Genomic DNA, 47,015 nt, shown 5'->3' with positions numbered 1-47,015 from the left:
ACGGCCCTGTTCACCGGCGCGGGCGGCCTCGATGGCGGCGTTGAGGGCCAGCAGGTTGGTCTGCTCCGAGATGCTGCGGATGGTGTCGAGTATGCTGCCGATGGAGTCGGTCTGGCTCGCCAGGGATTCGATGACCCCGGCCACCTGCTCTATCTCCCCCGAGAGGCCGACGATGCCGTGGCGGGCCTGAGCCACCACGACCGCACCCGCATCGGCCTGATCGTTGGCCTGCCTGGCCACGTCGGCGGCGAGAGACGCATTGCCGGCGATCTCGCTGACGGTGGCGCCCATCTCGTGGATGGCGGTGGCGACCTGGACGGTGCGATCCCGCTGTGCGGTACAGTTGTGCTGGGTCAGCTGGGCCTTGGCGGCCACCTCGTTGGCGGTGGCGGCGAGCTGGCGGGAGTTGCTCGCCACCTGCTCGATGGAGCCGTGGATCTTGGCGACGAAGTTGTTGAAGCCGGTGGCGACCTGGCTCAGTTCGTCCCGTCCTTCCACCTTGAGGCGCTGGGTCAGATCCCCGTCACCACTGCCCAGTTCCCGGAACAGGCGGGCCAGTTCGTTGAGGGGGCGACTGACGGAGCCCGCCAGCAGGACGCCGAGCAGCCCCATGCCGACGGCGATGAGCAGGCTCACCAGCACTATGTGCAGTCGCGCCTTGTCCAGCTCGGCATAGATCTCGGCTTCCGGCACCTGGGCCACCAGATACCAGTCGAGCAGGGGGATATAGCTGGTGGCGAGCACCACTGGCTGGCCATCTATTTCGGCGTGGGTGACGGCGAACGGTTGCTTGGTCATCAGCGCGCCGGCGCCCGGGCCAGCCAGCTGACTCAGGCTGTCTCTGTCGATACGGGCGGCATCCGGGTGCAGCTTCACCTTGCCGCTGCCATCCGTCATGAAGACGAAGCCGCTGTCGCCGATGCGGAAGTTGGCGAGCATGCTAACCATGCTGTCGAGGGACTTGGCGAGCCCGGCCAGGCCGCGCCCGTCGAGCTGCTGGAAGTTGACGAACAGCTTCACCTCGCCATTGCTCTCGCGAAAGATGCTGAGCATCAGGTCCTGGCCGCTCTTGGTGTAGTCGTAGAACCAGTTGTCCTGCTCGTGGTTCAGGATGCGCAGGAAGCCGTCCTGGTTGTAATAGGCGGCGCTCTGGCGATCGGCGAAGGAGGCGGTGACCAGGCCATACTGGCTCGTCATGTCCTTGAGCTGGTCGATGAGGATGGACTCCTGCTCCTTGGGCATGCCGCGGGCCACCCAGTCCAGCACGAAACGGTCATTGGCCAGCTGCCTGGCGGCGCTCGCGACCGAGGTGAGATCCTTCTCGATCTCCTTGCCGATGCGCTGGGTCAGGTTGGGCAGCTCCTGCTCGAACATGCGGGTCTCGATCAACTGCTGGGCTGAGCGCTGGCTGAAGTAGCCCACCAGCAGGCAGGAGAGAGCCACGGCGAGGATGACGGTGGCCAGAATTTTCTGTTTGAGTGTCAGGCTTGCGAACATAAGGGTGACTCGGGAGTGTGGGCCTAAGGTTGAGTACATATTAACGGCTGAGCTGGCGTGCTCTTGAGGTGGCGGCGGCGATTATTGCCGATTAACGTTTGCGCTCACATCAGGCCGGGACTGGATTGGCGCCGGTTATCCCTGGCTCTGGGGCCTCGGGGGTGATGACATCTCGCCAGCGGGGGCGCTTGCAGTTAAAGTTCTGGAACTTATAGTTGGCAGCACTCATGTCGGCGGGCTGCTCGCTCGACTCGCACGGATCAATGGACACTCATATGCGCATCTTTCATCGGGGATGGACCCATCTGCTTATGCTTCTGCTGGCGACCCTACCATTGGCGGGGATGGCCCTGGCCAGTGACACCGGGCCCAAGGCTCGGGTGCACGGCGGCGAAGGCAAGGCGGAGCGACCCAGGATAGCCCTGGTGCTGAGCGGCGGCGGCGCCAAGGGCGCGGCCCATATCGGGGTGCTCAAGGTGCTGGAAGAGAAGCGCATCCCGGTCGACATCGTCGTCGGCACCAGCATGGGATCCTATGTGGCGGGCATGTACGCCATGGGGCTCAGTGCCGAGGAGGTGGAGCGGATGACCCTGGCCATCGACTGGAACAAGGGGTATCAGGACAAGGTCGGTCGTGACGAGCTCTCCCTGCGCAAGAAGCAACAGAGCGAGAAGTACCAGCTGCGCACCGACATCGGGGTCAACGGTGACCAGACTCAGCTGCCGGACGGCTTCTTCCAGGGGCAATCCATGGCCAGCCTGCTGCGCCATGCCACCTCCAACCTGCCGGCCCAGAAGAGCTTCGACGATCTGCCCATTCCCTACCGCGCCGTGGCCACCGACATGGAGACGGTGACCCCCTTCGTGCTGGACAGTGGCAGCCTGGCCAAGGCGATGCAGGCCTCCATGTCCATTCCCGGCGCCCTCAAGCCCGTGGAGTGGGAGGGACACATCCTGGCCGACGGCGGTACCGTCAACAACATGCCGGTGGACGTGGCCAAGGCCATGGGGGCCGACGTGGTGATCGCGGTGGACATAGGCGCCAAGCTGCGCACCCGGGAGTCGCTCAAATCCGGGCTGGCCATGATAGACCAGCTCACCACCTACATGACCCAGGTCGGCACCGAGAAGCAGAAGGCGCTGCTGGGGCCGAAGGACGTGCTGCTCAGCCCCGAGTTCGGTGACATGGGGATCGCCGACTTTGCCCGCATGCCGGAGGGGATCAAGCAGGGGGAGGCGGTGGCCGACCGCGCCGCTGCCCAGCTCGATGCCCTGTCGCTCTCCCCCGACGCCTATGCGGATTACCGCAACAAGAAGCTGAGCCGCCGCGCCGAGCGCAGCGGGCAGCCGGCCTACTACATCGACAAGGTGGAGATCCTCAACAAGTCGCGCCTCTCCGACGAGACGGTGCGGGCCATGCTCAAGGTGCGCCCGGACAAGGTGCAGACCTATGAGAGCCTGGAGGCCGGGATCCGCCGCCTCTACGCCCTGGAGTCGTTCGACCGCATCACCTACGAGGTGGAGGAGCGGGACGGCGAGAACGTGCTGGTGGTGGATGCCAGCGAGAAGAACTGGGGCCCGGGCTATCTCAACTTCCAGCTCGGCTTCTCCGATGACTTCGAGAGCAGCTCCAACTACAACGTCGGCATGTCCTATACCCTGACCAACGTCAACGACTGGGGCGCCGAGTGGCTGACCGAGGCGTCGCTCGGCACCGCCAAGCACCTCAAGACCGACTTCTACACGCCGCTCGAGCCCTCCCAGACCTTCTATGGCGAGGCGAGCCTGGCCTATGACAAGACCCAGCGCCGGGTCTTCTTCCCGGAGGAGGATGTGAAATCGTCCGGGGTCCGTTATCTGGACTCCGAGTACAGCTTCACCAGCATGGATCTCGCCGTCGGCTGGAACCGCCAGCCCTGGAGCAGGTTGTCCCTGGGGCTGGAAGGCCAGGTGGGCAGCGTCGATGTCCAGAACCTGTCCGACGCGAGTGCGGATGCCACCGCCTGGGGCCCCTACATTCGCTTCGAGCACGACACCCTCGACAGTCGCTACTTCCCCTATCAGGGTATCTACTGGGACATCAAGGGGGGCTACTCCCACATCAAGATAGAGCCGACCGGCGAGCCGACGGAGAACACCGAGGGGCTCAACTACCACCTGGCGATGATCAAGCCCTGGTCATGGGGACGACACAGCATCAACCTGATGCTGGAAGGGGGCGGTTCCTCCTCTGAGGAAGAGGTGCCGCTGTTCGTGCAGGATCTCGGCGGCCTGTTCCGGCTCTCCGGCTTCCAGCACTACCAGCTGAGCGGCCGCTACAGCCTGTTCAGCGGTCTGCGCTACATCTACCGGGTGGCGGACAACGACTTCGGGGCCATCAAGGCACCCCTGTTCCTCGGGGGCTCCCTCGAGCAGGGTGGGGTCTGGGACAAGGGGGATGACATCAGCCTGGAATCCTCCTATACCGCCGGCTCCGTCTATGTGGGGGTGGAGAGCTTCCTCGGCCCCATCTTCCTCGGCTATGGCATGGCGGAGGGGGGACACGACATGTTCTATCTGCAATTGGGCACTACGTTCCAATAAGGGTGAAATGCTGACTTTTTGTTAACTTGTCTGTGCTGTGTCCCTTGCCAGTTTAAAAAAACCTAACTGGCTTATATGGTTATGCTGGTTTGGTGAATAACTGCACAGGGTTTGGATTTTAATTACTCGTTAAAACTTATATAGTGGGGGGCACCCTACGGGTGTCCCGCAAGGACGATCGCCGCGAGCTTGGGCGAACCCCAAAAAAAAGACCAAAGAGGAATTAGTCGTGCTTGAAACATACCGTAAACACGTCGCAGAACGTGCCGCCGAGGGCGTGGTTGCCAAACCTCTGGACGCAGAGCAGGTCGCCGCCCTGGTTGAACTGCTCAAGAACCCGCCCGCCGGTGAACATGATTTTCTGAAAGAACTGTTGTCCTCCCGCGTTCCCCCGGGTGTCGATGAAGCGGCCTATGTCAAAGCCGGCTTCCTCACCGCCGTCGCCAAGGGCGAGGCCCATTCCCCCATACTGACTGCCGCCGAAGCGGTCGAGCTGCTCGGCACCATGCAGGGTGGCTACAACATCCAGCCGCTGATCGATCTGCTGGACGACGCCTCCCTGGCGCCACTTGCCGCCAAGGGCCTGTCCCACACCCTGCTGATGTTCGACTCCTTCCACGACGTGGAAGAGAAGGCGAAGGCGGGCAATGCCCACGCCCAGCAGGTGCTGCAATCCTGGGCCGATGCCGAGTGGTTCCTGAACCGCCCCGCCCTGGCCGAGAAGATCACCGTCACCGTGTTCAAGGTGACCGGCGAAACCAACACCGACGATCTGTCCCCGGCGCCGGATGCCTGGTCCCGTCCCGACATCCCGCTGCACGCCCTGGCCATGCTGAAGAACGCCCGTCCCGGCATCACCCCGGACAAGGACGGCGTCATCGGCCCCATCAAGACCATCGACGCCCTGAAAGAGCAAGGCTTCCCGCTGGCTTATGTGGGTGACGTGGTCGGTACCGGTTCCTCCCGCAAATCCGCCACCAACTCGGTGCTCTGGTTCATGGGCGACGACATTCCCTTCGTGCCGAACAAGCGCGCCGGTGGCGTCTGCCTGGGCGGCAAGATTGCCCCCATCTTCTTCAACACCATGGAAGATGCCGGCGCCCTGCCCATCGAAGTGGATGTCTCCAAACTGGAGATGGGCGACGTGATCGACATCTTCCCCTATGAGGGCAAGATCACCCGTCACGGTACCGACGAGGTGCTGGCCCGCTTTGAACTGAAGACCGAGGTGCTGATCGACGAAGTGCGCGCCGGTGGCCGCATCCCGCTGATCATCGGCCGCGGCCTGACCGACAAGGCCCGCGAGGCGCTGGGTCTGCCGTTCTCCACCGTGTTCCGTCGCCCGCAGCCGGTGGCCGACACCGGCAAGGGTTACACCCTGGCCCAGAAGATGGTGGGCAAGGCGTGCGGCGTGCAGGGCATTCGCCCGGGCACCTACTGCGAGCCGCGCATGACCACGGTCGGCTCCCAGGACACCACGGGCCCCATGACCCGCGACGAGCTGAAAGACCTGGCCTGCCTCGGCTTCTCCGCCGATCTGACCATGCAGTCCTTCTGCCACACCGCGGCCTATCCCAAGCCCATCGACGTGCAGACCCACCACACCCTGCCGGACTTCATCATGAACCGCGGCGGTGTCTCCCTGCGTCCGGGCGATGGCGTCATCCACTCCTGGCTGAACCGCATGCTGCTGCCGGATACCGTGGGTACAGGCGGTGACTCCCACACCCGTTTCCCCATCGGGATCTCCTTCCCGGCGGGCTCTGGCCTGGTGGCCTTCGCTGCCGCCACCGGCGTGATGCCGCTGGACATGCCGGAATCCGTGCTGGTGCGCTTCAAGGGCGAGCTGCAACCGGGCATCACCCTGCGTGATCTGGTCCATGCCATCCCCTACGCCGCCATCCAGAAGGGGCTGCTGACCGTCGAGAAAGCGGGCAAGAAGAACATCTTCTCCGGCCGCATCCTCGAGATCGAAGGTCTGCCGACCCTGAAGGTGGAGCAGGCGTTCGAGCTGGCGGACGCCAGCGCCGAGCGCTCCGCCGCCGGTTGCACCATCAAGCTGGATCAGGCCCCGATCATCGAGTACCTGAAGTCCAACATCGTCATGCTGAAATGGATGCTCTCCGAAGGCTACGGCGACGTGCGCACCATCACCCGCCGTATCAAGGGGATGGAAGAGTGGCTGGCCAATCCGGTGCTGATGGAAGCGGACAAGGATGCCGAGTACGCCGAAATCATCGAGATCGATCTGGCCACCATCAAGGAGCCGATCCTGTGTGCGCCGAACGATCCTGACGACGCCCGCCTGCTGAGCGAGGTGGCTGGCAGCCAGATCGACGAGGTGTTCATCGGTTCCTGCATGACCAACATCGGCCACTTCCGTGCCGCCGGCAAACTGCTCGAGAAGTACCAGGGCGAGCTGCCGACCCGCATGTGGATCGCCCCGCCCACCAAGATGGACAAGGATCAGCTGACCGAAGAGGGCTACTACGGCATCTTTGGTCGCGTCGGTGCCCGCATCGAGATCCCGGGCTGTTCCCTCTGCATGGGCAACCAGGCGCGCGTGGCGGAAGGGGCCTCCGTGGTTTCCACCTCCACCCGCAACTTCCCGAACCGTCTGGGCAAGGGGGCCAACGTCTACCTGGCCTCTGCCGAGCTGGCTGCGGTTGCCGCCATCATCGGCAAGATCCCGACAGTGGCGGAGTACCTGCAGTACGCCAAGACCCTGGATGCCACTGCGGCCGACACCTATCGCTACCTCAACTTCAACGAGATCGCCTCCTACACCAGGAAGGCCGATGCGGTGATTTTGCAGCAGGCGGTCTAAGCCTGGTCGGTCTGACCACTGGAAATAACAATGCCGCGTCTCGACGCGGCATTTTCCATTGATGGGGGTTGCGCGATAATGGGCCGCCAATCTCCCGCCACTGCGTCGTCGATTCCTTTTACCAGCGCGCTGCGTTAGGTTGTCTGGCCTGAATGGTCCCATTGTCTTCTGTGTGAAATGGGCGTTATTTCACTGCGGCGCTTGCCAGGGCAAGCCTGCGAATTGCGGCGTGGTTTCTATGTTCCTGTTCCGGATTGATCTTGCCCGTACGAGATGGCGCCTCGGCTGTGCCTTGCTGGTCTTGACCCTGCCACTGCTGGCGGGAGGCTGGATGGTGCACAGCAGCTATGAGCAGGAGTTGAAGAGCGACGCCAGCGCCTCCGCCTACAAGGCGAGAACCTTGCTCGAGCGCATGCTGGATCAGGCCGAGCAGGCCAACCTGGAGGCATTGCCCCTGGTGAACCGGCCCTGTGCCGGCAACCTGCTGCAACTGCGCAAGAGAGTGGCCCTCGAGCCTTTCCTGCGCTCGGTCAATCTGGTGCGCGACGGGGTGATCAACTGCACCTCGCTGTTCGGGCCTGTCCATGAGGTGGATGACAGGTCGGTCTACACCCAGAACAAGTTGCTGCTGATGCGCGGCAACAAGGTGAGTCAGGATCATCCGCTGCTGGTGGTGCGCCATGATCGCGGGCGCGATGCGGTGCTGAGCGCCATCGACAGCACCCAGCTCAGCTTCATGCTCGCCATGAGCAGCGACACCAGCGAGCTCTATCTGCAGGTCGGGTCGGCCTGGATCGATGAGTCCGGCCATCATCAGAACCAGCCCCCCAGGCTGCACAGCAAGACCCGCCTTGCCCTCGCCTCCCACCGCTACCCCTTCGCCATCCAGGCGGGCTATGCCATGCCGCTCTACTGGCACTCCCTGTGGGAGGCTCGCCATCTTGCCCTGCTGTGGCTGGCCGGCACCTCTGTGCTGCTCGCGCTGCTGGTGTGGTGGGTGCTCGGTCGCCCGGGCTCCCCGACGGATGAGCTGAGGCGCGGACTGCTGGCAGGGGAGTTCGTTCCCTACCTGCAACCCCTGATGGCCAGCAAGGACGGCCGCATGGTGGGGGCCGAGGTGCTGATGCGCTGGCAGCACCCGAGCTCAGGCCTGATCCGCCCGGATCTCTTCATCCCCCAGGCGGAAGAGTCCGGGCTGATAGTGCCCATGACCACCCACCTCATGAAGGTGGTGGCCCAGCGCCTGAAGCAGGTGCAGAGCCAGCTGCCAGAGGGGTTTCACATCAGCTTCAACATCAGCGCCGCCCACTGCCGGGATCTCTCCCTGCTGGCGGAGTGCCGTGCCTTCCTCGCCCACTTCCAGCGAGGGCGGGTGGCGCTGGTGCTGGAGCTGACCGAGCGGGAGCTGCTGGTGGCCAACCCCCATACCCTCTCCCTGTTCGCACAGCTGGACGAGATGGGGGTCAAGCTCGCCATCGATGACTTTGGCACCGGCCACTCCAGCCTGATCTACCTGCAGCAGTTCCATGTGGACTTTCTCAAGATCGACCGCTCCTTCATCGGACGCATCGGCACCGAGTCCCTCTCCGAGCACATAGTCGACAACGTCATCGATCTCGGCCGCAGGCTGGGCCTGGCCCTGGTCGCCGAAGGGGTGGAGACCGAGCATCAGGCCGCGTACCTCAGGGGCAAGGGGGTCCACTACCTGCAGGGATTCCTGTTCGCGCGGCCCCAGCCGCTGCGCCAGTTCTGCCAGGGATTGACGGCAGGGGAGGCGGGTAGCCAGCCGGTTGCCGCCCGCACCACCTCCGCCTGATCCCTCGGTGAGGCTGCTCGTTATTTGACCGGTTAGGCCTGGGTTCAGCTTAGGTTGCTAACATGGCGTTCCTTTACGAACGGGATCCGCCATGCGTTATTGCTCCGCGGCCGACACGGCCAGACCCAGGCCAAGACTGCTGATCACCATGCTGATGTTCGCGCTGCCCATGCTGCTCGGCAACTGGGCCATGCTCGTTCGCTATCGGGTCGATCTGCAGTGGGAGTCCCATCAGGCGGCGAGCCATACCCTGGCGCTGATGGAAACCATGCTGTCTCATGCCCAGGCGGCCAATCGCCAGGCCTTGCCATTTCTGGGCAAGCCCTGCGCCGCTGCGCTGCCGACCCTCAGATCCCTGGTCGCCATGGTGCCCTTCGTGCGTTCGGTCAACCTGAGCCAGGGAGACAGCATCTACTGCACCTCCCAGTTTGGCCGACGCCGGATCCCCTATACCGCCGAGCAGTACAGTCAGGGCCAGCTGCGCCTGATGGAAGGGAACGAGGTACGGCGGCATCATCCCGTCCTCTCGGTGCGCACCAGTACTGTGCAAGGGGCAGTAATGACCCTGATCGATGGGGATTACCTCAACTTCATGCTGAGCCTGAACCAGGGAGCCATGCCCCTGATGCTCAGGGTGGGGAATAGCTGGCTCGACGAGGAGGGCCACTTCTTTGCCGCCGAGCCTCCCCTGGCGAGTCAGGATCATGTCGAGCGCCAGGCTGCCGGCTATCCTCTCTCCATCTATGCGGGCTACTCCTCTGCTCCCACCCTGATGGGGCTGTGGCGCCATCATGGCTTCGGGGTCTGGCTGCTGTTTGCCTTCAGCACCTGCTTTGCCGCCATCATGTGGTGGCTGCTGGGGCGCCCCCGCTCCCCGATCAGCGAGCTGGCCCGGGCCCTGCGGGCCAAAGAGTTCGTCCCCTACCTGCAACCCCTGGTGGAGAGCGGCAGCGAACGCATCATGGGGGTCGAGGTGCTGATGCGCTGGCAGCATCCTGACGTGGGCCTGATCCGGCCGGATCTCTTCATTCCCCAGGCGGAGGCCAGCGGCCTGATCGTGCCCATGACCAGCCTCATCATGGGGGTGGTGGCTGAGCGACTGGCCGCCGAGCAGGCGGGGTTGTCCGATGGCTTCCATGTCGGCTTCAACATCAGCGCGGCCCATTGCCGCGACGACAGCCTGCTGGAGGATTGTCGCAGCTTCCTCGCCCGCTTCGCACCGGGCAAGGTGATCCTGGTGCTGGAGCTGACCGAGCGGGAGCTCCTGGTGGCGGATCCCCATACCCTCTCGCTGTTCCAGGCACTGGACGAGATGGGGGTCAAGCTGGCCATGGATGACTTTGGTACCGGCCACTCCAGCCTGGTCTATCTGCAGCAGTTCCATGTGGACTACCTCAAGATCGACCAGTCCTTCATCGCGCGCATAGGGACCGAGTCCCTCTCCGAGCACATAGTCGACAACGTGATCGATCTGGGCCATCGCCTCGGCCTGACGCTGGTAGCCGAAGGGGTCGAGACCCGCGAGCAGGCGGAGTATCTCAAGGGCAAGGTGACCTATCTGCAGGGCTACCTGTTCGGTCGCCCCGCGCCCATCCAGCAATTCTGCGACGAGTGGCTGGCTGAGGGGCAAAATGCCGACCCTGTCATGGAGTTGGTCGGGCTGACCTGAGTCGGTTCTCTCAGCGCGCCAGGCTGTGCAGCCAGTTCGCCAGCGTCTCGTGGGGGCTGCCGGGTTCGGGTCTGGCGGGGGCGAGCAGGTGGTAGCCGGTGCCATCCGGGACGAAGCCGAGCGGGGCCGCCAGTAGTCCGGCCTCCAGGTCGTCACACACCAGTCGGTAGGGGCCGATGGCGACGCCAAGGCCCGCCACCGCCGCCTGCAGGCTGAAGTAGAAGTGCTCGAAGCGCAGGCTGGGTGCCTCGTCATTCAGGCTATGCCCTGCATTCTCCAGCCAGCCTGGCCAGGCATCCGGGCGCGTCTTGGTGTGCAGACGGGGGGCCGAGGGGCGCAGGGCGGGATCTTCCCCTCGCGGCTCGAAAAACTGCTCCACCTTGCCCGGCTGGCAGACAGGCCCGGTCAGCTCCTCGAACAGCAGCTGGCTGTGCAGATCCTCGGGCCAGTGGAAGTCATTGCGGCGGATGGCGAGATCGATGCCGCTGCCAAAGCTGAGGGCACCGCCCCCCGCCATCAGATGGACGTCCAGCTCGGGGTGCAGGGCCTGAAATGCGGGCCAGCGCGGGATCAGCCAGCGCATCAGCAGGGTGGGCTCGCAGGAGAGCACCAGCGACTGGGGGCGGCTCTGCTGGCGCAGCGCCTGGGCCGTCTCCCGGATCTGGCCCAGCCCCTCCCTGACCGCCTGATAGAGCCGGTCGCCCGCCTCGGTCAGGAAGACCCGGCGCTGGCGCCGCTCGAACAGCCTGACGCCCAGGTCTTCCTCCAGCAGGCGCACCGCCCGGCTGATGGCGCCATGGGTGAGGTGCAGCTCGTCGGCGGCGCGGCCGAAGTGCTCGGTGCGGGCCGCCACCTCGAAGCAGCGCAGGGCCGTCAGGGAGGGGAGCGAGAGGGTTTTCTGTGAATTTTTCTCACCGTTCATGTCAGAAGTTATCGTTCGTCATTGGGATAATTGCCAAATAAAATAGCCGATATCCCATGTGACCAGGACTATTTTCATGACCGAACTGTTAGCCGTAGTAGCCATTACCTTCTTTGCCGTCATCAGCCCGGGCCCGGATTTTGCCATGGTGTCGCGCAACAGCCTGCTGCTCTCACGTCGCACCGGCGTGCTGACGGCGCTCGGCATCGCGGCCGGGGTCTGTGTCCACGTGAGCTACACCCTGCTGGGGGTGGGCCTGCTGATCCAGCAGTCCCTCTGGCTGTTCAACCTCATCAAGCTGGCGGGGGCGGCCTACCTCATCTTCCTCGGCATCAAGATGCTGCGGACCCAGCCCGCGACCGGTGAAGAGCTGGCCAGCCAGCCAGCCCTCTCCAGCCTGGGGGCGCTGCGCACCGGCTTTCTGACCAATGTGCTCAACCCCAAGACCACCATCTTTATCGTCAGCCTCTTCATGCAGGTGGTGCAGCCGCAGACGCCGCTAGCGGTCCAGCTCGGCTACGGCGCCTTCATAGTGCTGGCCCACGCCCTCTGGTTCAGCGCTGTGGCGCTCTTCTTCTCCAGCGCCTCGGTACGGGCTCGCCTGCTTGCGGTGCGCCACTGGATCGATCGGATCTTTGGCGGTCTGCTGGTGGGTTTCGGCATGCTGCTGGCACTGACCCAGCCCTCGCGCTGAGGGGAAGGGGGCTGGCTCCCTTATCCACCCTCGACTGTAGGGGCTTGTTTTTCATGCCTTGGCGCTCGCTTTTCGGTAGAATTGCCGCTCATTTAGAAGTCAGATGAGGCGCGGTATGACGGTCAGGTTCCAGGCATTTCACAGCATCAAGGCGATTGGCAATCGGGAGGTGCTGTTCAACTGGTCCAGGACCAATCCCCTCGGCGCCCTGGATCAGGTGTGGCGCCCGAAGAGCCGTGACGAGCTGCAGCAACTACTGCGGGAGTACCCGGATCGCAAGCTGCGGCTCATCGGCTCCGGTCTCTCCTTCGAACCCATCCACAGCGTCTATGCCGAGGGCAGTCAGGCGCTGCTGGTGGATTTGCATCATCTGCGCGGCCGCCTGGCCCAGAGCGCCGATACCGTCACCTACCAGGCGGGCACGCCCCTCGATACCGTCTATGGGGAGCTCATCGCCATGGATCGCATGCTGCCCGCGTCCCCCGGCGTCATCGGCATCCAGACCCTGGGGGGCGCGCTCAGCACAGGCACCCACGGCCAGGGGCTGCACCAGTCCTCCCTGTGCGATGCGGTGGAGGCCCTGACGGTGATGCTGGCCAACGGGGAGATCATTGGCGTGGATCGCGCCGATCCGCGCTTCGGTGCCTTCGTGATGGGCATGGGCATGCTCGGCGTGTTGCTCGACGTCACCCTGCGCACAGTGCCGAACCGCATCATGCGTTGCACCAAGTTCACCACCGACTACCCCTTCCTGCTGGAACACAACGAGCGGCTCAACCGTGAGCACGGCTTCGTGAAGAGCTGGTGGTTCGCCTGGACCGGCGAGAGCCACATCTGGCTGGTGGATCCCGCCTCCGAGGAGGAGGTGGCCCGCTACCGCGCCGCGGGCAGCGAGCCGCTGCTGCTGGAGGGAGACGTCGACAGCGCCATGACAGCCGCACTCAATGACACCATAGATGCCACCCTGCAGAAGATGGCGCGGGACACCAAGGACGAGGCGCGGGCGGGCGAGCACTTCGAGACGGTGCGCCGCTTCAAGGATGCCTCTGACTTAGTGGGCAACGTCTACCAGATCCTCTGCAAGGGGATACCGGCGCCCCAGATCAACTGCGAGGTGGCGGTGCCCCTCGAGCGCATGCAGGAGGCGCTGGAGATCCTGCAGCACTGGCAGGAGCGCAACCCGGGGGCGCTGCACTACCCCTTTATCCTGCGCTGCACCGGTCCCTCAGAGGCCTGGCTCAGCGCCGCCTATGGCAAGTCGGTGTGCTGGATCGGGTTCCTGGTCTATCTGGCGGCGGACGGCACCTTCGTGGGGGGCTCCATGGAGCAGATGCGCGAGCTGCAGCAACTGCTGGTGCCCCTCGGCGGCACGCCGCATTTTGGCAAGCACCTGGCGATGGATCTCTACGACTTCCCGGCCCTGCTGCCGCGCTGGCACGACTTCCTGGCCTTGAAGCGCGAGCTCGACCCCCATGGCCGCTTCGAGAACCGCTGGCTCGGCGAGTTGTTCGCCAACCGCTGAGGCCATCCTCTTGGATAGGGGCGATATTTTTTGCTCCCTTCTCCCCGGGTGGGAGAAGGGTTGGGGATGAGGGGAAGAGATGGCCTCTTCAGGCCCCATGACGACAGGCGCTAAGGATGTGACATGACAGACCCGCAAGACACCAGAATCCCCGTAACCCTGCTGACCGGCTTCCTCGGCAGCGGCAAGACCACCTTGCTCAACCACTGGGTCAAGCAGCCGGAGCTCGGCGAGTGCGCCGTGCTCATCAACGAGTTCGGCTCTGTGGGGCTGGATCATCACCTAGTACAGCAGGTGGACGAACAGGTGGTGCTGCTCGATTCCGGCTGCATCTGCTGCTCGGTGCAGGGCTCCCTGGTGGAGGCGCTGCAGGGACTCTTTATGAAGGCGATCCAGCGCAAGATAAAACCCTTCAAGCGGCTCATCATCGAGACCACTGGCCTGGCGGATCCCGCGCCCGTGCTCTTTACCCTCAAGGAGGAGGGCTTCATCGCCCAGCGCTACCGTTTCGACGGCACAGTGACAGTGGTGGATGCCGGCCATATCGAGCAGCAGCTCGGCCAGCAATACGAGGCGGTCAAGCAGGTGGCCCTGGCGGATCTGCTGGTGGTGAGCAAGGGGGACCTGGTGGAGGAAGAGACGCTTATTCGGGTGGAGGCGCAGCTGGCCTCCCTCAACCCGGCGGCCCCCATCCAGCGGGTCAGCAACGGCGTGCTCTCACCCGCCGTGCTGGAGAAGCTCGGCGCCTACAACGAGGCGGCGGGGCGCGACGTGCGCCAGCTACTGGCCTGGCTGCGCACCGAGTCCCCGAAACAGGGGCTGGCTTCCCCCATGCAACCCAGGATGCAGCCGTTTGCCGCCAAGGTGGGCACGGCCGCACCGACCCATTTCGAGCATGGCAACATAGAGAGCTTCTCCCTACGCATCGGCGAGCCGCTCAAGCCGTCCCGCCTGCTGGCCGCCATCGATGCGGTGCAGGGGCAGTATGGCGACGCCCTGCTGCGGCTCAAGGGGATCTTGCAGCTGGAGGGCGAGAGCCAGCCCGTGGTGATCCACGGAGTGCACGGCCAGCTCTATCCGTTGCAGGCCCTGGGGGAGTGGCCGGAGGGCAAGGCCCAGTCCCGGCTGGTGTTCATCGTGAAGAGCCAGGACAAGGCGGGGATAGAGCGACTCTTCATGGAGACCCTCAGGGCCCCTGAGCCCAGTCTGGAAGAGCAGCTCAGAGCCATGCTTGGCCAGCCGGATGCCTGATATGCTGATATGACCCGCGCCCGTGCGGGTCTTTTCTTATCTGTTGAGGAGACAAAGACTCATGCCTGACAGCACTCACCTGGTGACCCCCGCCCAACGCAAGTGGCTACCCTGGCTGACCGCGGTCGGCTTCTTCATGCAGACGCTGGATGGCACCATACTCAACACCGCCCTGCCCAGCATGGCCGAGGCCCTGGGGGAGAGCCCGCTGCAGATGCAGTCGGTGATCATCGCCTACATGCTGACGGTGGCCCTGCTCATTCCCGCCTCCGGCTGGCTGGCGGACCGATTCGGCACCCGCCGCGTCTACCTGGCCGCCATACTGCTGTTCACCCTGGGGTCCCTCGCCTGTGCGGCCGCCAATACCCTGCCCATGCTGGTCGCCGCCCGGGTGCTGCAAGGGGTGGGCGGCGCCTTGCTGATGCCCATAGGGCGCCTTGCGGTGCTGCGGGTATACAGCAAGCACGAGCTGCTGCGAGTGATGTCCTTCGTCACCATCCCTGGTCTGCTGGGGCCCCTCATGGGCCCGGCGCTCGGGGGCTGGCTGGTGGAGGTGGCGAGCTGGCACTGGGTCTTCCTCATCAACCTGCCGGTGGGGGTGCTCGGCTTCATCGCGAGCTGGTACTTCATGCCCGATCTGCGCCAGCACACCGCCAGGTTCGACTGGCAGGGATTCGTGCTGTTCAGCGTCGGCATGGTGCTGGTGTCGGTGGGCTTGCAGGGGCTGGGGGAGCACAGCATCTCCACCGGCTGGGCCCTGTTTGCGCTGCTGTTCGGTCTGGCCGCCATGGCGAGCTACTGGCTCTATGCCGCCACAGTGGCGCAGCCGCTCTTCAGCCTGGCGCTGTTCAAGACCACCACCTTCGCCATCGGCATCTGGGGCAACTTGTTCGCCCGCCTCGGCAGCGGCGCCATGCCCTTCCTCACGCCGCTCTTCCTGCAATTGGGACTGGGCTTCTCACCGAGCAAGGCGGGCATGACCATGATCCCCACGGTGATCGGCGCCATGCTCACCAAGACGCTGGTGAACAAGTTGATTCCGCGCATCGGCTATCGCCGCATCCTGATCGGCAATACCCTGGCGCTGGGGGTGATGATTGCCAGCTTCTACTTCATCGACAACCAGGTGCCGCACTGGGTGCTGCTGGTCTGGCTGGCGGTCTTCGGTGCCATCAACTCGCTGCAGTTCTCCGCCATGAATACGCTCACGCTGCAGGATTTGAGTGCCGAGCACGCCAGCAGCGGCAACGGCCTGCTCTCTGTGGTGATGCAGCTCTCCATGAGCCTGGGGGTGGCCATCGCCGCCAGCCTGCTCGGGCTCTTCTCCGCCGGACAGCCGGCACAGGCGAGCGAACGCTGGCTCGGCGGCTTCCACCTCACCTATCTGTGCATAGGTCTGATGTCCATGCTGGCGGCCCTGATCTTCGCCCAGCTGGCCAGAGATGATGTCAAGGAGAGACGGCGCCAGGGTCCGCTCTGATGACCACAGGGATGGCGCGGCAATGAGAGAGGGCGGCCCTGGCCGCCCTCTCTCATTGGGGTATCAGACCCTGAACTGATCGACAGCCCGGTGGAGCAGGCTCGCCTGTTCGGCCACGTTCCGGCTGGCGCGGCTGTTCTGCTCGGCCTGGGTCAGGGCGTCGTTGGCGATGTCGCGGATCACCACGGCATTGCGATTGATTTCACTCGCCACCGAGCTCTGCTCTTCGACCGCCGTGGCTATCTGGGTGCTCATGTCCATCATCTGGTCCATCTGACGGGTGATGTTGGCGAGCTGGGTGCTTGCCTCTCCGGCGGCCTCGACGCTGCGTTCCCCCTGGGTGCGGCACTCGCCGATCAGGGTGACCACGCTCTGGGTACGGGCCTGCAAGCCGGAGACGATGGCGGCAATCTCGCTGGTGCTCTGCTGGGTACGCATGGCCAGGTTGCGCACCTCATCGGCAACCACGGCGAAACCTCGTCCTTGCTCGCCGGCTCTGGCGGCCTCGATGGCTGCGTTGAGGGCCAGCAGGTTGGTCTGCTCGGCGATGGCCTGGATCACCGCCAGCACATTGCCCACCTGACGGCTCTCCTCGGCCAGGGCGATCACCTCCTGGCCCGAGGCTTCCAGCTTGGCGGAGAGGGAATGGATCACCGCCATCGTTGTCTCCACGCTCTCCCGACCCTGCTGGGCGCTCAGGTTGGTGGTGCGAGCACTTTCGGCGGCGCTCTCCGTGTTGCTGGCGATCTCCTGCACAGTGCTCTCCATCTCGGTGGCGGCGGTGGCAACCAGATCGCTCTCCTGCAACTGCTGCTGGGTGCCCTCCTGGGCGGCGTTGGCGTTGTGCTGCAATTGGGCGGTGAGGCGTTCCAGGTCCGTGACCGAGGAGACGACCTGGCCTATGACCTGGTTGAAGTGCTCCAGCATGGTGTCGAAGTCGCGGCCCATGGCGCCAAATTCGTCCCTGGAGCCGATGCGGGCGCGCAGGGTGAGATCGCTGCTGGCGGTGACCCGACGCATGGTGTCCGCCAGCCGCTGCAGGCCGGTCATGACGTCGCGGCCGATCAGCAGGTTGAGGCCGAGGGCGGCCAGTATGCCGAGGATGCAGAGCAGGACCATGACCCTGAGGGTGCGATCATGGGTGGCGTCGGCCTCCCGGGTCAGGGCCTGGGTCAGGGTCATGCCCGCCTGGCGCATCTGCTCGGCGCTGCGATTGAGCTCGCCCCTCAGCCCCTCGCTGGCACTCAGACCCAGGCGTTGCTCCTCTGTGACCAGGGCAAGGAAGTTCTGGCGGTAGCGCTCCAGCAGGGCAGCGAGGGCCGGTTCACCGGCGAGAGCCAGGGCCAGGGGGGCCAGGTTCTTTTCGAACTTGGCACGATAGCTGATGTCACGGCGCAGCATGAAGTCCTTCTCGTCCCGGCGCAGTTGCAGCATCAGCAGGCTCTCCTGCTGCTGGCCCCGGGCCTTGAGTTCCTGCTCCATGGCATGGATGGCCTGACGCAGGGCGCCGTAATGGCCGCTGGTAGGGGTGAGCCCTATTTTCTCCTGCTGGGCGCGCAGGGTCTCGAACTGGCGGCTGTACTCCTTGAGCTGGCTGGCAAAGGCCAGGATGTCGGCCTGCTGCGTGCCCCCATGGTCTCTTGCCATCTCGGCGAGCAGCTGGCTGGCCTGGTCACTCTGGGTAATGAAGGCGGTGGCGGCAGCGGGGTCCCGGCTCAACAGGAACTCTCTCTCCTGCAGGGTGAGGGCAACGAGGTCGGCCTCCACCTGCTTGGCCTGCAGCATCTCGGCGTTGCTGCGCGACTCCTGCCCCGAGAAGTAAAACATGACCCCCATGACGACGGCCTGGATCCCGGCCACCAGGATGGCGGATAACACAAGTTTCTGTTTGACGTTCACGACGACCTCAAGGGGCAAGGGAGATGGCTAGCGTATCGGCGCTGAAGATATATCCTGAAGGTGGCTTTAGCGTTTTATTCTGCCGGCTTCGCGATATGGATTCGATGGGTTCTGTCATCACACTGTCATATAGCGAAATAGTCTGGCGTCGCCCCCGAACCGGCGGTGGGGGGGGCGGAAGGGGGCGGGCGCGATCAGGCCTGGATATCGGCCAGGACGCCGCTCGGCGTCCAGTGGAAGGGGATGGGGTCGAGGCGCTGGGAGGCCTTGTCATAGCCTTGCCACAGCTCTCCCAGGGGGCGGCCATCGGTGGGATGGCGCAGGCCGGGGGCCAGCTCCGCCAGCGGCCAGAGCACGAAGGCGTTGGTGAGGATCTCGCCACGGGGCAGTACCAGGGGGGAGTCGCAAACCAGATCCCCATAGAGCAGCAGATCGAGATCCAGAGTGCGGGGGGCAAACTTCTTGGCATCGGGCTCGCGGCCGTGGGCGAACTCCATGGCCCGCAGCCGCTGGCACAGGGTTGCGAGGGGCAAGTCGGTGTCTGCCCCCACCACCAGGTTGTAGAAGGGGCGGCCATTGAAGCCCACCGCCTCGCTCTCGAACACCCGGGAAACCTGCAACTCGCCAAACTCGGCATGCAGGGCATCGAGGCCGGCCCGGATATGGCGCTCCCGCTCGATATTGGAACCCAGGCTGATGTAGATACGGGTCATGCAGCGCTCCCTGTTATCTGGTTCGAGCCGAGGCTGATATAGATGCGGGTCATCAGCAGGCGCTCGCGGCCGGGGTGCGGTGGCGCAGGATCTCGACCCCGACTCCGGCGGCATTGGGCACGGCACCCGGCTTGGTCAGGGTCACCTTGACCCACTGCACCCGCTGGTCGGCCAGCACCAGGGCGGCCACCTGCTCGGCCATGGTTTCGACCAGCTCGACGACCTTGCTCTGGGCGTGATCACAGATCTTGCGGGAGAGGGTGGCGTAATCCAGTGCCAGATTGATATCGTCGGTTGCGGCGGCGGGTCGGTTGTCGAATCCCATCTCGAGATCGAAACAGAGCTTCTGGCGAATGCCTTTCTCCCACTCATATACCCCTATGGTGGTCAAAACCTCGAGTCCGCGAATAAACACCTTGTCCATGACAGTACTTCTTCTTTACTCTTGATGGGCTGTGAAAACAGCGCAGGGATGCAGGCCTGGCAAGCCGATTGCCGCTGGCGGCCGGTTTGGGCGACAGGCTTTCGGGCAAGCCCAGACCAGAGAATGTGGCCCGCATCATACCCCATTCATATCGTGGTAAAAACGACCAAGATGACGGCCCTGACGATTTTGATGATTATTCTGGCCTATCTGGGCGGCTCGCTGTCCAGCGCCGTGCTGGTTTCCCGCCTCACGGGTCTGCCGGATCCCCGCGACCATGGCTCCCACAACCCGGGGGCGACCAATGTGCTGCGCCTCGGTGGCCGGATGGCCGCGCTGATCGTCCTGTTGCTCGACGTGCTCAAGGGCATGGCTCCCGTCTACCTCGCCTGGTATCTGCAGATCAAGCCCGTCTACCTGGGGTTCATCGGCGTCGCAGCCTGCCTGGGTCACATGTACCCCATCTTCTTCCACTTCCGGGGGGGCAAGGGCGTCGCCACTGCGCTCGGCACCATGCTGCCCATCGGCTTTGCCATGGGGGGGGCGGCGATCGCCACCTGGCTGCTGGTGCTGCTGGTGAGCGGCTACTCGTCGCTGGCCTCCATCATTACAGTGCTGCTGACCCCGCTCTTTACCTACCTGCTCAAGCCGGAATATACCCTGCCGGTCTCTCTGCTCTCCTGTCTCATCCTGGTGCGCCATCACGAGAACATCACCCGCCTGCTCAGGGGCGAGGAATCCCGACTCTGGGGCCGCCGAGGCACGGCTTCCCCCACAGAAGTGATAAAAACGAGTGATGCTGCGCAAAAAAGAGACGAACGAGACGAAAAGTGAAATTTCCCGTTGACCACCCGCCTTAAAATCCGTTTAATAGCGCCCACGCCCAGATAGCTCAGTCGGTAGAGCAGGGGATTGAAAATCCCCGTGTCGGCGGTTCGATTCCGTCTCTGGGCACCATATTTGGTGCCATGAAAGAAAAATTTGTTCATGCACAATAGTTTAAGTGTGCCGGCTTAGCTCAGTAGGTAGAGCAACTGACTTGTAATCAGTAGGTCACCAGTTCGATTCCGGTAGCCGGCACCATTTGCCCAGATAGCTCAGTCGGTAGAGCAGGGGATTGAAAATCCCCGTGTCGGCGGTTCGATTCCGTCTCTGGGCACCAAATAAAGGATGATGAGATAGCGATATCTGGTCTCCGAAGTACAATTCCTCCTTAGTTCAGTCGGTAGAACGGCGGACTGTTAATCCGTATGTCACTGGTTCAAGTCCAGTAGGAGGAGCCAATTCAAAAAGACCCCTGTCGCAAGACAGGGGTCTTTTTTTATAGTCTCGCATGCGTATCACCGCACATCGGGATGTGCTCGCCAGGATGTTGGCCGCAATGGCTTAACGGAAAGCTGAAAGTGCATTCAAAACAGGCGGTCAATGCATCATAAATGGTCTCGTTGCTTAAGCTCCTGTACAAGAACTGGTCGTTACAATGGTGCTCATATAGAACAAGGGCTGCAAGCCCGCAACTAGTATCGACGAGGCTGTGATGAACTTAAGACTGACACCTGTATGGATTGCATTGGCATTGGCTGGCACGGTTGCTCACGCAAGTGACGACATCTACTTTGGTGCCGGTGTCGGTGCCGCTCACTTCAACGGTCTGAACAAGGTAGAAGGCGTTGACAGTGGTACCGAAGACGCGTTCACCGGTAACCTCTTCATGGGTTACAACTTCAACGAGACGTTCGGTGCCGAACTGGGTTACCAGTACGCTGGCCGTGGCAATACCAATAGCGGCATCCACAACAACACCTACGAAAACCAGGGCGCCACCCTGTCCGGTATCGCCCGTCTGCCGTTGGGTGAGGACTTCTCCCTGTTCGGTGAAGCGGGTGCCTACTGGTCCCATACGCATGGCTTTGGGGTGACTGATTCCCGCGTGTCGCCGATGGCTGGCGTCGGTCTGACCTACAAGCTGAACGATGCCCTGGATCTGCAGGCGCGCTACCGCTACATGTGGGACGTGGCCGATCTGACCACCTACACCGGTGAGCAGTACAAGTCCAACCAGAGCGTGGCGACGCTGGAAGCCGTATATCATCCGTTCCGCACCTCCTACGTTGAGCCTGTTGCTGCTCCTGTCGTGGCAGAGGCGGCTCCTGTGATGGTCGAGAAGAACTTTTCCCTGAACTCAGACGTGCTGTTTGCCTTTGGCAAGGCAGATCTGAAGCCGGAAGGGGTGGAAGCCCTGAGCGGTCTGTACAAGCAGATCGTTGAATTCCAGCCGAAGGATGGCAGCGCCATCGTCGTGGGTTACACCGACCGCATCGGTTCCGATGCCCAGAACCAGCAGCTCTCCGAAGCCCGTGCCCGCACCGTGGCCGACTTCCTGGTGAGCCAGGGCCTGGCCACCAGCAAGATCGCCATCGAAGGTCGCGGTGAAGCTGACCCTGTCACCGGCACCCAGTGTGACGGCGTCAAGGGCAAGAACGAGCTGATCTCCTGCCTGGCACCGGATCGTCGCGTCGAAGTCCGCGTCTCCGGCGTGCAGGAAGTGCAGCAATAAGCTGACGTCAGCTCAGCTGATCTGAAGAGGGGATGCCATGGCATCCCCTCTTGCTTGTCCGGGCTCCCGCCTTTAGGACGGACGAAACCGCCTGGCATGGCGACCCTGGTGCCTTATCCCTCTTCAGCTTCGCGACAATCTGTCGTACCCCGCCTCTTATACCTTTCCTGTCAGTGAGTTACAGCCATCCTCTCGGCTAGTATGATGGCGTGACCGGCCTGTGCCCCCGCTTTCTGCGAACTGGCATCTCTCTTTGGGCGTGCAGGCACCTGATCCCCTCCCTTGGCAACCCTGGGCGGGACAAAACCATGATCGAGGTAATCTATGAATGCGACCGAGCTGTGGCAGCTTTCTCCCGAACAATTCAACGAGTGGCGGCGGGAGAATGACTATCCATTGATCTGGGAGTTGCTGGTGGCCTCGCTGCCCCATTTCGACGACTGGATGACAGAGCAGAAAATGGAGAAAAGCGTCATCTTCCAGATCGGCATCGCCCGCTTCATCAGCTCGCGATCCGTGCTCAGCCTCTGCGTCTACATGAGCGACGACAAGATAAGGCTCTATGAGAGCGCCTCTAGCGCGCTGGAGTCCCTGCGCAAGAGCGGCCTTGTCCGCTCCGAGACGCGCTTCGAGCCCTATGCCATGTGGCTGGCCGCCAGGCATGGCAAAGCCGAGGTGAAGCGGGCGCAGAGCCTGCTCTCCGTCTCCGAGAACAACAAGGGGGAGGCCCAGGTGCTGGGCAAGCATCGCCTGCTCAACATCGGCGGCGTCGAGCTCAAGAGTCCCATCATCTCCGGCCGGCTGCTGGACTTTACCTGCCTGGACGAGCTTTCGCTGGACGGTGCCGTCAACAACTCCAAGGTCTATCTGTGGCACTGCTCGGCCAAGGGGGTGAGGGTCAACGGCGGGGTGATCGGCCTCGATCTGTTCGATTCCCTGCTGTGGGATCACAGGGCCTGGGCCAAGAAACGGGAGCTGGCGCTGGAGGATGGCGTGTTTCAGGACTTCACCATAGAGTGCGAGGAGATCCGTTTCCACGCCTCCCGGGCCGTGCTGAAAAATTTCAACGTCAGTGCCAAGAACTTCGATGCCACCATGGAGCACACCAATCTGGACAAGGTGCAGGTGGTCTACAACGAGAATGGCCGGATCGATAACAACGAGGCCAGCAAGCTGTACCGCAATGCCAAACGCATCTTCTCCAGCGTGGGGGACACCGTCGATGCCGGCGAGTGCTATTACAAGGAGAAGCTGCACGAGATGAAATCCCTGGCAAGTCCGAGGGAGCTGTTCAGGGAGCGCTGGCTGCGCAGCGGCCTGATGACGAAGGGGTGGCTCTCCCTGCTGTGCTACCTCAAGTGTGCCAGCAAGTTTGTCAGCTTCATCACCTGGGGATTTGGCGAGCGGCCGATAAGAAGCCTGCTGATGTCGATGGGGGTCATACTGCTGGCGACCCTGACCTACTTCCTAGCGCCGGAGTCCGTGACCCATGGTCACCTGGGGCGCTCCCTCTACTTCAGCATAGTGACCTTCGTGACCCTGGGTTACGGCGATATCTCCCAGACCTCCTCTCCCCTCCAGTTGTTGTCGGCCATAGAGGCGTTCTGCGGCATGTTTCTGACCGGCCTCTTCCTCGCCGGCTTTGCTTCAAAGACCAAGCAGTACTGACGATAGCGCTGGCGGCGGTGACACCACTAGCCCTGCCGCCAGGGACTGACCAGCCGCCAGGATCCGCCAGCACGGCGGGGATGCCGTTCTTCCTTGACGCACCGGCAGTGGAGCGACTTTATTTAGAGTCATGGGTCGCGCTTGCGATGGATGGTGCGCCTAGTGTTGCACGAGAAGAAAACAGGGGAGCGAGAGCGGTATCGATCAGTCCACAATCGAAGCAGAGAAGGAATAACGCTATGATATTGAATCACTTATGGGGATTGTATGCGCATCCTCACACCGAATGGCATACCATAGACGAGAGGCATGACAGTTTCCGAAACAGTCTGACTCATATCCTGATCGTGGCCCTTATCCCGCCCATCTGTGCCTATTACTCCGCCGTGCACATAGGTTGGAGCATTGGCGTCGGTGAGCCCATCACCCTGACCGCGAACAGCGCCCTCATGCTGTCGATAGCCATGTACGTGACGCTCATCATAGGCGTCCTCGCGCTCTCCTATCTGGTGCATTGGATGGGCCATACCTTCGGTTCGGATCCCAGCTACACGACGTCGCTCGAACTCGCGGCCTACACCTCCACGCCGCTGTTCATGGTCGGTTTTTCCGCCTTCTTCCCGCACCTCTGGTTCATGATGATCATAGGCCTCATCGGGCTCAGCTACTCGGTGTACCTGCTCTATGTGGGGGTGCCTATCCTGATGCACATTCCCAAGGAGCAGGGGTTCATCTATGCCAGCTCCGTGGTCACCGTCGGTCTGGTGCTGCTGGTCTGCGTGCTGGCGGCCACGGCCATTCTGTGGGGATCCGGTTTTGGACCCGTGTTTACCCATTAGCCGCTGACGAACCGGCAGAAACGACAAGGGCGCCTCTATGGCGCCTTTGTCATGGGGCTCACTCACCCTTTCTGGCCGGGTCCTGGCAACCGGATGGAGTGAAGGCGTCGGTTGCGAAGATCAGCGCGGGTTGCCGCTGCCGATGCCAAAGGGGATGCGGTAGTCGCTGCTCTGATCCCCCAGGCTCACTGTCAGGTTGCCCTGGGCGCGGCTCGGGAGTTGCACCTGCTGGGTGCCCATCAGGTTGGCGTGGACGGAGGCTACCAGGTCACCGGATTCGTCGCGCACCTCCAGCATGGGGTTGCTCTTGCCGGCCATGGCAGCGCTGGGATGCCAGTTCACGAACAGCACACCCGGGGTGGCATTGAAGTCGGCGGGAACGGCAGCCTGGGCAACACCGGCACTCATCAGGCCTGCGACGGCCAGCATCTTGATTACATTTTTCATCTTCATTCACTCTCTTGGTTTTTATGTCATTGGCAAGGCCGGAGAGGCCCGCATCAATGCATCCTTGCAAGAGGTTATTCAAATACTATGTAGTTCTTTTACTGACATCAGACACCCTGTTTCGGGTATTACAGCCTTGAACAACTGGTTATTTGGCCGCTTGGCGATCCTGCCTAAGCGATGAGTGAATGGTAAACAGGTCATCCCTTGGTTGTTAGCGAGATTAACTGGTCTAGATGTTCAAAAAACATGAACAAGATATGAGGGATCTGCCACTCAGGTCTACCCGCGTCCGAGCCGCTCCCGTCAGCGGCCTGCAGGACCGTTGCCGCAATGAGGCCAGCCATCGTCTCTGTTGGGGGGATCAGGACGGGTCGGTGCGTCGTCGTCCCCCATGCCAGGTGGTGCCCATCGATGCGGCTATGATGGCGGCTATTCCCAGCCACTGGGACGGGGGCAGTTGCTCCCCCAGCAACAGCAACCCCATCAGGGCGCCCATGGCGGGTTCGCCGCTGGTCAGGATGCCGTAGCTCTTGAGCGGCAACCGGCGCAGGGCAAACATCTCGAGAGAGTAGGGGATGGCGCTCGAGAGCAGCCCCACCCCGACGATGGCCAGGATCACGGGGAAGGCGAACGAGGCCTCGCTCGCGCCCTCCAGCCCGAAGGGCAGCACCAGCAGGGTGCCCACCCACATGCCAAGGGCCGGCGCCTGGGCCCCCAGCAAGGCACCTGCCCGCTTGCCGGTCAGCATATAGAGCCCCCAGAACACGCCGGCCCCGAGAGCCAGGGCGGCCCCCAGAGGATCTATGGCCTGCTCGGCCTCCCGCAGGGGCAAGAGCAGCAGCAGCCCGGCGATGGCCAGCGCCAGCCAGATGAAGTCTGCCCGGTGGCGGGAGTTGAGCAGCGCCACCGTCAACGGGCCGATAAACTCGATGGCCAGCGCCACGCCGAGGGGGATGCGCTCGATGGCCAGATAGAAGAGCAGGTTCATGGCCCCAAGGGAGAGTCCGTAAGGGATGGCCCCCAGCAGGGTGCGCCTGTCGAGGGGGGCACGCCAGATGCGAAACACCAGGGAGAGGAGGAGGGCGGCGCACCCCAGCCGGAACAACGTGGTGCCGGCGGCTCCCAGCAGGGGAAACAGCGACTTGGCCAGTGAGGCCCCCAGGGTGATCGACAGCATGGCGAGCAGGACGGCCAGCAGGGAGGAGAGGGCGGGGCTGTTTGGCTGCATCTTGTTCAAACCTGAGTTGGGTAGAAGCAAGAAAATATATCTGGAGGCCGCCGTAATTTCGGTCTAATACTGGCCTTACACGATAATTTTTATCTAATGAGCCCCATGACCGACAAATTTGACCTGCTCATCCTCGCCGAGCTGCAGCAGGATGCCCGTCTGCCCATTCCCGAGCTGGCCCACAGGGTCGGCCTCTCGGCGCCCGCCTGTTACCGCCGCGTCCGGGCGCTGCGGGAGGCGGGTCTCATCGAGCGGGAGGTGGCGCTGGTGGCGCCGGCGACCATGGGCTGGCCCATCACCATGCTGGTGCTGGTGACCCTGGAGCGGGATCACGGCCGCATCGTCGATGAGATGATCGTCAGCCTGCAGCGGGAACCCGAGGTGATGGATCTCTGGTACGTGACGGGTGAGCAGGACTTCGTGCTGCAGGTCGCCGCGCGAGACATGCAGAGCTACGAGCAGTTCACCCGGCGGGTGCTCCATGCCAGGGAGCAGGTGCGCAGCTTCAAGACCCTGGTGGTCATGGGGCAGCACAAGCGTTGCGGCGCCTTGCTGCCCGGGTGAGAAAGGGGGGGTCGTTGCCTTGACGGAATCAAGGGAGCGCCAAGGGGTCGTCAGGAAAACTAAAAGGGGCAGATACTACCTGCCCCTCTGTGTCAGCCGGGTTCCCCGGCCGCCAGCTCCTGCGCCGTCATGGGGCGCAGCACCTTGCAGGGGTTGCCCACAGCGACCACGCCTGCCGGAATGTCTCTGGTGACCACGGACCCTGCCCCGATGACGCTGTTGTCACCTATGGTGACGCCTGGGCAGATGACGGTGCTGCCCCCAATCCAGACGTTGTTGCCGATGCGCACCGGCTTGCCGAACTCGACCCCGGCCACCCGAGGCGCCACCGCCACCGGATGGGCTGCGGTGTAGATCTGCACCCCGGGGGCCAGCAGCACGTTGTCGCCTATGTGTACCTCGCACACATCGAGGATGGTGCAGCCCATGTTGGCGTAGAAGTTCTCCCCCACGAAGATGTTCGCGCCATAGTCGCAGAAGAAGGGGGGCGTGATGGCGCACTGGGCACCGCGGCCGCCGAGCAGCTCATGGAGCAGGGCATCCCGCTCCGGCTTCTCTTGCCAGCGGGTGTTGAAGCCGTGATAGAGCCTGCGGCAGCGCTCGCGGGCCGCTTTCAGCTCGGGGTGGCCCGCATCATAGGGTTCCCCCGCCACCATCTTCTGCCATTCGGGGCAACGCTCGGCTGCCCTCTGCACTGTGATTGTCTCGGCCATCATTGCTCCATCAACCAGATCAGGGATTCATAAGGACGCAGCTCGCAGGATTGCGGGCGGGCCGGGCTGCCTTGGTAGTTGCCAAGCAGCAGGCGGCCTTCGCCGGTTTGCAGCTCGGCAGGCAGCGCAAACTCCACCGGCTCGCCGTAGAAGTTGCTCACCACCAGCAGGGTCTGGCCGTTGGCGCGGCGGGCATAAGCCCAGATCCGGGCGTGCCCCGCCAGCAGCTCCTGATAATCCCCCTGGGTGAAGATGGGATATGCCTTGCGAAGGGCGATGAGATCACGGTAGTGCCAGAACACCGAGTGCTGGTCGGCCAGCGCCGCCTCGGCGTTGATCTCGGGGTAGTTGGCGGCAGGCTTGAGCCAGGGCGAACCCTGGGTGAAGCCCGCGTTGGGGGCGGCGCTCCACTGCATCGGGGTTCGGGAGTTGTCACGGGACTTGGCCCCCAGAATGGCGAGGATCTCGGCCTCGCTCATCCCCTCCGCCTGCTTGATGGCGAAGATGTTGCGGCTCTCCACATCCTGATAGTCGTCGATGCGCTGATAGCCGGGGTTGGTCATGCCGATCTCCTCCCCCTGATAGATGTAGGGGGTGCCCTGCAACCCGTGCAGCGTGCTGGCCAGCATCTTGGCGGCGACCACCCGATGTTCGCCCTCGTCGCCGAAGCGGGAGACGATGCGCGGCTGATCGTGGTTGCACCAGAACAGTGCCGACCACCCCTTGCCATGCATGCCGCTCTGCCAGTGGTTGAAGATGCGCTTGAGTTCGAGGAAATCGAACGGCGCCTTGGTCCACTTGTCGCCATTGGGGTAATCCACCTTCAGATGGTGGAAGTTGAACACCATGGAGAGCTCTGAGCCGTCCAGCGCACCATAGCGCTGGCAGTGCTCGAGACTGGTGGAGGACATCTCCCCCACCGTCATGGCCCCCACGGGGGCGAAGACGTCTCGGCTTATGTCCTGCAGGAATTCGTGGATGCGCGGCCCGTCGGTGTAGAAGCGGCGGCCATCACCTATCTCGTCGTTCGGGAACGCCTGATCCTTGGAGATGAGGTTGATGACGTCGAGACGGAAACCGTCGACCCCCTTCTTCGCCCAGAAGTGGATGATCTTTTTCACCTCGGCGCGAACCAAAGGGTTTTCCCAGTTGAGATCCGCCTGCTCGCGGGCAAACAGGTGCAGGTAGTACTGGCCGGTGGCCGGGTCCAGCTCCCAGGCGCTGCCGCCAAACTTGGATTGCCAGTTGTTGGGCACACCGCCCTCTACCGGGTCTTTCCAGATGTAGTAGTCGCGGTAGGGGCTGTTTTTATCCCCCAGCGCCGACTTGAACCAGGCGTGCTCGGTGGAGGTGTGGTTGACGACGATGTCCATCACGATGCGGATGTTGCGCTCGTGGGCGGCGGCCAGCAGCGCCTCGAAGTCGGCCATGGTGCCGTAGGCGGGATCGACGGCCAGGTAGTCGGCGATGTCGTAGCCGTTGTCCACCTGGGGGGAGACGTAGACAGGGGTCAGCCAGAGGGCATCGACGCCGAGAGTCTTGAGATAATCGAGGCGGGCCATGATCCCCTTGAGATCACCGGTGCCACGGGCGCCGGAGTCCTGAAAGCTCTTGGGGTAGATCTGGTAAATCACGGCGCTTTGCCACCAGGGTGTCTGTGTCATGGTTGGTTCGCTCATTGGTTGAAACTGGTTGGAACAGGGCAACGAAAAAGGGCGGAGCCTGGGCTCCGCCGATATTGTGTGGATCAGACCGTGGCCAGATCCAGCTTGCCGGCCGCCTGCTGGCGCTTGTAGACCAGCAGGGTCAGCACCACGGGCACCACTATGGCCACCAGCATGGCGACGGCGTAGATGCCCCAGTATTGCGGCTGGATGGAGAGGATGCCTGGCAGGCCACCCACACCGATGCCGTTGGCCATCACGCCGCTGAAGCCGCAGATGAGGGCCGCGAGGCTGGAGCCCACCATGGCGCATAGCATGGGGAACTTGTACTTGAGGTTGATGCCGTACATGGCCGGCTCGGTCACCCCGAGGTAGGCGGAGATGGCGGCCGGGACCGAGATCTCCCGCTCGTTCTCCTTGCGGCTGATAAGGATGATACCGACGACCGCCGAGGCCTGGGCGATATTGGAGAGGGCGATCAGCGGCCAGATGGGGGTGCCCCCCATGCTCTGCATCAGCTGCAGATCCACCGCGTTGGTGGTGTGGTGGATGCCGGTGATGACCAGGGGCGCATAGAGGAAGCCGAACAGGGCGGCGCCTATGGGAGCAAACGACCCCGTCATGGCGGCCTTGGCGGCAAAGCCGACGCCTTCGCCAATCCAGCGACCGAAGGGGCCGATGAAGGCGTGGGCCACTATCACCGCCAGCAGCAGGGAGATGAAGGGCACTATCACCAGGTAGAGATAGGCCGGAATGATGCGCTTGAGGCTGGTTTCCACCCAGGCGAGGAAGACACCCGCCAGCAGGGCCGGAATGACCTGAGCCTGATAGCCCACCTTCTGGATGACGAAGAGGCCGAAGTCCCACACTTCCGGGGTCTGCTGACCGATGCCGTAGGCGTTCATCAGTTGCGGCGACACCAGGGTGATGCCCAGCACTATGCCGAGGATCTCGGATCCCCCCATCTTCTTCACCGCAGACCAGCAGACGCCCACCGGCAGGAAGTGGAAGATGGCCTCACCCAGCAGCCAGAGGAAGGCGTGCACCTGGGCCCAGAACTGGCTGATCTCGGTGAGGGTATGGGTCCCGTCGTCGAACATCTTGATGTCGCCGATGACGTTGCGAAAGCCCAGGATCAGGCCGCCGGTGATGATGGCGGGCAGCAGGGGCACGAAGATCTCCGCCAGGTGGGAGATGCCGCGCTCCAGCGGATTCATGTTGTGGCGGGCCGCCTGTTTGGCGGCATCCTTGCTGGCGCCGCTCACCCCGATCTCCTCGGTGAGCGCCTTGTACCACTGATCCACCTCGTTGCCGATCACCACCTGGAACTGGCCGCCCTGGGTGAAGCTCCCCTTCACCGAGGGGATGGTCTCGATGGCCTTGGGATCGGCCTTGGCCGGATCGGCCAGCACGAACCTGAGCCGGGTCAGGCAGTGGCTGACGGTGGTGATGTTCTCCTTGCCGCCGATCCGTTCGATCAGCTGTGCCAGATGCTGTGTGTTGACTTTTGACATGAGCCTTCCCTCTGTGACTCCATGAATAATGGTCGTTTCTTTGCCGGCTGGCCAATGACCGCCCGCTTATTGGTATCGTTCCCAATCAGCATGAAGCCAGTGGCAGACATCAGCAATGGGAACGTTCCCAATTCGTGGCGGTGGTCACAAAAAGTGCAAAACGCCGGTAATGAGAGGAAAAGATAGACTACAGGGGCTGACAGGGGGCTATGGTGGCTCTGGGGGGCTGCCCCTCTTCAATCTGATCGAGCAGCTGTCTGGCGGCCAGAATGCCGGCATCCTTGTAGCCGAAATCCAGGCTGAGGGTGTTGGCAAACAGGAAGGTGAGCATGGGATTGCTGCCGAGGCCGCTCACCAGGATGTCGGTGCGCCCCAGCTCCTGCAGGTACTTGGCGGCGCCTATGGCCAGGGTGTCGCTGGCGCAGACCATGGCCTGGGTGCCGGGGGTGACCAGCTCGGCTGCCAGTCGGTAGCCGCTTTGCAGGCCGAGATCCCCGAGGGCGCTGCGGGGCGTGAGTCCCTGCTCCCGGCAGTAGTCGAGGTAGGCCTGATGCCGGCGCAGCCCCGTGGTGAGGTCGCTGCGTTCGACCCCCAGATAGGCGACCTCTGTCAGGCCGCGCTCCCCGAGGTGTGCGAGCACGGCGCGCACCGCGCCGTCATCGTCGAAGCAGACCGACGAGAAGCCGGGACGCTCGCGGGCCATCAGCACCAGTTTCTCCCTGAGCGGCGCCATGGCGGCGTAGTCCAGATCGTTGAAGGCAAACAGTATGATGCCGTCCACCCCGCGCCGCTCCAGCACGGCCAGGTGCTCGCTCACCTTGGCGGGGGAGAACTTGCTCTCCATCAGCACGGCGTCGTAGCCACGCTGGTAGAGGGTCTCCAGCATGCCGCGCACCGCCTGGTTCTCCGAGCTGGAGTCGAGGCGCGACACCACTATGCCGACCACCTGCTGGCTCTGATTGCGCATGGCCCGCGCCGACTTGCTCGGCACGAAGCCGTGCTCGGCGATCACCGCCTCGACCCTGGCCCTGGTCTGGGCGTTGACCCTGGGATCCTGATTGAGCACCCGGGAGACGGTCGACTTGCCGACCCCGCTGAGGCGAGCGATATCGAGGATGGTCAGTTTCTTTTCCATGTGGGATCCGTGACAGGGGAGGGCGGCAACCGGGATGCAGACATTGTTGTGATTAACTCCTGTGAATACAAGCCCATGGCGTTAGAATGCCCTTTTGCCCAGGCGGAGCCTCCGCCATTGCACAGGACGCGCATCATGGATCTGTTGGCAAGTCTGCACTTCTCCCTCTCCATCACTGGCCCCATCTGTCTGGTGCTGGTACTCGGCATCTGGCTCAAGCGGCTGGGTCTCTTGCCCGACAGCTTCGTCGAGTCCGCCTCTCGCCTGGTGTTCCAGGTCACCCTGCCAGCCCTCTTGTTTCTCAGCATGGTGCGCACCGATTTTTCCACCATGCCGAGCCCCTGGCTCATCCTCTACGGCCTGCTCGGCACCCTGGCCGGTTTTCTGGTGCTGGAGCTGCTGGCGGCCCGCTTCATCAGCGAGCAGAAACTGCGGGGCATCTTCGTGCAGGGCAGCTTTCGCGGCAACATGGGGATCATGGGGCTGGCCTATGTGCAGAACGCCTATGGTTCCGAGGGCATAGGTGCCGCCGCCCTGCTGGTGGGCTCCATCACAGTGCTCTACAACATCCTCGCCGTGATCACCCTGACCCGCAGCCTGGGGGGCGGAAAAGGGATCAAGCCCATCCTCAAGGGAATCGTCAGAAACCCCCTCATCATCGCCATACTGGCGGCCCTGCCGTTCGGACTGCTCGGCATAGAACTTCCCCAGCTGGTGATCACTACCGGCAACTACTTCGCCAGCATGACACTGCCGCTGGCGCTGCTCTGTACCGGTGCCAGCCTCAACCTCAAGGCCCTGCGCGGCGGCGCCATGCTGACCGGCTGGGCCACCGCCAACCGCCTGTTCTGCATTCCCGTGCTGCTGGTGCTGGGGGCCTGGGCGCTCGGCTTCACTCCCCAGGCCCTCGGCATCCTGTTCCTCATCAGCTCCACCCCGACCGCCGCCGCCAGCTATGTGATGACCCGCGCCATGGGGGGCGACAGCGCCCTGGCGGCGAACATCATCGCCACCACTACCCTGGGTTCGCTCGTCACCACCAGCCTGGGGGCCGCCCTGATGAACTATTTGGGACTGATGGGGTAAGGTGTTATCGGGATGTGATGGTCCCAGTCATGGAGCGCAAATTGGCGGTTAATATCATCCCTCCTCGCCACGCCCCCGGCTCGCTGGTCACCAGCCGTCTGACTGGGGGCTGCCCTGATGAACTACCTGGGATAGATGGGGTGAGGTGTTAGCCAAGACGGGCCGCGTTGCCAGGGCTTGACCTTGCCGCGGGCGTCAGCTTTAGGCTGGGGACATATCCACAGAGGAGATATCCCATGACCATAGAACTCACCGTCTCCGGCATGTCCTGCGGTGGCTGCGCCGCCAGCCTGCAGAAGGCGCTGCTGGCCCAAAGTGCCGTCAGCCAGGCTCGGGTCGATTTTGGCAGCCGCAAGGCCGTCATCGAGAGCGAGCTGAGCAGGGACGAGTTGATCGCGCTGATCGAAGCAAGGGGATTTAGTGCGGAGTGATTTATCCCTATATGGGTAAAAATCAGACCAATATTCTGTTTGCTTGTTTTTATTGTTGAGAGTGATCACTTAAAAACGAGCCAAGTTGGATGAAAATGCTGCGGTCAACTAACCCAAAAGGATTGCAGCATGACTCACCCTATCCGCAAGACCCTGCTCGCCGTCGTCCTCGGCATGACCCTCTCCCCCCTGGCCATGGCCCTGCCGCAGGTTCATATTCTGGCGACCGGTGGCACCATAGCCGGGGCGGGGCAGTCCGCCACCCAATCCAACTATGAAGCGGGCAAGGTGGCCATCGAGACCCTGATCGCCGCCGTGCCCGAGATGAAGAACGTGGCCGAGGTGAAGGGGGAGCAGGTAGTCAAGATTGGCTCCCAGGACATGAACGACGAGGTGTGGCTCAAGCTGGCCAAGCGGGTCAACGAACTGCTGGCCAAGGATGACGTGGATGGCATCGTCATCACCCATGGCACCGACACCATGGAAGAGACCGCCTACTTCCTCAACCTCACCGTCAAGAGCGACAAGCCGGTGGTGCTGGTGGGGGCCATGCGCCCCTCCACCGCCATGAGTGCCGACGGCCCGCTGAATCTGTATAACGCCGTGGTCACCGCCTCCGACCCCAGCTCCAAGGGCCGTGGCGTCATGGTCGCCATGAACGATACCGTTCTTGACGCCCGGGACGTCACCAAGACCAACACCACAGGGGTGCAGACCTTTGCCGCCCCCAACTTCGGCCCGCTCGGCTACATCCACAACGGCAAGATCGACTACCAGCGCAGCCCGGCCCGCCTGCACACCAGCAAGACTCCGTTTGACGTGAGCAAACTCGACAAGCTGCCGCAGGTCGGCATCGTCTACAACTATGCCAACGCCACCGATCTGCCGGCCAAGGCCATGGTGGATGCCAAGTTCGATGGTATCGTCAGCGCCGGGGTGGGCAACGGCAACCTCTACCACAGCCTGTTCGACACCCTGGCCAAGGCCAGCGAGGACGGCATCCGGGTGGTGCGCTCCGCCCGCGTGCCGACCGGCGCCACCACCCTGGACGCCGAGATCGACGACGCCAAGTACGGTTTCGTGGCCGCCGGTACCCTGAACCCGCAGAAGGCGCGCATCCTGCTGATGCTCTCCCTGACCCAGAGCAAGGATCCGGCCCAGATCCAGCGCTGGTTCCAGCAGTTCTGATCCCGGGGCTCAACCCGCTAACCTAAATCCATGAAGAAAGGGCAGGATCCGATCCTGCCCTTGCTTATGGCGCCATGTTCAGATGCCAGGTGCCTTCAGCTCACCATCAGCCAGCCGCAGAAACCCAGATACACCAGCCCCACGCAGGCCAGCCTGCCCGCCGTCATTCGCCCGTGGCTGAAACCCCACCACAGCAGTGCCACCGTCAGCAGGGTCACCAGGGAGGAGACCAGCATGGTGCTGTCGAGCAGCCAGGGGGTGAACAGCAGACAGAACGCCTTGGGAATGGTGCCCTGGATCATCATGGCCCCCGAGATATTGGCCAGGGCCAGCCGATGCTTGCCCTGCCGCACCCAGATCAGCACGTTCATCAGCTCGGGCATCTCGGTCGCCACCGGGCTCAGCAGCAGGGCCGCCAGCATGGGCGAGAGGCCGAACAGCTCGCCCATGCTCTCCAGCTGATGAACGAACAGCTGCGCCGCCAGCGCGACCACCACTAATGCCACCAGGGTCTGTAGCAGCACCTTGCGAAGGGCCGGGATGCCGGCCTTGGGATCCAGCTTGAGGGGCTCTGGCAACGGGGTCTCGTGGCTGTCGGTCTGTTTCAGCTCGCGTCGCACATAGAGGAGGTATGCCAGCACGAACAGCGGGGCCAGCCAGGTCTTGCCGGTGAAGGCCACCATGCCGAGGGCCACCGCCACCAGGAAGATGCCGATAAACCAGGCCTGATCCCGGCCAATCTCGCGCTGTACCTCGCCATTGATGACCCTGTGTTCACGGCCCATGCACAGCAGCAGGGTCAGGCCGACGGCGGCATAGCCTATGGTGGAGAGCACCAGCGGGCCACCGAGGGCGGCGCCTATCCCTATCTGCTGCTGGGCGGGGGCATCCCCCATCAGCAGCGCGCTCAGGGTGACTATGCATTCGGGCAAGGCAGTGCCGAGGGCCGCCAGCAGGGAGCCGGTGGCGCTCTGGGAGAACTTGAGGTGATGGCCGGTCCATTCGATACCGTTGACGAAATAGTCGCAGGCCAGGTAGATGGTGGCGGCAGAGAGCAGAAATAACAGCAGGGTGATCAACATAATGGGCAACCGCCAGGCGAGCAGAACAACCGATGGACCCGATACGGCTCGCCCGGCTGGCTTGCGTATCGAGGCCAAAGGTCTTGCAGAGCGATAGATGCTATCGCCGCCCATGCCATGGATCGGCAGATCCAAGAATGTTGACATGAGCCCGGCCCGGATCATGGGCGGGTTGCTACTCCCCAATGACAGTGCGGGGTTTTTACCAAGAGACGGGTCACCCCACAAGGAAAATGGCGGCTCATCCCCCCGGCAACTTGTAAGGGGATGTAACCTGGCCAGCGACCAACCCCATCAGCTCTGCTCGCCAGGATCCGGATCCCGCCCACAGGATCCTCGCCTTGGCACAGGGATTGCTATGAGTTGACTACTGTCCACATTGACTTGGGAAGGGTGAACGATGAAACGGTGGATCCAACATTTTTACCAGCTGAATCGCCTCAACTGGCTAATGGTCTGGCTGCTGCTCTGCTGCAGCATCATATTGCTGTTCCCGGCCGGGCTGATGAAAGGCGCCGTCAGTCAGTGGGCCACGGCTCACGCCGCCTGGCTGGGGGTCGGCATGCTGATCGCCATCTCCTACTTCTGCAGCCAGGGTTTCCTGATCGCCTGGGAATGGGCCTGTGACGAGTGGCAGTCCCGCCGTCAGCAGGATCAACTGGCCCAGATGATTGGCTTCCTGGACTTCAACGAGAAGGCGGTGCTGCGCGAGTTCGTGCTACAACGGAAAAGCGTCATAAACCTGCCGATCACCGAGCCTGCCGTCAAAAACCTGATGGATGCCGGTGTGCTGACCTATGCCTATGGCAAGCCGGTGCGAGAGAAAGAGGACGAAAACCAGATCCGCGCCCTGATGATTGCGCTGCCGGCACGGCCGCTGCTGACCTACAAGGTGCTGGGGCTGTCGCGCGGCAAGATGAGCGACGAGCAGGTGGAGCAGATCATGAATGCCAGACCCAAGTTTGCCCAGAAGAGCTTCCAGCGCTGAGCCGCCACCATCCTTCAAACGAAAGAGCCGGACACTGTCCGGCTCTTTGTTATCTGGTTGGGGCTACTCGGTTCTTGCCTTGAGATAACCGGCGTAGTCGGGTACCTGTACGCTGAATGCCTGCTGCATGTGCGGGCTGTCCATGATGAAGTCCGCCGTCGCTTCATTGGTGGCGACCGGGATGTTCCAGACCGCCGCGAGGCGCAGCAGAGCCTTGACATCCGGATCGTGCGCCGCGGGATTGAGGGGATCCCAGAAGAAGATCATCACGTCGATCTTCCCTTCGGCGATGAGGGCGCCGAGCTGCTGATCGCCCCCCATGGGGCCGGAGAAGAGGCAGGTGATGGGCAGTTGCGCCTTCTTGCCGAGCAGGGTGCCGGTAGTGCCGGTCGCATAGAGGTGGTGGAGCTTGAGCTCCTCCTTGCGGCGCAGCACCCAGTTCAGCAATGGGGTCTTCATGTTGTCGTGAGCCACCAGGGCTACCCGCTTGTGGGGCGCCATCTCACGTGCAATCAGTTCCATGGAAATCATCCGTAGCAAAGTGATGGGAATAGGGCCGTATCCTAATCGAAAGCGGCGTGTGCTGCTCTGCCCTGCATCGTAACTGTGATCACTGCAATGGTTCAATCCGGCTTGGAGCCGTGCCTCGTTCACCGAGCCCGGCGGTGCGCCCCGTGCCGTAAAGGGGGTTTGCTGACTTGGGAAAACCGCCCGGTTGGCCACCTGCCTGGCAGACAGTAATGCCCATATGTTTCAGATTCATGCCTGGGCTTGAAGCTGGCGGCCCAGAAAAAACCCGCCTTGGCGGGTTGGGGGCAGATCTTGATGACATCCGCACTCAGGATGATGCGGTATGAAGCTGGGATTGCTGATAATTTTCCAGGCCGATGCGAGCGATGAGGTCCAGCTGGGTTTCCAGCCAGTCGACGTGTTCCTCCTCGTCTTCCAGGATCTCCTGGAACAGGTCACGGCTGACGTAATCATGGACGGATTCGGCATAGGTGATGGCCACTTTCAGGTCGGGGATGGCATCCATTTCCAGTGACAGATCGCAGCGCAACATCTCTTCGACTGTCTCACCGATGCGCAGCTTGCCCAGATCCTGCAAGTTGGGCAGTCCTTCCAGAAACAGCACTCGCTTGACTAGCTCGTCGGCATGCTTCATCTCATCGATGGACTCATGATATTCCTTGTGCCCGAGCCCCTTGAGGCCCCAGTCATCGTAGATGCGGGCGTGCAGGAAATATTGGTTGATGGCAACCAGCTCATTGGCCAGCACCTTGTTGAGGTGGGCAATGATTTTGGGATCTCCTTTCATCGACATTACTCCTCGTGTTCGAGCCTAGGGCACCGATCACTAGAGCGTAGTCGAGAAAAATGACCATAAGAAGAGGGCGAATCGGCTCCCCTGCAAGGGAGAGCATCCGCTCGATGAAGTGAAGGGGTCAGGAAGAGGCGCTTCAGGCCACTTCGTAATAAAGGGGCGCCTGCTCCGACTCCAGCTTGTCGATCTCGGTGGCGATGATCTCCATCGCCATGCGCACGCACTTGCCACATTGGGCACCGACTTCCAGCGACTGTTTCAGCTGTCTGAACTCGGTCTTGCCTGCCTGTACCGCCTTGCGGATCTGGTTATCTGTGATGCCGCGGCACAAACACACGTACATATTAGTGGACCTCATGCTGGAATGAGATGAAATCTAAATGAGAATGGTTCGTAATGCAAAGAACGAATGGTAATAAGATCCCCTGCTTGCCAGTGATTCCCCCCTTGAGGAGAATGCAACCATCAGAGAGGAGACCAAGATGCTCAAGAAACTATTCAGTGCCCTGTTCAAGGGGCAAGCTGCCCAGATAGTCGATGTCACGCCCACCGAATACGCCGGCTATCTCATCTATCCCGAACCCATGGCGGAAGGGGGGCAGTATAGGCTGGCCGGTCGCATCACCAGGGAGATCGACGGGCAATTACAGACTCATCGCTTCATCCGCTCCGATCTGTTCGCCAACCCAGCCGACGCCGAGCGCTTCATGGTGCAAAAAGCCCATACCTTCATCGATCAGATGGGGGAGCGCATGTTTGAGCCTCGGGTGAAGCCGGACGACAGTTCAGCCTCATGATCCCTGCCGAGGTGGATCTGCTGCGCCAGGCTCTCGCTCACGCCGGTGAGCGTCGCCTTATCTGGCTGGAAGGGTTCGAAGCCGATTGCATCACCCGCGCCGAACCCTTGCTGGGGGAGGCTGTCTTCTGGCTGGGAGATGGCCCCGAACGCCATAAGCCACTGCCCGCTGCCAAGGCGCTACAACGGCTCGGTCAGGAGTGCGATACCCTGGTGTTCAACGCCTTCAGCGGCTTTCATCCCGATGCCTTCGGCGCCCTGGCGGGCACGCTGCGCGCCGGTGGTCTGCTGCTGTTGCTGACGCCTCCCAGAGCGGCGTGGCCAGTCTACCCGGATCCGGACAGGTTGCGACTGGTCGCCCAGCCTGAGGATGCCAAGCTGGCGGGCCATGGTTTTATCGCCCGCCTGGTGCGGCTGCTGACAGGGGATCCTGCCCTCTCCTTGAGTCCTCCCGCCGGCGGCGAGCCCTGGCGTCCTCTTGACGCAAGCCGGCCACTCAGTGTTGATCAAGCCCGTGCGCTGCCGGCCATTCACAAGGTGTTGCATGGTCATCGCCGTCGTCCGCTGGTGCTGAGCGCGGATCGTGGCCGCGGCAAGAGTGCGCTGCTGGGTCTGGCCAGCGCCGATCTGCTGCGTCAGGATCCCGGCCTGCAGATAGTGGTGACGGCACCCGCCCAGGCGACCGTCGCCACGCTCTTTGCCCATGCCTCGGCGGCGCTGGCAGACACGCCTGAGCGGCTGGCGGGACTGACCTATGTGTCGCCAGACCGAGTCGCTCAAGGGGATGTGCAAGCGGATCTGCTGCTGGTGGATGAGGCTGCCGCCATTCCAACCCCACTGCTGGAGGCCATCCTGGCCCATCACAGCCGCATAGTGTTCGCTACCACCGAGCACGGCTATGAGGGGACGGGGCGTGGCTTTCATCTGCGTTTCAAGCGGGTGCTCGATAGGCAGACCCCGGATTGGCAGGAGCTGCATCTGGCGGAACCCATCCGCTGGAGCCGGCATGATCCGCTGGAACCGCTGATCTTCCGGCTGCTCGGCCTCAATGCCGACATAGTGGCACCTCAACCTCCGAAGACACCGAGCTGGCGACGGCTGGCGCAGGAGGCGCTGGCCGGGGATGAGGCGCTGCTCAATCGGGTGTTCGGCCTGCTCGTACTGGCCCATTATCAGACCAGCCCCAGCGATCTGCGGTATTTGCTGGAGAGCCCGGATCTCGACATCCACTTGCTGGAGCAGGAGAGGGAGCTGCTCGGTGTTGCCCTGGTGGCCCGGGAAGGGAACATAGCGCCTGCGCTGGCTCATGACATCTGGGCTGGGCGAAGACGCCCCCGTGGTCATCTGCTGCCCCAGTCGCTGCTGGCACACGCCGGCTTCATCACGGCTGGGGAGCGCACCTATGCCAGGGTGATGCGCATCGCCATTCATCCTGCCCTGCATCGCCTGGGACTGGGTTCTTTGCTGCTGGCGCAGCTGGAAACACACTACCGCGCGCAGGGATACGACTATCTGGGGTCAGCCTTTTCTGCGAGTCCCGATCTGCTGCCATTCTGGCTTAAGGGGGGCTTGACGGTATTGCGCATCGGCCTGCAGCGGGATGCAGCCAGCGGCAGCCATGCGGCCTTGTTGCTCAAACCGCTGAAAGTGGAGCTCGATCCGGAACTGGCTCAATGGCGACGGCGCTTCGTGAGCCAGTTGCCCACCCTGCTGGCAGGAGAGCTCAAGGGGCTGGAGCCTGAACTGGTCTGGCTATGTCTGAGAGGTGACGTGGCCGCAGAGGCGCCCGCACTGGATGAGTTCGAGTATCAGGAGCTCGACTGCTTTGCCCATCATCACAAGCCGTTCGAGTTGTGCCAAGCCAGCCTGCAACGCTGGCTGGCCAGTCGGTTGACTGTGCTGGATGAACTGTTTCCCGACGAGCGTCGGCTGCTGATCGCCCCCATCTGGCAGTATGTGCCCTGGGCCGAGCTGGCAAAGACGTTGGGGGTTGCCGGCAAGCCTGCAGTGATCAAGCGGCTGCGCAGCCTGCTGGCCCGGCTGTTGGACAAACAGGCGCCCATGACCTGACGACGGACGACATGGCCGCGGCGGTGCGAGATGACACCTGCGCTCGCCATATAAGAACAAGGGGCCAGTGTGGCCCCTTCTCTTTTGTCGCGCGGCCCACGCCGCTCGCTACCGGATATGTTCTGTGATTGCGCCGTTCAGGGCTATGTCATGGGGCAATGGCCGCCACCGCCCCCCTCATCGTTTACCCCGGATAGGATGCCAACTGCTCTGATGAGTCCCTCGTCGGCCGGCACCACTTTGGTTTTTTCAGAATATGGACTAATACTTGAGTGTGACTGAACGTTTAATAAATGCATTATTTTCAGATGGTTAGCTTTCAAGCTGTCAATGCTTGCCATCTTTTCTAACGTGCACAGGGAGTGCAATGTGGGAAAAAATGCAATCAACCATGGCGCATGGATGGTGTGGCTCGCCAGCAACAGTGTTTCCGCCAACGACATCACATTCAACATGACACGCGGGGCGACCGCCATCAGCCAGCAGGTGTATGACCTGCATATGACGATCTTCTATATCTGCTGTGCCATTGGCCTTATCGTCTTCGGGGCCATGCTCTGGTCCATCGTCCACCACAGAAAGTCTCGCGGCGCCAAGGCCGCCCAATTCCACGAGAGCACCCGCATCGAGCTGCTATGGACGGCCATCCCGGTGCTGATCCTGGTCGCGATGGCGGCACCGGCGACCTCGACTCTGCTGAAGATGGAGGATACCTCCAAAGCCGATCTCACCGTGCTCATCACGGGCTCGCAATGGAAATGGCATTACAAATACCTCGAGCATCCGGTGGAGTTTTACTCCTTGCTGGCGACCAGCAAGAAGCAGATCTCGGGCGACGAACCCAAGAGCGGCACCTATTTGCTGGAAGTGGATCAGCCTCTGGTGTTGCCCGTCGGCAAGAAGATCCGATTCCTGATGACCTCGGACGATGTAATTCATTCCTGGTGGGTGCCCGCCTTCGCGGTGAAGAAAGATGCCAATCCCGGTTACATCAACGAATCCTGGACCCGCATCGACAAGGCTGGCACCTACCGGGGGCAGTGTGCCGAGCTGTGCGGCAAAGACCACGGCTTCATGCCCATAGTGGTGGTGGCCAAGCCGGCCGGGGAGTTCGATGGCTGGATCGCAAAGACAGCGGCAGATCAGGCGGCAGCCAAGGCCCAGCAGCAAGACCTGGCCAGCCAGACCATGACGCTGCCGCAGGCCATGGAGCTGGGTGAGAAGGTGTTCCTGGGACATTGCGCCGCCTGCCATCAGCCCGCGGGTACGGGTTTGCCCGGCATCTTCCCGGCCCTCAAGGGCAGCAAGGTGGCGACGCTGCCAGAACACAGGGCCCAGCACCTGGACATAGTCCTGCATGGCAAGAGCGGGACTGCGATGCAGCCCTTCGGCAAGCAGCTGACGGCGCAGGAGCTCGCCGCCGTCGTGACATACGAGCGCAATGCCTGGGACAACAAGACCGGTGATGTCATTCAGGCTGCAGAGGTGCAGTCCCTTCTGAACCCAGTCGAACCAAACAAGGACAAGTGAGGCGCCAGCATGAGTGATGGAATCACGGATACCCTGCACAGCGAGCACGCCCACCAACCTGCATCGGGCCTGAAACGCTGGCTATACACCACGAATCACAAAGATATCGGCACTCTCTATCTGCTGTTCGCCCTGACCATGTTCTTCACCGGTGGCGCCATGGCCATGGTCATTCGGGCCGAGCTGTTCCAGCCCGGTCTGCAACTGGTCGAGCCCCTGTTCTTCAACCAGATGACCACGGTACATGGCCTCATCATGGTCTTTGGCGCCGTGATGCCGGCCTTCACCGGTCTCGCCAACTGGCTGATCCCCATCATGATCGGGGCCCCGGACATGGCGCTGCCCCGGATGAACAACTGGAGCTTCTGGATCCTGCCGTTTGCGTTTCTGATCCTGCTGTCGAGCCTGTTCATGGAGGGCGGTGGCCCCAGCTCGGGCTGGACCTTCTATGCCCCCCTGTCCACCAAGTACAGCGGCAACAGCACGGCGCTGTTCGTCTTCGCCATCCACATCATGGGTATCTCCTCCATCATGGGTGCCATCAACGTCATCGTTACCATCTTCAACCTGCGGGCGCCGGGCATGGGCTGGATGAAGATGCCGCTGTTTGTCTGGACCTGGCTTATCACGGCCTTCCTGCTCATCGCGGTCATGCCGGTCCTGGCGGCGGCGGTGACCATGGTGCTGACGGACAAGTATTTCGGGACCAGCTTCTTCGATGCGGCCGGAGGAGGGGATCCTGTGCTGTTCCAGCACATCTTCTGGTTCTTCGGCCACCCTGAGGTGTACATCATGATACTGCCGGCCTTTGGCATCGTCTCCAGCATCATTCCCACCTTCTCCCGCAAGAAACTGTTTGGCTATCGCTCCATGGTCTATGCCACCAGCAGCATCGCCTTGCTCTCCTTCATGGTCTGGGCTCACCACATGTTTACCACTGGGTTGCCGGTGGTCGCCGAGCTGTTCTTCATGTACGCCACCATGCTGATCGCGGTGCCGACCGGGGTGAAGGTATTCAACTGGGTTGCCACCATGTGGCGGGGCTCCCTGACGTTCGAGACCCCCATGCTGTTCGCCATCGCCTTCATCACCCTGTTCACCATAGGTGGCTTCTCGGGGTTGATGCTGGCGATGATCCCGGCCGACTTCCAATATCACGATACCTATTTTGTCGTGGCCCATTTCCATTATGTGCTGGTCACCGGCGCCGTCTTCTCGATCCTGGCCGCCGCCTATTACTGGCTGCCCAAATGGACGGGGCACATGTATGACGAGCGACTCGGGCAGTGGCATTTCTGGTGCTCGCTCATTTCGGTCAATGTGCTCTTCTTCCCCATGCATTTCGTCGGTCTGGCGGGCATGCCCCGTCGCATTCCGGATTACGCGCTGCAGTTTGCCGACTTCAACATGCTGATCAGTCTCGGCGGCTTCGCCTTCGGGTTGTCGCAGTTGCTGTTCGTCTGGGGGGTGATCAAGTGCATCAGAGGGGGGCAGCAGGCGAGCAATCAGGTATGGGAAGGGGCGGAGGGGCTGGAGTGGACGCTCTCATCCCCCCCTCCCTACCACAGCTTCAAGACCCCGCCAGAGGTGCGGTAAGGAGGTCATATGGCTCAGGTCAATCACGGTCCCCTGCTCAGAAAGCTGGCCCTGGTGGTGCTTGTCATGTTCGGGTTCGCCTTTGCACTGGTGCCGCTGTATGACGTTTTTTGCAGGATCACCGGTCTCAACGGCAAGACCGCCGTACAGCCGGCCACGACCGAGCGGGCAGTGATCGACAGCAAACGGACCATCCAGATCGAGTTCCTTGCCCATGCGGACACCCGGATGCCGTGGCAGTTCAGCGGCGAAACGGCGCGGTTGTCGGTGCGCCCGGGCGAAATGAAACTGGTCAATTATCGGGTGTTCAATCCCACCGATCGCACCATGATTGGTCAGGCGGTGCCGTCAGTCTCGCCCGGTCCCGCCGCCGCCTATTTGAAGAAAGTGGAGTGCTTTTGCTTCAACCGTCAGGAGTTGCAGGCGGGGGAGAGCAAGCTGATGCCGCTCAAGTTTTATGTCGACCCCGATTTGCCCGACAACATAAACACCATCACGCTCTCCTATTCACTCTATGAGATCACTCAGTCCACCCCAGCCCCGACGCTGGCGCAGAGGAAATAATCATGGCTAAAGTGAACCAGACGTATTATGTCCCTTACCAGAGTCGCTGGCCCATCATAGGGGCCGTGGCCCTGTTTTTCCTGGCTTTCGGGGCAGGGCATCTGGTCAATGAGGTGGCGAGCAAGCAGGCCGGGGCCGGCCGGTATTTGATGATGGCTGGCGTTGCCTTGCTGGTCTTCATGTTGTTTGGCTGGTTTCGTCACATCATCCAGGAGTCCATGACCGGGCTCTACAGCGCCCAGATGGATCGCTCCTTCCGGCAAGGCATGGTCTGGTTCATCTTCTCCGAGGTGATGTTCTTCCTGGCCTTCTTTGGAGTGCTTTTCTATGCCCGCCAGCTTGCCATGCCCTGGCTGGACGGCGCGGGCAACAAGGCGATGACGGCCCAGTTGCTGTGGCCGGATTTCTCGGCGCACTGGCCCATGGTCAAGACCCCGGGAGGGACCACGACCCAGGCCATGCCCTGGCACGGTATCCCCCTCATCAATACCCTGATCCTGCTCGGATCCTCCGTCACCCTGCTGTTTGCTCATACCGGGTTGGAGAATGGAAAGCGCAGTCGTCTCAAGGGGATGCTGCTTGTGACCGTGCTGCTCGGGTTGGCGTTCCTCTGGCTGCAAGGCTATGAATACCTGCATGCGTACCGGGATCTGGGGCTGCGACTGGACTCCGGCATCTACGGCAATACCTTCTTCATCCTGACCGGATTCCATGGCCTGCATGTCACCCTGGGGACAGTGTTCCTGCTGATCATATGGCTGCGGATAGTGCTGAAGGATCACTTCACCGCCGAGCGCCACTTCGCCTTCCAGGCCGCGGCCTGGTACTGGCACTTCGTCGACGTGGTCTGGCTCTGCCTCTTCGTGTTCGTCTACCTGCTCTGAGGCCGGGATCAGTAAGGGCGCGGGTTGGGCTCCAGCCAGCCCATCATCAGGGAGAGCAGCAGGATGACGACCACCAGCAGGGAAAAGAACACCCGACGCCCCAGCGGGGCGGACATCTTCTGGGGATGACCCGTGGTCATCATCAGCCAGAGGGCATGAAACAGCTGCCCAATGATGAGCAACAGCATCAGTACCAGCACTATCTTGATCAACATGTTGGAGCCCTCCGTTATATGCGTGACATGGCTACATGGGATAAGCAGCGACCATGGCATCACAGGCGCTGGATCGTACTGATGTTCACTCTGGTTGTGACTGCGGGTTTGTGCAAGCTGTCGCTCTGGCAGTGGCAGCGGGGGATGGAGAAAGAGGCCTGGCTGGGACGGATGGCAGTGGCGCAGCAGGTGGCGCCAATGACGCTTGCCCGGATCGACTGGCGTAACCTTGAGTCACTGGATGGCCTGTCACTGGGAGGGGAGGTCGAATGGGTGTCCCCTCATGTCTGGTTGCTGGACAACCAGGCGGTGGCGGGCGAGATCGGTTACGACGTCATCATACCGGTACGCGCCGGTGATGCCCGTCCCCTGCTGCTGGTCAATCTGGGCTGGGTGCCTGCACCCGCCAGCCGGCAGCAACTGCCAAGTCCCGTCATCCCGACAACTCTGGAGCTCGACGGTCTGCTGCGCACGGCCCCCAGCGGCGTCTTGCTGGGTCAGAACATCGAGTCCGGCCCCTATCCTAACCGGCTGCAGTCCATCAGGGTGGATGCCCTGAGCGAGATCCTCGGCGCGCCCCTCGCTGACGCCGTTTTTTATCAAAGGCAGACTCCCTTCCTCCACCACTATCAGCCGAATGTCATGCCGCCCGAGAAGCACAGGGCATATGCAGTGCAATGGCTTGGGCTGGCGCTGGTGATGCTGGTGGGGGGCCTGGTGCTGACAAGGAGGTTGTCCCCATGAACTCATGGTCAAGATGGAAGGTGCCTGTCCTCTTTGGGCTGGTGATACTGCTGCCTGTGGTACTGGCTGCGCTGACCCTGAGGCAGGGCTGGTATGAACCCGGTACTCGCAACAAGGGGGCCTGGTTGGATCAGGAGGTCTATCTGTTGCAGCCGCTCCCGCCCCATCAGAACCAATGGCGACTGGTCTATCTGGCCGCCCGGCGTTGTGAGGCGCAATGCCAGCAGGTGCCCGAGTTGATGTCGCGGATCCAAAGCGCCCTTGGCCGCAATCTGGACAAGCTGGATCTGGTGCAACTGGTCGATGCGCCGCCGCGCGGGGCGAACGGAGCCGTGCGGGCGGGCGATATGATGCTGGTGGACTCGCAAGGGCTGGCCATCCTGCGCTACGAGGTTCCGGCCAGCACGGCGGCGTGGCCGCTGCTTGGCAAGGCCGTGCTGTCGGATCTGCAGCAACTGCTCAAGTATCAGCGAGGTGTGCAATGAACACGCACCTGAGGCCAGTGTCGTGTGTCCTGTTGTCATCATCCGGGTACAAGCGTCAGCAGGGGGGCGTATGAATATACAGAAGAGGCTGGCATCGATCGCCATCGCACTGGCGGTGTTGGTCATCGTGCTCGGTGCCTATACCCGGCTGACGGATGCCGGGCTGGCCTGCCCCGATTGGCCCGGTTGTTACGGCTCCATGGCCGTCCCCCAATCCGTGCATATGGAGCGGGCGGCCCAGCTCTACCCGGATACGCCGCTGGAGCCTCACAAGGCGCGCAGCGAGATGGTGCACCGCTACTTCGCCGGTGTGCTGGGTTGTGTGATTGTGTTGCTGTTCGTGCTGAGCTGGCGCGCTGGCGGTCGTCTGCGTCACCTCTCGGGGGCCTTGCTGGTGCTGGTGG

The 47,015-nt window shown here is 62.4% G+C and carries 42 protein-coding genes, 4 tRNA genes and 1 riboswitch (1 of these 47 cut by a window edge); of the genes, 30 read left to right on the top strand and 16 right to left on the bottom strand.

Annotated elements, in window-relative coordinates:
• Window positions 1-1,497 (bottom strand): methyl-accepting chemotaxis protein (locus tag AAHB08_RS17860; RefSeq protein ID WP_342059671.1); only part of this gene is annotated, 1,497 nt, incomplete at its 3' end.
• A 275-nt stretch (window positions 1,498-1,772) separates the two neighbouring features.
• Between AAHB08_RS17860 and AAHB08_RS17855 the strand changes: the two genes are divergently transcribed.
• The 4 genes from AAHB08_RS17855 (at window position 1,773) to AAHB08_RS17840 (ending at window position 10,391) form a co-directional block, all read left to right on the top strand.
• Window positions 1,773-4,079, top strand: a complete 2,307-nt coding sequence (locus tag AAHB08_RS17855) for a patatin-like phospholipase family protein (RefSeq protein ID WP_342059670.1) — start codon at window positions 1,773-1,775, stop codon at window positions 4,077-4,079.
• Window positions 4,080-4,308: 229 nt separating this feature from the next.
• Window positions 4,309-6,906, top strand: a complete 2,598-nt coding sequence (gene acnB / locus AAHB08_RS17850) for a bifunctional aconitate hydratase 2/2-methylisocitrate dehydratase (protein ID WP_319917300.1) — start codon at window positions 4,309-4,311, stop codon at window positions 6,904-6,906.
• A 238-nt stretch (window positions 6,907-7,144) separates the two neighbouring features.
• Window positions 7,145-8,722, top strand: a complete 1,578-nt coding sequence (locus AAHB08_RS17845; RefSeq protein WP_247625593.1) for an EAL domain-containing protein — start codon at window positions 7,145-7,147, stop codon at window positions 8,720-8,722.
• A 91-nt stretch (window positions 8,723-8,813) separates the two neighbouring features.
• On the top strand, window positions 8,814-10,391 hold the full coding sequence (locus AAHB08_RS17840; protein WP_342059669.1) for an EAL domain-containing protein: 1,578 nt from the start codon (window positions 8,814-8,816) through the stop codon (window positions 10,389-10,391).
• Window positions 10,392-10,401: 10 nt separating this feature from the next.
• Here the strand turns inward: AAHB08_RS17840 and AAHB08_RS17835 are convergent, their stop codons facing one another.
• A complete protein-coding gene (locus AAHB08_RS17835) occupies window positions 10,402-11,313 on the bottom strand; it encodes a LysR family transcriptional regulator (RefSeq protein WP_342059668.1) in 912 nt (303 codons plus the stop codon).
• A 76-nt stretch (window positions 11,314-11,389) separates the two neighbouring features.
• On the opposite strand from AAHB08_RS17835, the gene AAHB08_RS17830 reads away from it, so the two are divergent.
• The 4 genes from AAHB08_RS17830 to mdtD all read left to right on the top strand — a co-directional run bounded on the left by AAHB08_RS17830 (window position 11,390) and on the right by mdtD (window position 16,260).
• Window positions 11,390-12,007, top strand: a complete 618-nt coding sequence (locus AAHB08_RS17830; protein ID WP_139439035.1) for a LysE family transporter — start codon at window positions 11,390-11,392, stop codon at window positions 12,005-12,007.
• Window positions 12,008-12,122: 115 nt separating this feature from the next.
• Window positions 12,123-13,529: a D-arabinono-1,4-lactone oxidase gene (locus tag AAHB08_RS17825; RefSeq protein WP_342059667.1), complete on the top strand. Its 1,407-nt coding sequence runs from the start codon at window positions 12,123-12,125 to the stop codon at window positions 13,527-13,529.
• Window positions 13,530-13,652: 123 nt separating this feature from the next.
• Entirely contained in the window at window positions 13,653-14,780 is a 1,128-nt protein-coding gene (locus AAHB08_RS17820; protein ID WP_319917296.1) for a CobW family GTP-binding protein, read from the top strand.
• Window positions 14,781-14,841: 61 nt separating this feature from the next.
• Window positions 14,842-16,260 (top strand): multidrug transporter subunit MdtD, encoded by a 1,419-nt coding sequence (mdtD, locus tag AAHB08_RS17815; protein ID WP_265435668.1) that lies wholly within the window; start codon window positions 14,842-14,844, stop codon window positions 16,258-16,260.
• A gap of 63 nt (window positions 16,261-16,323) precedes the next feature.
• Here mdtD and AAHB08_RS17810 read toward each other — a convergent pair whose 3' ends face one another.
• The 3 genes from AAHB08_RS17810 to folB all read right to left on the bottom strand — a co-directional run bounded on the left by AAHB08_RS17810 (window position 16,324) and on the right by folB (window position 19,296).
• Window positions 16,324-18,159: a methyl-accepting chemotaxis protein gene (locus AAHB08_RS17810; protein WP_342059666.1), complete on the bottom strand. Its 1,836-nt coding sequence runs from the start codon at window positions 18,157-18,159 to the stop codon at window positions 16,324-16,326.
• Between the two features lie 194 nt (window positions 18,160-18,353).
• A complete protein-coding gene (gene folK, locus AAHB08_RS17805) occupies window positions 18,354-18,872 on the bottom strand; it encodes a 2-amino-4-hydroxy-6-hydroxymethyldihydropteridine diphosphokinase (RefSeq protein ID WP_342059665.1) in 519 nt (172 codons plus the stop codon).
• 52 nt (window positions 18,873-18,924) lie between these two features.
• Window positions 18,925-19,296, bottom strand: a complete 372-nt coding sequence (gene folB, locus AAHB08_RS17800) for a dihydroneopterin aldolase (protein WP_202047317.1) — start codon at window positions 19,294-19,296, stop codon at window positions 18,925-18,927.
• A 171-nt stretch (window positions 19,297-19,467) separates the two neighbouring features.
• On the opposite strand from folB, the gene plsY reads away from it, so the two are divergent.
• The 8 genes from plsY (at window position 19,468) to AAHB08_RS17760 (ending at window position 24,360) form a co-directional block, all read left to right on the top strand.
• Complete coding sequence (plsY, locus tag AAHB08_RS17795; protein WP_139439591.1) at window positions 19,468-20,130, top strand: glycerol-3-phosphate 1-O-acyltransferase PlsY; 663 nt, start codon at window positions 19,468-19,470, stop codon at window positions 20,128-20,130.
• A 47-nt stretch (window positions 20,131-20,177) separates the two neighbouring features.
• Window positions 20,178-20,253 (top strand) — tRNA-Phe (locus tag AAHB08_RS17790).
• Window positions 20,254-20,303: 50 nt separating this feature from the next.
• Window positions 20,304-20,379 (top strand) — tRNA-Thr (locus AAHB08_RS17785).
• 3 nt (window positions 20,380-20,382) lie between these two features.
• Window positions 20,383-20,458 (top strand) — tRNA-Phe (locus AAHB08_RS17780).
• Between the two features lie 45 nt (window positions 20,459-20,503).
• Window positions 20,504-20,579, top strand: a tRNA-Asn gene (locus AAHB08_RS17775).
• Between the two features lie 254 nt (window positions 20,580-20,833).
• Window positions 20,834-21,853 carry an OmpA family protein gene (locus AAHB08_RS17770; RefSeq protein WP_202047316.1) on the top strand — a complete coding sequence of 340 codons (1,020 nt, stop codon included), beginning with the start codon at window positions 20,834-20,836 and terminating at the stop codon, window positions 21,851-21,853.
• A 324-nt stretch (window positions 21,854-22,177) separates the two neighbouring features.
• Window positions 22,178-23,521 carry a potassium channel family protein gene (locus AAHB08_RS17765; protein ID WP_342059664.1) on the top strand — a complete coding sequence of 448 codons (1,344 nt, stop codon included), beginning with the start codon at window positions 22,178-22,180 and terminating at the stop codon, window positions 23,519-23,521.
• Window positions 23,522-23,760: 239 nt separating this feature from the next.
• Window positions 23,761-24,360, top strand: coding sequence for a Yip1 family protein (locus tag AAHB08_RS17760; RefSeq protein WP_106885681.1), 600 nt, complete (start codon window positions 23,761-23,763; stop codon window positions 24,358-24,360).
• Window positions 24,361-24,480: 120 nt separating this feature from the next.
• Here AAHB08_RS17760 and AAHB08_RS17755 read toward each other — a convergent pair whose 3' ends face one another.
• Window positions 24,481-24,813 (bottom strand): hypothetical protein, encoded by a 333-nt coding sequence (locus tag AAHB08_RS17755; RefSeq protein WP_342059663.1) that lies wholly within the window; start codon window positions 24,811-24,813, stop codon window positions 24,481-24,483.
• 358 nt (window positions 24,814-25,171) lie between these two features.
• The gene (locus AAHB08_RS17750; protein WP_342059662.1) at window positions 25,172-26,038 is read right to left on the bottom strand and encodes an EamA family transporter; all 867 of its coding nucleotides are present in this window, start codon (window positions 26,036-26,038) and stop codon (window positions 25,172-25,174) included.
• A 105-nt stretch (window positions 26,039-26,143) separates the two neighbouring features.
• Between AAHB08_RS17750 and AAHB08_RS17745 the strand changes: the two genes are divergently transcribed.
• On the top strand, window positions 26,144-26,602 hold the full coding sequence (locus AAHB08_RS17745) for an Lrp/AsnC family transcriptional regulator (protein WP_342059661.1): 459 nt from the start codon (window positions 26,144-26,146) through the stop codon (window positions 26,600-26,602).
• Between the two features lie 92 nt (window positions 26,603-26,694).
• Here AAHB08_RS17745 and AAHB08_RS17740 read toward each other — a convergent pair whose 3' ends face one another.
• The 4 genes from AAHB08_RS17740 to treR all read right to left on the bottom strand — a co-directional run bounded on the left by AAHB08_RS17740 (window position 26,695) and on the right by treR (window position 31,628).
• Window positions 26,695-27,315 (bottom strand): sugar O-acetyltransferase, encoded by a 621-nt coding sequence (locus tag AAHB08_RS17740; RefSeq protein WP_342059660.1) that lies wholly within the window; start codon window positions 27,313-27,315, stop codon window positions 26,695-26,697.
• Window positions 27,315-28,979: an alpha,alpha-phosphotrehalase gene (gene treC, locus AAHB08_RS17735; protein WP_342059659.1), complete on the bottom strand. Its 1,665-nt coding sequence runs from the start codon at window positions 28,977-28,979 to the stop codon at window positions 27,315-27,317. The genes AAHB08_RS17740 and treC overlap by 1 nt, the downstream gene beginning before the upstream one ends.
• Window positions 28,980-29,062: 83 nt before the next feature.
• Window positions 29,063-30,493: a PTS trehalose transporter subunit IIBC gene (gene treB, locus AAHB08_RS17730; RefSeq protein ID WP_342059658.1), complete on the bottom strand. Its 1,431-nt coding sequence runs from the start codon at window positions 30,491-30,493 to the stop codon at window positions 29,063-29,065.
• A gap of 187 nt (window positions 30,494-30,680) precedes the next feature.
• A complete protein-coding gene (treR, locus tag AAHB08_RS17725; RefSeq protein ID WP_342059657.1) occupies window positions 30,681-31,628 on the bottom strand; it encodes a trehalose operon repressor TreR in 948 nt (315 codons plus the stop codon).
• A 135-nt stretch (window positions 31,629-31,763) separates the two neighbouring features.
• On the opposite strand from treR, the gene AAHB08_RS17720 reads away from it, so the two are divergent.
• The 3 genes from AAHB08_RS17720 to ansB all read left to right on the top strand — a co-directional run bounded on the left by AAHB08_RS17720 (window position 31,764) and on the right by ansB (window position 34,333).
• Window positions 31,764-32,714 (top strand): AEC family transporter, encoded by a 951-nt coding sequence (locus AAHB08_RS17720; RefSeq protein WP_342059656.1) that lies wholly within the window; start codon window positions 31,764-31,766, stop codon window positions 32,712-32,714.
• Between the two features lie 236 nt (window positions 32,715-32,950).
• Window positions 32,951-33,145: a heavy-metal-associated domain-containing protein gene (locus AAHB08_RS17715; RefSeq protein ID WP_342059655.1), complete on the top strand. Its 195-nt coding sequence runs from the start codon at window positions 32,951-32,953 to the stop codon at window positions 33,143-33,145.
• A 129-nt stretch (window positions 33,146-33,274) separates the two neighbouring features.
• Window positions 33,275-34,333, top strand: a complete 1,059-nt coding sequence (ansB, locus tag AAHB08_RS17710; protein WP_342059654.1) for an L-asparaginase 2 — start codon at window positions 33,275-33,277, stop codon at window positions 34,331-34,333.
• A 95-nt stretch (window positions 34,334-34,428) separates the two neighbouring features.
• On the opposite strand, the gene AAHB08_RS17705 is transcribed toward ansB, so the two are convergent.
• Entirely contained in the window at window positions 34,429-35,415 is a 987-nt protein-coding gene (locus AAHB08_RS17705) for a sodium:calcium antiporter (RefSeq protein WP_342059653.1), read from the bottom strand.
• 88 nt (window positions 35,416-35,503) lie between these two features.
• Window positions 35,504-35,611, bottom strand: a riboswitch (yybP-ykoY riboswitch).
• A gap of 204 nt (window positions 35,612-35,815) precedes the next feature.
• Between AAHB08_RS17705 and AAHB08_RS17700 the strand changes: the two genes are divergently transcribed.
• Window positions 35,816-36,403 carry a superinfection exclusion B family protein gene (locus tag AAHB08_RS17700; protein WP_025328396.1) on the top strand — a complete coding sequence of 196 codons (588 nt, stop codon included), beginning with the start codon at window positions 35,816-35,818 and terminating at the stop codon, window positions 36,401-36,403.
• Between the two features lie 63 nt (window positions 36,404-36,466).
• Here the strand turns inward: AAHB08_RS17700 and AAHB08_RS17695 are convergent, their stop codons facing one another.
• From AAHB08_RS17695 to AAHB08_RS17685, 3 genes are all read right to left on the bottom strand, one after another.
• Window positions 36,467-36,925 (bottom strand): methylglyoxal synthase, encoded by a 459-nt coding sequence (locus tag AAHB08_RS17695; protein WP_162519091.1) that lies wholly within the window; start codon window positions 36,923-36,925, stop codon window positions 36,467-36,469.
• Between the two features lie 316 nt (window positions 36,926-37,241).
• Window positions 37,242-37,721, bottom strand: a complete 480-nt coding sequence (gene bfr, locus AAHB08_RS17690) for a bacterioferritin (RefSeq protein ID WP_139433902.1) — start codon at window positions 37,719-37,721, stop codon at window positions 37,242-37,244.
• A gap of 142 nt (window positions 37,722-37,863) precedes the next feature.
• Window positions 37,864-38,070, bottom strand: a complete 207-nt coding sequence (locus AAHB08_RS17685; RefSeq protein WP_139433903.1) for a bacterioferritin-associated ferredoxin — start codon at window positions 38,068-38,070, stop codon at window positions 37,864-37,866.
• Window positions 38,071-38,209: 139 nt separating this feature from the next.
• On the opposite strand from AAHB08_RS17685, the gene AAHB08_RS17680 reads away from it, so the two are divergent.
• The 6 genes from AAHB08_RS17680 (at window position 38,210) to AAHB08_RS17655 (ending at window position 45,167) form a co-directional block, all read left to right on the top strand.
• Window positions 38,210-38,524, top strand: a complete 315-nt coding sequence (locus AAHB08_RS17680) for an HlyU family transcriptional regulator (protein WP_202047302.1) — start codon at window positions 38,210-38,212, stop codon at window positions 38,522-38,524.
• Window positions 38,521-40,593: a tRNA(Met) cytidine acetyltransferase TmcA gene (locus tag AAHB08_RS17675; RefSeq protein WP_342059652.1), complete on the top strand. Its 2,073-nt coding sequence runs from the start codon at window positions 38,521-38,523 to the stop codon at window positions 40,591-40,593. Before AAHB08_RS17680 ends, AAHB08_RS17675 begins: the two co-directional genes overlap by 4 nt.
• A gap of 369 nt (window positions 40,594-40,962) precedes the next feature.
• The gene (gene coxB, locus AAHB08_RS17670; RefSeq protein ID WP_446699542.1) at window positions 40,963-42,123 is read left to right on the top strand and encodes a cytochrome c oxidase subunit II; all 1,161 of its coding nucleotides are present in this window, start codon (window positions 40,963-40,965) and stop codon (window positions 42,121-42,123) included.
• Between the two features lie 9 nt (window positions 42,124-42,132).
• The gene (gene ctaD / locus AAHB08_RS17665) at window positions 42,133-43,719 is read left to right on the top strand and encodes a cytochrome c oxidase subunit I (protein ID WP_139433907.1); all 1,587 of its coding nucleotides are present in this window, start codon (window positions 42,133-42,135) and stop codon (window positions 43,717-43,719) included.
• A 9-nt stretch (window positions 43,720-43,728) separates the two neighbouring features.
• The gene (locus AAHB08_RS17660; protein WP_005330440.1) at window positions 43,729-44,283 is read left to right on the top strand and encodes a cytochrome c oxidase assembly protein; all 555 of its coding nucleotides are present in this window, start codon (window positions 43,729-43,731) and stop codon (window positions 44,281-44,283) included.
• A 2-nt stretch (window positions 44,284-44,285) separates the two neighbouring features.
• Entirely contained in the window at window positions 44,286-45,167 is an 882-nt protein-coding gene (locus tag AAHB08_RS17655; protein ID WP_342059651.1) for a cytochrome c oxidase subunit 3, read from the top strand.
• Window positions 45,168-45,175: 8 nt separating this feature from the next.
• Here AAHB08_RS17655 and AAHB08_RS17650 read toward each other — a convergent pair whose 3' ends face one another.
• Window positions 45,176-45,382, bottom strand: a complete 207-nt coding sequence (locus AAHB08_RS17650) for a DUF2909 family protein (RefSeq protein WP_005330432.1) — start codon at window positions 45,380-45,382, stop codon at window positions 45,176-45,178.
• Window positions 45,383-45,463: 81 nt separating this feature from the next.
• On the opposite strand from AAHB08_RS17650, the gene AAHB08_RS17645 reads away from it, so the two are divergent.
• The 3 genes from AAHB08_RS17645 to AAHB08_RS17635 all read left to right on the top strand — a co-directional run.
• Window positions 45,464-46,126: an SURF1 family protein gene (locus tag AAHB08_RS17645; protein WP_342059650.1), complete on the top strand. Its 663-nt coding sequence runs from the start codon at window positions 45,464-45,466 to the stop codon at window positions 46,124-46,126.
• Window positions 46,123-46,611 carry a hypothetical protein gene (locus AAHB08_RS17640; protein WP_182786593.1) on the top strand — a complete coding sequence of 163 codons (489 nt, stop codon included), beginning with the start codon at window positions 46,123-46,125 and terminating at the stop codon, window positions 46,609-46,611. The genes AAHB08_RS17645 and AAHB08_RS17640 overlap by 4 nt, the downstream gene beginning before the upstream one ends.
• 70 nt (window positions 46,612-46,681) lie before the next feature.
• Window positions 46,682-47,015 carry the beginning of a COX15/CtaA family protein gene (locus AAHB08_RS17635; protein ID WP_342059649.1) on the top strand. Its footprint extends 683 nt past the window's final position, so only the first 334 of its 1,017 coding nucleotides appear in the window; the start codon lies at window positions 46,682-46,684; the stop codon falls past the right edge of the window.

Origin of the sequence: Aeromonas sp. OTU364 (assembly GCF_038440395.1) — a bacterium.
GTDB lineage: Bacteria > Pseudomonadota > Gammaproteobacteria > Enterobacterales > Aeromonadaceae > Aeromonas.
This window is presented reverse-complemented; position numbering and strand designations above follow the sequence as displayed.

What these genes read in the sequence shown, in the direction of transcription:
- AAHB08_RS17855 (WP_342059670.1), top strand. Translation starts at nt 1,773, where the DNA reads ATGCGCATCTTTCATCGGGGATGGACCCATCTGCTTATGCTTCTGCTG.
- AAHB08_RS17845 (WP_247625593.1), top strand. Translation starts at nt 7,145, where the DNA reads ATGTTCCTGTTCCGGATTGATCTTGCCCGTACGAGATGGCGCCTCGGC.
- AAHB08_RS17840 (WP_342059669.1), top strand. Translation starts at nt 8,814, where the DNA reads ATGCGTTATTGCTCCGCGGCCGACACGGCCAGACCCAGGCCAAGACTG.
- AAHB08_RS17835 (WP_342059668.1), bottom strand. Translation starts at nt 11,313, where the DNA reads ATGAACGGTGAGAAAAATTCACAGAAAACCCTCTCGCTCCCCTCCCTG.
- AAHB08_RS17830 (WP_139439035.1), top strand. Translation starts at nt 11,390, where the DNA reads ATGACCGAACTGTTAGCCGTAGTAGCCATTACCTTCTTTGCCGTCATC.
- AAHB08_RS17825 (WP_342059667.1), top strand. Translation starts at nt 12,123, where the DNA reads ATGACGGTCAGGTTCCAGGCATTTCACAGCATCAAGGCGATTGGCAAT.
- AAHB08_RS17820 (WP_319917296.1), top strand. Translation starts at nt 13,653, where the DNA reads ATGACAGACCCGCAAGACACCAGAATCCCCGTAACCCTGCTGACCGGC.
- mdtD (WP_265435668.1), top strand. Translation starts at nt 14,842, where the DNA reads ATGCCTGACAGCACTCACCTGGTGACCCCCGCCCAACGCAAGTGGCTA.
- folK (WP_342059665.1), bottom strand. Translation starts at nt 18,872, where the DNA reads ATGACCCGTATCTACATCAGCCTGGGTTCCAATATCGAGCGGGAGCGC.
- folB (WP_202047317.1), bottom strand. Translation starts at nt 19,296, where the DNA reads ATGGACAAGGTGTTTATTCGCGGACTCGAGGTTTTGACCACCATAGGG.
- plsY (WP_139439591.1), top strand. Translation starts at nt 19,468, where the DNA reads ATGACGGCCCTGACGATTTTGATGATTATTCTGGCCTATCTGGGCGGC.
- AAHB08_RS17770 (WP_202047316.1), top strand. Translation starts at nt 20,834, where the DNA reads ATGAACTTAAGACTGACACCTGTATGGATTGCATTGGCATTGGCTGGC.
- AAHB08_RS17765 (WP_342059664.1), top strand. Translation starts at nt 22,178, where the DNA reads ATGAATGCGACCGAGCTGTGGCAGCTTTCTCCCGAACAATTCAACGAG.
- AAHB08_RS17760 (WP_106885681.1), top strand. Translation starts at nt 23,761, where the DNA reads ATGATATTGAATCACTTATGGGGATTGTATGCGCATCCTCACACCGAA.
- AAHB08_RS17755 (WP_342059663.1), bottom strand. Translation starts at nt 24,813, where the DNA reads ATGAAGATGAAAAATGTAATCAAGATGCTGGCCGTCGCAGGCCTGATG.
- AAHB08_RS17750 (WP_342059662.1), bottom strand. Translation starts at nt 26,038, where the DNA reads ATGCAGCCAAACAGCCCCGCCCTCTCCTCCCTGCTGGCCGTCCTGCTC.
- AAHB08_RS17745 (WP_342059661.1), top strand. Translation starts at nt 26,144, where the DNA reads ATGACCGACAAATTTGACCTGCTCATCCTCGCCGAGCTGCAGCAGGAT.
- AAHB08_RS17740 (WP_342059660.1), bottom strand. Translation starts at nt 27,315, where the DNA reads ATGGCCGAGACAATCACAGTGCAGAGGGCAGCCGAGCGTTGCCCCGAA.
- treC (WP_342059659.1), bottom strand. Translation starts at nt 28,979, where the DNA reads ATGACACAGACACCCTGGTGGCAAAGCGCCGTGATTTACCAGATCTAC.
- treB (WP_342059658.1), bottom strand. Translation starts at nt 30,493, where the DNA reads ATGTCAAAAGTCAACACACAGCATCTGGCACAGCTGATCGAACGGATC.
- treR (WP_342059657.1), bottom strand. Translation starts at nt 31,628, where the DNA reads ATGGAAAAGAAACTGACCATCCTCGATATCGCTCGCCTCAGCGGGGTC.
- AAHB08_RS17720 (WP_342059656.1), top strand. Translation starts at nt 31,764, where the DNA reads ATGGATCTGTTGGCAAGTCTGCACTTCTCCCTCTCCATCACTGGCCCC.
- AAHB08_RS17715 (WP_342059655.1), top strand. Translation starts at nt 32,951, where the DNA reads ATGACCATAGAACTCACCGTCTCCGGCATGTCCTGCGGTGGCTGCGCC.
- ansB (WP_342059654.1), top strand. Translation starts at nt 33,275, where the DNA reads ATGACTCACCCTATCCGCAAGACCCTGCTCGCCGTCGTCCTCGGCATG.
- AAHB08_RS17705 (WP_342059653.1), bottom strand. Translation starts at nt 35,415, where the DNA reads ATGTTGATCACCCTGCTGTTATTTCTGCTCTCTGCCGCCACCATCTAC.
- AAHB08_RS17700 (WP_025328396.1), top strand. Translation starts at nt 35,816, where the DNA reads ATGAAACGGTGGATCCAACATTTTTACCAGCTGAATCGCCTCAACTGG.
- AAHB08_RS17695 (WP_162519091.1), bottom strand. Translation starts at nt 36,925, where the DNA reads ATGGAACTGATTGCACGTGAGATGGCGCCCCACAAGCGGGTAGCCCTG.
- bfr (WP_139433902.1), bottom strand. Translation starts at nt 37,721, where the DNA reads ATGAAAGGAGATCCCAAAATCATTGCCCACCTCAACAAGGTGCTGGCC.
- AAHB08_RS17685 (WP_139433903.1), bottom strand. Translation starts at nt 38,070, where the DNA reads ATGTACGTGTGTTTGTGCCGCGGCATCACAGATAACCAGATCCGCAAG.
- AAHB08_RS17680 (WP_202047302.1), top strand. Translation starts at nt 38,210, where the DNA reads ATGCTCAAGAAACTATTCAGTGCCCTGTTCAAGGGGCAAGCTGCCCAG.
- AAHB08_RS17675 (WP_342059652.1), top strand. Translation starts at nt 38,521, where the DNA reads ATGATCCCTGCCGAGGTGGATCTGCTGCGCCAGGCTCTCGCTCACGCC.
- ctaD (WP_139433907.1), top strand. Translation starts at nt 42,133, where the DNA reads ATGAGTGATGGAATCACGGATACCCTGCACAGCGAGCACGCCCACCAA.
- AAHB08_RS17660 (WP_005330440.1), top strand. Translation starts at nt 43,729, where the DNA reads ATGGCTCAGGTCAATCACGGTCCCCTGCTCAGAAAGCTGGCCCTGGTG.
- AAHB08_RS17655 (WP_342059651.1), top strand. Translation starts at nt 44,286, where the DNA reads ATGGCTAAAGTGAACCAGACGTATTATGTCCCTTACCAGAGTCGCTGG.
- AAHB08_RS17650 (WP_005330432.1), bottom strand. Translation starts at nt 45,382, where the DNA reads ATGTTGATCAAGATAGTGCTGGTACTGATGCTGTTGCTCATCATTGGG.
- AAHB08_RS17645 (WP_342059650.1), top strand. Translation starts at nt 45,464, where the DNA reads ATGTTCACTCTGGTTGTGACTGCGGGTTTGTGCAAGCTGTCGCTCTGG.
- AAHB08_RS17640 (WP_182786593.1), top strand. Translation starts at nt 46,123, where the DNA reads ATGAACTCATGGTCAAGATGGAAGGTGCCTGTCCTCTTTGGGCTGGTG.